Origin of the sequence: Rhizobium sp. WW_1 (assembly GCF_003610155.1) — a bacterium.
GTDB lineage: Bacteria > Pseudomonadota > Alphaproteobacteria > Rhizobiales > Rhizobiaceae > Rhizobium > Rhizobium tropici_A.
The window spans coordinates 456,632-512,871 of record NZ_RAIN01000006.1 but is presented as its reverse complement, the minus strand read 5'-3'; the positions used below and the strand labels follow the sequence as shown (position 1 = coordinate 512,871).

The following is a 56,240-nucleotide window of genomic DNA, read 5'->3' as shown; positions in this document are numbered from 1 at the left end:
AAAAAGAATAGCGAATTCCTCCCCGCCAAGCCGGGAAAGCAGGTTGTCGGTGCCTTCCAGTAGCCCATGCAGCCTGCCAGCGACAGCCTTCAGCACATGATCGCCGATCTCGTGCCCATAGGTGTCGTTCAGGTTCTTGAAGTGATCGATATCGAGAATGGCGACCGAGCTCGGCCGCTGACGGCGCAGGCACTCGTTGACCAGACGCGGACCATGATCGAAAAAGTAGCGCCGGTTATAAAGCCCGGTCAGATAGTCGCTTGCCGCTGCCGCCCGCAATTGTTTCAGCTGCGACAATGTCTCGACATTCAATGCGATGCGGCACTGCAGCTCCTCCGGAACGAAGGGGCGATAAATGAAATCGCTGGCTCCCGCTTTCAGGAATGTCGCAGACAGCAAACGATCGTTCGAAGACGAAATGCCGATAATTCGCATCCGATCGGAGCCGTAGCGATGCCGAATGCGACGAGTCAGCTCATGGCCGTTCATGTCGGGCATATTGTAGTCGGTGACGACGATCTCGATATCGTCGAATGTCTCGAGCATCGCCAGAGCTTCGATACCCGTGCCGGCTTCGGCGACCTTAAACTGCTGGGCATGCAACAGATCCGTCAGCATCTTTCGAGCCGAAGGCACATCATCCACAACCAGAACGCGCGTCGAGCGATTGGCAATGGCGCGCCTGACGGAAGAGACGAGATTGTCGAGCGCGAACTCGCCATCCTTCAGCACATAATCGACGACGCTGCGCTCCATGATGCGATTGCGCGTCGCCATATCGAACGATGCCGTAAAGACGATGGTGGGAATGTCGTGAGCGACAGCAACATCCAAGGCTTCGCCATGCGCGGCATCGGGAAGGTTAAGGTCGATCACCGCCAGGGTGAAGCCGCGCCCGGCATCCGCCAGCGCCTCATTCAGCATTTTCAGCGAGGAGCAATGGGTGACGGCAAGTCCGAGCTCGGTTTCGAACCGATGCGATAGCACGGCCGAAAACATGCGAGAATCCTCGACCAGAAGTATTTTCTGGTTGCCATTGCGATGGCCGACGCCGCCGCTGAGAGATCCCACATGCAGTACCATTTCCCTTCAATTCCTTCCACACCGTCAGGCGCACGAATTTCAGTCAATCGCAGGTCTGCCAACCGTCTTCTTTGTTATCCTGAACAGGATTCGTGAAAAAATTGGAACCGCTGATTGCGGAGATTTACATAAAAATGATTTTCCCTCACATTTTTCCGGGATTGCCATGCACGATCGTACGCCGACGACAGCTTTTAGCCGATTGGTCGAGCTGACTGGATCTGCAACAACGTGTCGAGGTTTTGATTTACGCGGCAGTAGAATTCCTCGTCGATGAACGGCCGCAGGATGAAATCATTGCCTCCGGCTTTCAGGAAGCGCGCCGAAAGCAGCCGGTTATTGGATGAGGAAACGCCGATGATACGCAACTGATGCGACCCGGTCGTCGAACGGATACGCCGCGTCAGCTCGAAGCCATCCATGTCCGGCATGTTGTAGTCCGTGACCATAAGGCCGATATCCGGGCTGGTCTTCAGGATTTCGAGTGCCTTGGCACCATTCTCCGCAACGCTGACGCGGAAATTGTAGCGTTTCAGCCGGCTTGACAGCAAAGCGCGCGCCGTCGCGCTGTCGTCGACGATGAGAACGTGGTGACGGTGGTTTGTGAGAAACCGGCAGATCGATTCCGCCAGCATATCCACGGCAAATACATTGTCCTTGAGAATGTAGTCGACCACATCCTTGGCGATCAGCTCGTCGCGCGTACCCTCGAGAAAGGTGCCGGTGAAGGCGATCGTCGGAATGCTGAGGTCGAGAAGATAGGCCAGGGCTTCACCTTTTTCGGCCCCCGGCAGGTTCATGTTCGAGATTGCGAGCTTAATGGGCTCCGAGGATTTGTCGTAAGCGAGCTGCAACTCATCGAAACTGCGGCAGATCTCGACGTCGATATCCAGAAGCTCTTTCAGCTTCGCCCGAACCATCGAGGTGAAAAGATTGGAATCCTCTACGAGAAGAATACGCGAGCCGGCAAGAGACGCACCGGAGTATTGCATCCCCGAAACACCCAGAAATGGCATAATTGAAACCTGTTTTTGAAAATGATCCCCTCTGTATTTTTTTAGAACAAAGCCTTTGCGTATTTGTTAAGCCGGCTGGTTTCCCGGAGATGAAGAAAATCGCGTGAACTGCGCCTTTCCGGATGCGCCGTGCTTCAGCCGGCTCAGCCGCGGATCGTTACTCCGCAGCGGTCCTGCCGCGACGGCGGCCGAGCGTCTTTGGCTCCGGCGCCTTGTCCTCTGTCGGCAGGGCACGAGCTTCCGTCATGTCATCCTCAACTTCAGGCCCGTCGGCGGAATCCGTCAATGCATCGGCGGCAATATCCGATGCCCTGCCCCTTCTGCCATCGCGAACGATATGCAGTTCCTGATGCGGATAGGGAATGGAGATGCCCTCTTCCTTGAAGCGCTTCAGGATTTCGATGCGAAGACTGTTGCGGATTTCCATACCGTCGGAAAGATCGGACAGATAGAAGCGCATTTCAAAATCGAGCGAGGACGGGCCGAAGCGTAGGAATTCGACATGCGGCTCCGGATTTCTGAGAACTTTCGGGATCGAGCGCACCAACTCCAACAGGATATCCATGACCTTGCGCGGATCGGCATCGTAGCTGACGGAAACCGGGATCTCGGAACGGGCAAGCCTGTTGCGATGCGTCCAGTTACCGACCGAAGCGTTGATGAGCTCCGAATTCGGTACGATGATCGACTGCTTGCGGAAGGTCTCGATCTCGGTCGCGCGCACCGAGATGCGCTTGACGATGCCTTCCGACGTGCCCGACACGATCCAGTCACCAACCTTGAACGGCCGCTCGACCAGAAGGATCAGGCCGGACACGAAGTTCGATACGATATTCTGCAGGCCGAAACCGATACCGACCGACAAGGCGCTGGCGACAAGCGCCAGGCTCGACAAATCGATGCCCGCGGCCGAGATGGCGATGATCGACGCGACCGCAATACCGAGATAGCCGATACCCGTCTTCACCGAGTTGCGGACGCCGAGATCCACCTGGCCGCGCGCCATGACATTGCTGTCGAGCCAGCGCTGGAACCAGCGCGTCACCAGATAGCCGCCGGCAAAGAGCAGAATGCCGACGCAGATGCCGAGCAGCGAGATCGATATGTTGCCGATCTTGATTTCGGTAAACAGCCTGTAGGCGATCAGTTCCAGATCCTGAATATGGAATCCCCAGGACAACAGGATCAGGGGAATGCCCGTCAGGAGGGCGACGGCATAGGTCGCAAGCCCCGCTGCAAGCCCACCCTGGTCAAGGGCGACCTCGCCGAGCTGGAAGCGATTTTCCAGAAACCGCCCGATGATCGTCTCGGCAAAAACCCCTTGCTTGGATACGGCCTTGCCGAGCTGGAAGCCGAGATACATGGTCGCCACGACCGCGCTCGTCACGATCATCTGCGTTGCCATGAAGCGCGCAAGTCCGACGTAGCCGATGAACGAGATGAAGATCACCGATATGCCGAGAATGCGAAGAATGATCGCCATGCCATGCGGCCACCGCCGGCCCGGCGCATCCGGATCGCCATTCTTGGCCAGCATCGGCGAACCGAAGGAAGCTGCAATCAGAATGAAGCCGATCAACAGCGCCGCGAGAAAGCTCTTCGCCACGGTCACGACAATCGGCGAGCCCATGGACTCGCTGATGCGGTCGAAAACATAGTCCAAGCCGTTGACCACGGCCATGGCCTGTAGGCACCAGGTCAGCGAATGCGCCCCCTTGTTCGACAGCTTGACCAGGCGCCAATGCGGCCGGAACGGCGCGAAGACGGCGTTGCTGAGGCGGCCGACGAAATAGACGAGGCCGATGAAACCGAAGAGCGCCGCCAATATCGGCGCGATGTCGGGCCGCAGCACGTTGAAATTGGAGAGGAAGAAGAAGGATGTGACGAGAAAAGCCGCCAATGACAGCGTCCGGATCAAGGTCGACCAGAAGGCGACGGAGAGCCGGCTGATATAGGGCGGATCTTCGACGGCCTCGTCCTGCACATAGTAGCGGCGGAAGAGCCGATACCCACCGGAGAGAAATATCAGCGCCGCTCCGATCGACAGGCAGACGGCAGCCAGGAGCGATGCAAGCTTGGCTTTCAATACGAAGCCGATCCAGCTCGTCACCGCACTGCTGAACTTGACGCCTTCGTCGAGGAGGGCCGCCCCCGCATCGTCGAATGTCGTGGCGGAAATTTCCGTCCGCTTGAACAGCGTCTCGGTAAACAGCTTTCGGCGCGCCTCGATGAACTGCATCGACAATCGATTGGTCTCCGCCGTCAGATTGTCCGCATCGAGGATGACAGCGCTGATCTGCGAGCGCTCGGCATTGAGCCTATCGCGCTCCTGCGTGACGATCGGAGCCTCTGGCGGCTGGCCTTCCTTGGGGGCCGCGCCGAGCTGCGTCAGGCGCGCATCGATCTCGGTGGTACGGGGTTTCAGGCGCGCGGAAATTGCAGCAACCGTCCGGTTGAGATCATCGACCTGGCCGGATAGCGCCACAAGCGTTTCATCATCCAATGTCGCCTGCTTGGCTGCGTCCCGTAGCGACGTATAGGCCTTCTTCGCCTTGCCGAGATCGGCAACGGCCGCGTCCAGCAGCCCGTTTGCCAGCTGCGTGGGCTGCTGATCGGTTTGCTGTGAAGCCTGGGCCGGCTGCTGATCCTGCGCAAAGGCATGCCCGCCCGCCAGCGGATTAACGGCCGCAAAAATACCCAATGCCAGCAGCAAAAGGGGCAGCAGAAGAAGACGAGATTTCAGCGGGCGCAAGCAAAGCTCCTCGTTGCACGTAAAGTCGCAGGCAGTGGATGACCGAAATCGCCGCAAAATGGAGAGCCGAGTCGTCCTATAGTGTGATTGCGAATTCCATAGTCTTTACGCGTAAGCCTTGTAAGACAAAGAAAGGCGACACAAAGGCATTCTAACTGCTTATCCGGTCTCAAACCTTACGCGAAACCGGGCATCGCTCGCCCTCACCCGAAGACGACATGTAGGACCGGTCATTGCCCGCCCGGAAATAGGCCAGGAAGACGCCTTGGCAATGGGTGGATCTATGCGCGCCCGCTTCGCAGGATCAGGATGAACGCTATCCCCCCGACCAACCCGGTGACGACGCCGATCGGCATGTCCTCCGGCGCCATGATCAGCCGCGCGACGATATCGGCCCAAATCAGCGCCAGCGCGCCGAAAGCGGCACTCAGCGGCACGACGCGCACATTGTCGCCGCCGACGATCAGCCGCACGAAATGCGGAACCATCAATCCGACGAAACCGATGGCGCCCGAAAACGCGACCATGACGCCCGTCAGCAATGCCGTGACGACGAACAGCAGCAGACGGAACCGCACGACGGGAATTCCAAGCGTGACAGCCGTTTCATCGCCCATCGCAAGCGCATTGAGTTCCCTCGTCTTCGGCAGAAGCAAGGCGAGGCAAAGCAGCAGAATGCCGGCTGGATAGATCAGGTGCTGCCACTGCGCCAGTCCCAACCCGCCCAGCATCCAGAAGACAACGGTATTGGCCGCTCTCGGATCGCCCAGAAAGATCAGGAGGTTACCGAGTGCGGTGAAGACGAAGGCGACCGCCACGCCCGACAGGACGAGCCGATCGGCCGAATGCGATCGTGTCAGGCGCGTCGTCAACCCCACGGCCGCGGTCGCGAGCAACGCGCCCGTGAAGGCGAACAACGGCACCGTCAGCAGACCGAGGATCAACCCGGTATGCAATAGCGCCAGAATGGCGCCGAACGCCGCCCCGGAGGATACGCCAAGAAGATGCGGGTCCGCCAATGGGTTTCGCGTCAGCGCCTGCAGGACGGCACCAGTGATGGCAAGCCCCGCCCCGACGAGCGCCGCCAGCACGACGCGCGGGAAGCGGACATCCCAGACGATGCTTTCCTGGCCGCTGGACCACGTGACCGGAAAGCTGCCTGCATGCAGCTTGTTGCCGACGATCGACCAGACGGTGGAAAATGGAATGGAGGCCGAGCCGAACGACACCCCGGCGGTAATCGACAGGATGAAGCCCGCGGCAAGCAGGAGGATCAGAATGGAGAGGTTGAGGCGCATATTTGGATCTTGAGGAAGAGATCCGCCCGATGATCGACCGGACGGATCTGCATTGCCGACATTTACAGCGCGCTCGGATGAAACGCCTTGGCCAGCGTGGCGATGGCCTCGATATTACGCGGCCCCGGCGTCGCCTCGACATAAGGCAGCACGACGAAACGGTCGTTCTTCACCGCATCGATGTTCTTGAAGGCCGGATTGCCCTTGAGAAAGGCGATTTTCTGCGCAGCGGTCACCTGGCCATAATCGACGATAACGATCACTTCCGGGTTCTTCTCGATGACCGGCTCCCAGGAGACTTCCGTCCAGCTCTTCTCGACGTCATCCATGACGTTGACGCCGCCTGCCGCCTCTATCATCGCGGTCGGAATGCCGTAGCGGCCCGAAGTGAACGGCTTTTCCTCGCCGGAATCATAAACGAAGACGCGGGTTGGCTTGTCGACATGGCCGATCTTCGCCTGAATCTCGGCAAGCTGCTTGCGATAGCCGGAAACGAGCGCTTCCGCCCTGTCCTCAACGCGGAAAATCTTGCCGAGGTTGAGGAGATCCACGAACATATCGTCCATGGTCGGCTTGTTCTTCTGCATGACGAAGATGCAGGATTCCGTCAGCTCATAGACCTTGATGCCGAGGGGAGCCAGGGTTTCCGGCGTCACCTCGCCACCCACCTTCATGCCGTAATTCCAGCCGGCAAAGAAGAAATCCGCATTGGCACCGAGCAGCACCTCCTTGCTCGGATATTTCGGCGACAGCTCCGGCAGCTCTTTCACGCCTTCGCGCAGCTTCTCGTCCAGCGTCTTCCAGCCGGAAACGCCGGTATAGCCGACCATACGATCCTGAAGCTTCAGCGCCAGCATCATTTCCGTGAGGTTGACATCATTCGAGATGGCGCGCTCGGGCGCCTTGTCGAAAGTCACGTCGCGATTGCAGCTGCGCACCGTGACGGGTTCGGCCAGCGCCGCGCCCGCGAGCAAGCTTCCGAGAAGCAAGACTGCTGCAGAAGAGGATATGCGAGAAAACATGAATGACTCCAATGATCTAACTATCGAAGAGAGAATGAAAATCGTTGCGGGCCGTTATCGGTGCGATGCAGGCGGGCGCCGACACGGAATGCGTTCGATACGTGCTCGACGGTCAGGACTTCGGCCGGTTCGCCCTGCCCCGTGAGCCGGCCGCAATCCATAACGGCGACCTGTGTCGCGAAGTCTGCTGCAAGGTTGATGTCGTGCAGCGTCGTGACGATCGTCGGCCCCAGCCCCTTGAGCAGTTCCAGAATTTCGAGCTGGTGCCGGATATCGAGGTGATTGGTCGGCTCGTCGAGGATGATGAGTTCCGGCTCCTGGGCTAAGGCGCGTGCGATCAATGCCCGCTGCTTTTCGCCGCCTGAGAGTGACGCGAATTGCCTCAGCGCCAGAGATTCCAGCTCCAGCCGCGCCAGGGCCCCGGTCGTCACGTCATGGTCGCGATCGTTCCAGCGCGCCATGCCCTTGCGATGCGGGATGCGCCCCATCAGCACCACATCGCGGACGCTGAACGGAAAGCTGTCAGGTGTTTCCTGCGGTACGACGGCGATGCGCTGCGCGACCTCTCGCGGGCCGATGGACCAAAGATCGACGCCGTCGAGGCGCACCGAACCGCGCTGCGGCTTGAGACCGCGATAAAGGCAGCGGAGCAAGGTTGATTTACCCGCCCCGTTCGGACCGATGATAGCCAGCCGGGCGCCGGCTTCGACGGACAATGTGATGCCGCTGATGATGGGCATGCCCTTCTGGGCTCCCCAGGTGACGCCATCGGCGTCCAATCGCGCGCTTCGTACGGACATCGTCGGCTCCTATTGCAACGGCGACGGCTGGTATTCGGCCGCAACGATGGCGGCGGGGATGCGCGCAAGCGTCTTGCCGCCGAGCGCGCTTGGGCGTTCGCTTTCGCGCGTGAGCCCGTCGGGTCGATCCTGATAAAGCCGAGCGAAGGCAACGAGGGCGCCGATATCGGTCGCGTCCTCGATGTCGCCGAAGAGATAGGTCGCTTTCGCCCTCGCCTGAAAGGCGACCGTGCATGGCCGCTCGCAGCCTGCCATGCAGACACTGCCCGAGAGGCTGAAATCGTCGGAAAGTGCTTCGCCTGCCTCGGACATGGCCGCTTGCAGGTGTTTCAAGAGATCGAGGCCGGGCCGGCACGGCCTGTCGACGTGGCGGCAATTCGTGCATACGGTGATCCGATGCATCGCCTCTTTTGCTTTGTCCATGAGATGCCTCCCGGAGATTTCGCCGGAGGCACAGTCAATAGAGGGCCGGCGCGCACAACGGCGCCTTCGCCCAACCACTGATTTTCCATCGGAACACCCCGTCCGTTGCAGTTGATATCCTCGATGGCAGGTCTCCTGGCTTACGGGTCACAGCCCGTTCGCGCCTTCCCGGCATAAAGCCAGTGGCGTGCTGCGAACGCGCTCTCCGCTTACAGTTGCGGGGGCAGCCACGGTCTTGGCCCCTGATGGGTAATCCGCACCGTGTTCCCTTTTCAGCCGCCATCGGGATCGATCCGCAGGCGGCACCATCGGGGCTATTCATCTCATAGAAAACAGGGGTGGGCAACGGCGATGTCATAAGTGATGTCGTTTGTCCTGAGGTCCGGTTGGGCAATAGGTTTCCGTTACGTTATTACATAACGGAAGACAAGAAAAATTTGCGCCCACGCGCCATCTCCGCTGCAAGGCGAAGCGCGTCGCGGCCTTGATCTTGGAGAGAAGACGTTGCGGAGCGGCTACATCGCCTTGCAATGCGGATGGAAGCGCTCCGCCACATCCTCGGCCGCGGCATAGGCCTGCGTTACGATCTCCGGTACGAGATCGATGTCAGGGAGGCTTCCAAGCCCCAGAGGACCGATGGCAAAGAGGCCCTCCGTCGCGTAGCCATTGACCTCGAGTCCGCCTGTCGCATCGACGGCGAGACCAAGACCCAATTCGTCCGGCACCGCAAGGCCGGCATCGATAAGGCTGCGCAGCAAAGGCGCATTCAGATCGGGCGCCTGGCATCGACAGTCGATCACATCGTCGGCATAGAGCTGCTCGGTCTCCTGCCGCCCTGCGGGCCGCAAAACCAGTCCGGTCGGCGTCCGCCGAATGAGATGACCACGCCGTAATTGCGTGTTGCCCTCGGCCATCTCCTGATTCAGACGAACATGCAGCGCTTCGGGCAACCGGTTGCGATGGCTGTCGTAAAGCGCCCGAAGATGGCGGTTGAACTGCTGCTTCTGGCCGGCCGGCAAGGAGCGCCACAGCGATCGCGCATGCTTGCGCAAACCATTCATGACGGATTGCCAGCTCTGGCCGCTCGCCTCCGCCTCCGCACAAGCCTTTCGGATGAAGCGAACGATTTCGCTGAGCTTTCCGGGCATCTCGTCGGCGGGGAAGACCGGGTCGGCATTGCTGCGCGTGTGGCTCTGCGGCAGGAACCCTCGCCGCGAAACGATGGTGATCTGCCCCGTATAGCCGCTCTCTCGCATCTGCAGCAGCCGGTCGACGACGCGCAGTCCGCTTCCGAGCAGGATCGTATGCGGTCGTGACACGAGACGACGAGCGCGCACGGCCGTCGGAACGGTCACAAGATCGCTTGCCTGCGTTTCCTGATCGGCAACGCCGTAGCCGGTCGCCAGCACCACCATATCGAATGGCGCATTGGCGGCGCCATCGCTTTCCACGACGAAGCGGCCACCGCGAACACGTCGGAGTGCGAAAACCGTCTCGCTGCTGACCTGCACGGCAACATCACGCCGCGAGGAGAAGGCTTCCGAAAAGCGCTGGTAGACATAGTCGCTGAAAATGCTCTTAGGCACGAAGATCTGCAGGAAGCCGGGTATTGCCGCCGGAACGGCACTACGGAAAGGCGCGTTGCTGGAAAGCCATTGATTGAAGTCGTCGGGATCGCCGGCGGAGACGGAAAGATCGCGAACGCGGCTGTTCAAGATTTCGCTGCTATGACCGGAGGCCAGTGCCTGACCACCACTGACGCTGGAATTGGGGTCGAAAAGCTGCAGATGGAAGGGAAAGCGCACCGTCTTCATCAGGGCGATGGCCATCATCATGCCGGAAAAACCACGACCGATCACGGCGATGCGCGGCATCGCATAGGGCTGCGCCGTCGCGTTCGTCCTCGCGGAAAAGAATCCCTGAACCGTCATATCAACTCCTGAGTCAAGAGGTGGTCGATCATGCCTTTCTTGGGGCTTGCTCACTCTACGGGCCCAGAAACACAAACTCCGATTTCTGGGACTCGGCAATCTCGGAACCGCGGCCGGCAGAATGCATGAAAGCGGCTTCAGTTCTCAATCTTCGCCGCGTGTCTTCAATCCGGAATCCTCTTCCGCAATCAAAGATGCGACAGGCAGGTCCAACTCCGATCCAACACCAGATGCCTGCAATCGGCCGCCGATGATTACTCTTCAAAAGCCATCCGGCGGCAGGATTATTGCCATTGTCTACTTATTTAGTCGTATATGAAAGCGCGAAAACGCGCCGCTAGCAAGTGCTTTCTTGGCGGGACGAAACCCGATCGATGACGTCGCGTCGCGACAGATGCCGGACTATCGGCTACCTCCCGGCCCTCCGCGCTCGCTTCTGCCGATGAAAAAGGGAAAACAAATCCTAGCCCTGGGGCCAGCCTGCAGAACCGCTTCCCGCATTGAAGGACGACCAAGGAGAGGTCGTGAGATTCCCTCTCCCGATGCGGGCCATGTCGGATTTGGAGCTTGCGCTTTCAGCCGCCCCCCCGCCAGGACGAAAGGCGGCACGCGAGCTGCCAGGAAAATCGATTGTGCGCCCCATTTATAGAAATTAAGATCGCAGCGATTTGCCGTGCCTGAGAAACGCATCTGGCGCTGGCCGAGGAGTAGTCAATGGGGACTGTTTCGCAGCTGCACGAACGCATCAGGCCGCCCGCGCATCGCGTTCAAAGCGAGGAGGAAGCGCTCGATATCGCGCGGTCGCTCGCCTTGGGTTTCGTACAGCAGGCAAGCGATCGCGATATCAACCGCATCCTGCCCTATGACGAGGTCGAAGCCCTCTCCCAGTCGGGCCTGCTCGGGATTTCCGTGCCTTCGGAACACGGCGGCATCGATATTTCGAACTGTGTTCTGGCCGAAGTCATTGCCATCCTCGCCGAAGCCGATCCTTCCATCGCTCAGATACTGCAGACGCATTTTCATGCGCTGGAAGCGATCAGGATCGGCGGCGGCGAGGATCAGCGGGCGTCCCTCTTCGAACGCGCCATCACTGGCGATCGTTTCGGCAGCGTTCTTTCCCCGCCCGCAGGGAACGGCGCGGATCAGGATTCCTTGCATCTGGCCGCGGACGGGCTCGGCTTTCGCCTCAACGGCCGGAGCTTGCCTTCCGCCAGTATTCTATTTTCCGACTGGATCGCGTTGTTCGTCCCCGACAAACGAAAGGGACTGATGGCGGCCGTCGTGTCCAGGAATACCGAGGGCATCCAGCTCATTGATGACTGGGATGGTTTTGGTCAGAGAACGTCCGGAAACGGCACGGCCATTCTGCATAATCTCTATCTCAACACCGAAACCGTGCTCCTGCACCGCGAGAGGCTGGCCGAACCCACAGTGATCGGCTGTGTGGACCAGCTCACGCGCGCCGGGATCAATCTCGGCATTGCCCGCGCCGCGCTGACGGCGACCATGGAATTCGTGCGAGCTCGCTCCCACTCGACAGACAATGACAGCGAGACGCGAACTCAGAGTGATCCGCTGATCGTCACAAGGATTGGCGAGGTTGCCATTCGCATCGAAGCCGCGACAGCCATGGTCGAGCGTGCCGGCGGCAAGATCGACGCCGCGCAGATCAATCGCACCGAAGATCACGTCATCGATGCCGTGCTCGCCGTTGCGGCGGCGCAGACGATTACGGCTGATATTGCGATGGAAGCAGCCGACACGCTCTTCGAACTTGCCGGCGCGGCTTCGGCGCGCATCGGGCTCAACCTCGACCGCCACTGGCGCAACGCCCGCATCCATACGCTGCACGAGCCCGCCCGTGGTAATTTCCACATCGTCGGCAACTATCACCTTAATGGTGTAAAGCCACCGAAGAGCTCATTGCCCTGATGGGGTCGGAGTCTGGAAAAGATCAGGCAGTGTGCGAAGTGCGCAGGTCTTCCCGTTCTGGACCTTCGAGATCGGCGCCACCGGAAACGAACTGTTCCAGCGACATGTTGTCGAGAATCTCGGCAATCGCGTCGCGCACCTCGGTCATGGAGCGCCGCACCTGACAGCGCTCCGGATCGGAACAGTCGTCACAGGCCTCATAGGCCGTGCGGCTGGCGCAGCGGATCGGCGCCAATGGGCCGTCCAGAGTGCGAATGACATGGCCGATGCGGATCTCCGATGCGGGGCGCGACAGCGAATAACCGCCACCCGGCCCCTTCTTCGAACGCAGAACGCCGGCATTTCGCAATTCGAGCAGGATAGTATCGAGAAACTTCTTCGGAATATTGTTGCGCAACGCGATATCGTTGATGAACGCGGTTTCCCCCGGGCCGAGGCGTGCGAGATCCACCAACGCCTTCAGTCCATACTTTCCTTTTTTCGTAAGCATCGCCGTCCGCTTTACTGCAAAGTCGATTGTTGAAAACCCGGCGTGGCTCGAAAGAGACTCAACCGGCCGGTCCTGTCAGCATGAGTTGCGGAAGTAACCCCGCAGCCCCCTACGAACAAGACAGTAACTCACAAATTGTATAGTTTATATGAGTAAATTTAGGCAATTGTATCGTCTAAGCAACGAATTTGCGGCTTTTCTTGGATTTAGGCGGCGCTACTGTCCAAATACGCCTTCCCTTGACCACGACAATGGTCTGTAATCGCGACCGTCAGCTGATCGGCCACCAGAACCGCATGCTCGATCACTTCAGGCAATCCCATCAATTCGCCAAAGGTGCCACGGGCAAGCGGCCCCGAGATAAACAGCGACGGGACGATCGTTCCGTCGACCGCAAGAGCCCGCGATTGCATGTCGCAGAAAAATCCTAACCGCGCAGGGTCCATCGCAAGATGCCCAGCCTTCGACATTTCCTCAATCCAGCGCTGTGATGTGAGAATGCCGCGATGCCCTGGACCGGTTGTGACGACGACCGCATCATATTGCCTTGCTACCGAACGTTCGGAGCGGCTGAGCCGCAGCGTGCAATCGATGACACCATCGGCAACGCCGATCGTCGCGACCGAAGCCGCCAGCACCTCAAGCCGACCGGCCGCAAGCGCCCGTTCGCTGACGGCCTCGACCTGCGGCGCGATGCGAAACCGGTGCACATCCCAGAACGGTCGCAAATGCCTGACAAGGCGGCGACGTTCCGCGACCGACAACGCACGCCAGATATGGCCACCTTGCGCCCTTACCTGATCGATAACCGCATGCCAGCTGCGGCCCTCTCCTTCAGCCTGACGAATAGCGGCGCGCACGCGATGCAGCAAGCCTAGCGCCGTCGTCGACGGCTGACTGGCGAAATCGCCAAACAACTCCTGCTTTACCGCCGCGTGACCGCGCGAGCGCTGGCCGCGTCGGGATATTGCTGTGACCGGTCCCTTGTGCCCCCTGAGTTCGAGCGAGGCGATAACGTCGGCCGAGGTCAGGCCGTTGCCGACGACAAGAACACGATCCTCGGCGCGGATGACCGCAAGCGCGTCCGGCCCGGTCGGATCGGCAACGAAGCGCTGATGCCCGGCAAGCGCATCCTGCAACGACTGCGGCGGCACAGGCGACGGATGGCTGGTAGCAATGACGAGAATATCCGCATCCACGCGCTGCCCTGCCGCACCGGTGACAACCCAGCGATTGCCCATCCTCTCAATGCGCCCGACATTTTGCCTGATATGCACGAGCCGCCCGTCCTCGATGGAAGGCCGGATCATGCTGTTGATGTAATTTCCAAAAACGGAGCGCCGCGGAAAGAGGCTGCCATTGGCGGCAACCGCCGCCTCATCGTCGGCGAGCGCATCCTTCGCCAGCAGCCAGCGTTGAAAATGTTCGAGGTCTTCTGGCAGCAGGCTCATCTTCGCCGCCGGCACATTGATGCGGTGAGCGGGATCCTGCGTGTCATAGGCAAGCCCTGCCCCCAGACGCTCCCGTGGCTCGAATATGAAGAGTTGGCCGACCCGTAAAGACCGTCTCTGCAGCAGATGGAAGGCAACCGCCGTCCCGGAAACGCCCCCACCGACAATGACGATGACAGGCAGATCATGCGCTTGATGGTCCGAGCCAACGGTCAATAGCCAACTCCCTCCTGATCGATCGCCACGCAAGCTCCGCGAACCTTGAGCAACCGCAATTATCATTAGCGATGATGATATACTCTATAAAATTTATTGACAACACGATCGCAGACCGCGCCGGCTTCCTTCACAATCCGCAAGCGGCCGACACGACGCTGATATGCCTTTGCAAACAAGCGGTTGTTTGTGCCTCGCACAACATTGTTTTTGCACCGCAGGATGTAAAAAACTTGGCATACGCCTTTTGGAGGAACATACTAGCGGTTGTTCTGGTTCGTGTTCTCTGTGGGAGGAGAAACTTCATGGAACTGCTTCGTCTGCTCACCGCCTTCGACTATGCGCTGATGCTGATTCTGGCCGCCATCTTTGTGTTCAGCGTCATGGAAGGCGGACATAAAAAGCACTGACAGCACGCTGTCGAAAGAATGATTATTTGCGTCACGCGAACATGCTGGGCGCCGTTTGAAATGCGCGACAAATCCGCCAATGCGGCCGGAGCGAATGTACGTGGGCGTAGTCGCCTATAGCAATCGTAAAATCTGCCGATGCAGATAGGTTGCCGCGTCGCGCGCCTCGCCCCGATAGGCATTCCGAGCAAGCTCTAACAGCGCTCGCGTCGAATGTTCAGGCAAACGCGATATGACCCAATCGGCAGCCGCGTCCTTGGTGACAAATTCTCCTGTCTCAGCCGTTCTCCACATGCGCGCAAGTGTCAGCAGGACATTCCGCTCATCTCCGTGCAAATTGGCAAGCAAGGCTGGCAATGCCTCCCGCATGGCGCGCCCTATGTCCCGCAGCGGAATTTCAGCCAGAAGATCGTCAAGATCCGGCCCGAACAGCGGCTGGGACTGCTGCCGCGCCTGAGCCAGACCAAGCGTGATTTCAGGATCGCAAAGAGGCTCGGGAACTTCGCCGGCCTCGAAACTGTCGCGCAACCATTCGCCATAGACGAACTCGCTGCACGCCGGAAAGGCCGGCGCAGCGAGATGATCCTGCAGAAACACCATAAGTTCGATGCAGCGGGGAGCGCCGGATTTGATCGGATGACGACCGGAAACCTCCAGCAGACAAGAAAGCAGTCGCCTGCGCATAGAGCCGGTCATGGGATGATCGATGACAGCCAGAACATCCACATCGCTCTGCGACTGCAACCCGCCCGAAACCGCCGATCCGTGCAGATATACACCTCGAAGATGATCTCCGAAGATATTTTTGGCAATGACCAAGGCCGTCCGGGCCTCTACCGGAACTTCCGTCATTGCCAACCGCTTCGAACCGTCCATCGCCATCATGCGACCATAGCTGCAAAACCGCTCGTTTGCAGGCGCTTAAGCAGGGGCTCCGAGCCCGAGCTTGTGAGGAGAAACGACGCCATCATTCCAGCAATCCAGAGCATGGTGCAACGCCACATACTATCCCGAAAGTGAAAGGAGTCAGACGGCCGAAGATGAAAGTGGAACGCAGATATTTCAGCATAGGATTGCAGGAAATTGCATTCACTCTCAACGCCGAGTAACGCAACTGTTCCGCAAGCCTCGCACAAACAATCTCAAAGATACTCCCTTGAATTGAGAATAATCACCAAGAGAGGCGGATATACTTATGGGTTACGATTGGGATGGCATCAAGACGCGCCGGATGCGACGGCTGAAATATGGGCTTTCTTTCCTGCTTTTCACAATGTCCGTCACTGCGCCAACCATGTTCCTATTGCACCTCCGCTGAGCAGGCGTGGCTTTCCCGTTGATGGAACGGGCCCAAATCGCTTTGCGGAGAGCTCCATCGCGAGGCGGAATCCCGCGATCCCCATTTGAGCATCCCGGACCATTCTGCTGCGATGGGGAACCAAAGCTGGCCGCCGGTCGTTCCTAAGGGCGCTTTCCATTACAAAGGAGAACACGATGGCCGACGCCTCGCTGGACAAGGATATTAACGCTCAGATCGACGAACTCCGCAGTCAGATCGACAAGCTCTCTACCGAGCTGGCAAAGCGAATCGACAGCGCTTCGGAACGAGCCGACGAGGCCCTTTCTTCAGCAAGAACAAAGGTTGCAAGCATTGCGGACCATGCCCGCTCGGAAGGCCGCAACGTCGTCCAGGCAGCAAGGGAAAACCCGACGGCCACCGGTTCCGTCCTGGTCGTGACGGCTCTCCTCGGGGTGTTTGCCGGCCTTCTCCTGGGCAAGCTTTCGGACTGATCCAACCTCTCGTAAGCGAGATGGCAGCCACCTGTAACCCAATGGGCGGCACATCACAGCTGAGCCCGTCGTTCAGGTGACGGTGTTGGCCTGTTGGAGGCGTCAATCGTTTCGTAACCAGATCTCGAATTCGCCTTCCGTTCCCGCATCGAAATACGACAGGTGTCGTATGTCTCCGCAATGCCTATGCGCTTACGCCGAGGTTCGCGCGCCTGTTGCGCGTGGTTCGAACCCAGGAGAATAGCCATGAAACTTGTCATTGCCGCTCTAGCGTCGATCGCCTTTGCAGCACCGGCATTCGCTGCCTTGCCATCTGCGCCGCTTAGAGAAGCTGCCGTCAAGACCAAGCAATCCATTGAGCTGGTAAAAGGCCAGAACAGGAACAACGGCTTCGGAACCCAAAGCAAATCCAACCCGTATGGAAGATCGTCATAAGACGATTCCTGCAGCAATTGAGGGGCGGCTCAGGCCGCCCTTATCCGACATTGCTGCGTGCAACGGGGCCACTTCCATTCGAAGCTGGTCGGCGCCTGATATTCGCATCGGCGACGAACGCAATGGAACTGGTAGAAGAACGGAAAATGAATGGGAAACGGTTTGCAATTTGCAGAAAACCGCGCAGCCGAAAACCCTTGAGACGTTTCGAATTATCTAGCGTTATCAAGAGGTTTTTGGTGGGTGATGTAGGGCTCGAACCTACGACCCGCTGATTAAGAGTCAGCTGCTCTACCAACTGAGCTAATCACCCGCACCGCTTGCTGGCGGCGTGATCGGGCATATAAATAGGATCGGTTTGATTGTCCAGCGGCCAGATGAATTTTCTTTGTTTTTTTGTCAAAAAAATTTCAGAGGCCGCCGAAAACTCAATAAAATCAAAGCTCAAGAATTCCCGACGCAATACGCACAGCTTGGCCGCCGATACGGGCATTGGCGATCTGACCGCCATCGACGTCAAGGTGAAGATGAATCAGCGACGGCCGTCCCATCTCTATGCCCTGCTCGATGATAACAGGATGATGCCCATCCGGCAGCGCGTCAAACTGGTTGATCGCGCCCGACAGCGCCGCTACCGCGGAACCCGTCGCCGGGTCCTCGACAATACCCATTCCCACCGGAAACATGCGCGCATGAAACTTGGCGATATGATTGACGCCGCCGCGGCAATAGATGAAGGCCGAGGCAAGCGCGCCATCGACGAACGGCACCGTCTTTTCCCAGAGCTGCAGATCGAATTCCAGTCGCTCAGCCGCACCGACATCATGCACGGGCACCAGAAGGAACGGCACGCCGGCGCTCCAGATGGAGGGAACGTGATTCTCGAAGCCGATCTCGGTAATCTTCAGGCTGAGTGCATTGGCGATATCGGCCTTGTCGAGCGGCAACAGGATCTGCTGCGATTTCCTTGGCAGATCGAACTCGGCAAAGCTCGCCTTGTTCTGCCGCAGCTTGATGGCGCAGCGCACCGGCCCGACGCGCTCGTCGAGGACGGAAACGAGATCAAGATCGCCGCCATGGCTCGCATGGGCTTTCTCGGCCAAGGCGATCGCCGTGCCGACAGTCGGATGACCGGCAAAGGGCAGCTCACGGCCGGGCGTGAAAATACGCAGATTCGCGGTATGCGCCGGATTTTGCGGCGGCAGCACGAATACCGTCTCGGAAAGGTTCATCTCCCTGGCGATCGCCTGCATCGCCGCGTCGCTCAACCCCTCGGCGTCGAAGATGATCGCGAGGGGATTGCCCGCCAGTTTGCTGTCAGTGAACACATCATAGACACTATAGCTGCGCGCCAATCCGGCCTCCATCCATGCTTCCAGACTCAATTATTCATAACGGCAAGCGACTCCAGCGCAAGCCCAAGCTATTTCTCCCCGCCGAAGAACCAGGCAAGGATCGGCAGCATCGCGACATTATAGCGATGCGCTGTGGGATCGGCCGAGCGAATGGCGACCACGCCATCGACCTCATCCTCTTCGGAAACCAATATGTGAGCCTCGATCCGTCGCAGCATATCCTCCGCCGTCCATGGAAAACGAAAGACGCGGAGAAGCGTGACTGAACGGTTGAGATGCGTGGCGTAATATCCGGGATCAGCAGCCGCTTCGTTCAGATCCAGGCCGATTTCCTCCAACACCTCGCGGCGCATGTTGCCTTCAACATCGGCATGGCCGTCGACGATATCATTCTCATCCACCGACCCGGCTGCGCAATAGACCTGGCCGGCATTGGCAGTATGCGACGCCATCCGGATGGCAATCATCGCGCCATCGGACGATATAGCCACCGGAAATGCGAAAAGATGGGAGCCGCCCTGCCGCTCCCTTTGCTTCCGCCACCAGAGGAAGGTGGAAAAAGGCGTTACATAAGCTTCCCCTTTCACCACGCCGTCTGCAAGCGAAAGCCGGCGTTGAAAGATCATGCGGCCGTCGTAAAGCGCCGGATTGGCGGCAATTTCCCTCTCCCAGTTCTCCCGCGCGGCTTCCAGCTCCTGAATATGGAACGGATGCTCGCCAGGAAGCACGGCAAGATCGATGCTGGAGACAGGGAATACGGTATTTTCCGGCGGCCAGCCGGCCATGTCATTCTCTTGTGAAACGGTCATATCAGATCCAATGTCATAACGACGGGGCAATGGTCCGAGGCTTTCGGCCTGTCCCAGCCGACCCGCGGATAGCGCTCCACCTCCTGCCCCGGCGGAAATATGGTGCGGAAAGGCTGGCCGGACCGCACGATGTCCGGAATGCGCGAGGCATTGGCACGCGCAAGAGCCGGCGACAGCCAGATATAGTCGAGCTGGCAAAGCCGCTGCTCCTGCGGCCCGCGCGCATGATAGAGCGTCCAACGATCGAGTTCGTCGCGCCGGTGCATGATGTTTTCAACGAAACCATCATGGCTGAAGACATCGAGCGCGCTGCCCTTCTCCTCATTTCGCGGCTCGAAACGATAGCCGGTGCGGCGCGTGCCGATGACATCGACCCATTCCTGATAGTCGTTCATGTCGCCGCAGATGGCGAAATTCTTTGTTGCCGTATGACCTGCGCCAAACCGATCTTCGATGATGCGACGCACCGCCATCGTCTCGGCGCGACGGATCGGCATGGTCGCATGCCGTCCATCCATGCCCTCACGTGCCGGCCCCATCGATTTCAGGTGGGTGACATAGAGCGAGAACGGCACGCCGCCGATATGAAGATGCAGCTCCAGGCAATCGCGCTTGAAGATCTTGTCTTCGGCATGGTGGCCAAGTTCCGCCAGTTCGTCGTTGAAGAGCCCGAAATCGCCATAGGTCACCATGGCGTGACTCTTGATGTCATTGAGCACGATCGGCTGGCCGTCACGCGTCTCCTCGCGCATCATCACGGCAACATCGATACCGCGGCTGTCATTGCCTTCGATCAGGTACTTCTGGCGATAGCCGTTGCCAACCATGCGGTAGAGATAGCCGTATTCGAAGGCCTGCAGTGCCGCCATGTTGTCCACTTCCTGCAGGCAGATGATGTCGGCATCGGCATCCGCGATCGCAAGCGCGGTCATCTGCCTGGTGTCGTCAGTCGCGGCAACCACGCGCGCCGCCTCCAGCTGCTGATAGACTTCCTCGTTGCGGACATCGAAGAGCTGCAGCACACGATCCTGGCGCAGCTGGTTGCGAAAACCGGTGTAATCGAAGCGGGTCAGAAGGTTTTCGACATTGAAGGTAGCGAGGCGCAGGGACATGAAGCATTCCAGTTTATGAAGAATATGAGCCGGCTCACTAAGCCGGTATCATCCCGCCTTGGCGGTGACTGTCGATTTGAACTTGCCCATCAGATACGGGCCGGAAAGAACAGGCGCATATTTCGGCGCCTCACCTTCCTTCAGGCATGAGGGCAGGCAGGCGATCTCGGCAAACCAGTTCGGCTGATGGAAGAAGGCAAGGGACTGCCGGCGCTGCATGCCGCCCTCTTCCGGCGGCGGATTGACGACGCGGTGGACGGTCGAAACCCAGCGATCATTGGTCCAGAGCGCCATGAGGTCGCCGATATTGATGACGAAGGCTCCCTCCACCGGCGGCACCGGTGTCCAATTGCCATCAGGAGCGATGATCTCGAGTCCTTTGGAGCCGGGCTGCGCCAGGAGGATCGTCAGGCTGCCGTAATCGGTATGCGCGCCGGCGCGAAGCTGGCCCGGCTGCGGCGGCACGTGCTGCTCCGGATAATTCAACGCCCGCAGCGCGCTGATCGGCGCATCCACATAAGAATCGAAGAAATGCTCGTCGAGGCCGAGCGCGGTTGCGAAGACACGCATGATGCGCGCCGCCAGATCCTCCATCGCCCCATAATAGGCCTTCCATGCTTCGACAAAGCCTTCTGGTCCTTCCGGCCAGATGGTCGCGGCGTAGCAGAAGCCGAGCGCTTCCGGGTCGGTCATCCCTGCGGGAACGGAAAGCGGTCCGCCATTGAAACTCTCTTTCAGATCCGGCGGCGTGTCGACATTGCGCGATTTCGCCAACGCCTCGGTCCCAGGCCCGAGATAGCCATAGGGATAGCCCGGATAGAGCGTCTTGGCATGTTGCTTCACCTCGGGGGGCAGGTCGAAGAACGCGTGTGTCTTCTTCCATACGCCGGCGATCACGGCATCGGCGACGCCGTGGTTGGCAATCGCCAGGAAGCCGGTCGAGCGGCATATCCGATCCACCTCCGCGCCGAGCCGCTTCTTCTCCTCATGACCGGCTGCTTCGAAAGCGCCGAGATCGAAAATCGGAAAGCTATGATCGGACATGAGCGACTCCCATTCGTGACGTCGAGCAAATCAAGCATAGGAGGCGACGGGGAACAACCACCTTGTCCCCAGTCCGATCAAAGCCGCCAGGCCGAACGGATGGCCACCCGATAGTCATCACCCGTAGCGACCGCCTCGCGGCTATAGGCACGCAGCGTCTGCCCATCCGGCATCGACAGCCTCATCGCGTAGCGCTCGCCCTCATAGAGAACCGAATCGACCCGGCAGCAAATGCCCTCCGCATCGGCAAGCACATCCTCAGGCCGCACGAGGATATCCGCAACCGCCGAACCGCCTGCCCGGCTCTCCCAAAGACCCTGGAAAGACGACCAGTCGATGCGTCGTGGCCCGCCATCGGGAAAAGCGAGCGCCAGGATGGCGCCCTGCCCGACAAGGCCGCCGACCATTCTGCCTTCAGGACGCGCATAGATCTCCGCCGGTGGCGCCATCTGCAGCAGCCGCCCTTCGGACATGACGGCGACGTCGGTCGCAAGCGCCATCGCCTCGCTCTGGTCATGCGTGACATAGACCATGGTAGCTCCGGAGCGCTGGTGGAACTCGCGGAAAGTCTCCTCCATCTCCTTCTTCAGATGACGGTCGAGGTTGGCGAGCGGCTCGTCAAGCAGGACGACATCGGGCGATGTCACCAGGCAGCGAGCAAGCGCCACGCGCTGCCGCTGACCGCCGGAGAGATCGGCGGGCCTGCGTTCGGCGTAATCGCCAAGTCGCACGGTCGCCAATGCCTCTCGCACCTTTTCACGATAGCGCTCGCCCGTAATGCCGCGCACCTTCAAGGGATAGCCGACATTGTCTGATACGTTCATATGCGGCCAGAGCGCGTAGGACTGGAACACCATCGCCATGTTGCGCCGCTCCGGCGGCAGCATGTTCGCGGCATCGGCCAGCAGCCGCTCGCCGAGATGGATGGAGCCATCCGTTGGCTGCTCGAAACCGGCGATCATTCTGAGCACGGTCGTCTTGCCGCAGCCGGAGGGACCGAGCAGGGCCAGGAAACCGCCCTCGCGAACATCAAGCGACAAGGCGTTGACCGCGGCGCGGCCGCCCGTGCCGAAATCCTTGCTGATGTGATTGAGGATCAGCTTCGCCAAGGCACAACTCCCTTCGGCAGGCGCTTGGCCATGATTTCAAGAAGCACCATCATGATAACGACCATGGCGATGACGATGACCGACATGGCCGAGGCAAGATCGGCGCTGCCGCCATCGTCAAGATTGTAGATGACGACGCCGAGCGTCTGCGTGCCGGCCGACCAGAGTAGCGCCGAGACGGTCAGTTCGTTGCAGGCGATCAGGAAGACGAGGATCACCGATGCCCCCGCAGCCGGCGCGATCAGCGGCACGATGATATCGGTCAGGCGGCGGAAGAATCCCGCACCGGAGAGACGCGCCGCCTCCTCCAATGCCGGATCGAGCTGCAGGAAGGCGCTCATGACCGGCTTCAGACTGACGGCGAAATAGGCGGAGAAGTAGGCAAGCAGGATGATCCAGATCGTCCCGTAGAGCGTGACATTCAAGATCGGAAGCGGCGCCGCGAACACCAGAATGAAGCAGACGGCGATGATGATGCCCGGAAGCGAATAGGGAATCTCGATCATGCCGCCGACGATGCGGCTCAGCATGTCCTTCCGCCGCGTCAGCGCATAGGCCGCAAGCACCGTCACCAGAAGGAGACCCAGCGCCGTCATCCCCGCCAGAAACAGCGAGTTGGAAAAGGCGACGCGCGTTATGCTCTGCCGAAACAGGATTTCCGTGAAGGCGTTCAGCGATGCCGTCTTTAAGGTGAGCGGAACGCCATAGGTCGGCACCAGCGCGCCGGCAACCAGCGCCAGGAAGGGCGCGACAAGCATGACGAACAGGATGGCGTAGAGCATCGGCAGCGCCAGGTAGCGCCAGCGGCCGAGCGAAAAGGCCGCCGTCGCGCCGGAAATACCGATGACGCGATAGTCACGCCCCTTCAAGGCCCTGCCCTGTACGGCAAGACCGGCGACGGCAATGACGGCGATCATCGTCGACAGCACGGCGATATCGCCGAATGTGCGTGGCCCGAAACTGGAGAACTTGGTGAAGATCAGCGTCGAGAGCGTGTAGATCGAGGCGGGAATGCCGAGGATCGCGGGAATGCCGAAATTGCCGATTGAGGAGACGAAAGCGATGGCCGCACCCGCGATGACGCCGGGCAGAGACAAGGGCAGGATGATATCGCGGAAAACGCGCAAACCGGACGCGCCGGAAAGCCTTGCCGCCTCGACGCCATCGCGCGGCAGCGCCATCAGACCGGCGCGCAGGGCGAGATAGACGAGCGGCGCATGCTGTACGCCGTAAAGTAATGCAATGCCGCCGATGGAATAAAGCGGCTGCGGCGAGCCGAGCGGCGGTGCGATGTGCAGCGCTTTCAGCAAGGGGCTCGATGGCCCGGACATCTGCACCCAGGCAAGCGCCGTCACCTGCGGCGGGATCATCATCGGCAGCACGAAGAGGAAGCCGAGCAAGCCCCTGCCCGAAAGATCGGTCAATGTCAGCAGAAATGCAAAGAGGCAGCCGAGCAAGACGGAAACGATGGTGCCGAGCACGGCCGTTTCGATCGTGTACCAGGCCGAACGCCAGAGTGCCGGATCGGTGATGAGATCATAGGTGCCGCCTCTCAGCAGCGCCTCGATGCCGACGAACGCCAGCCGCGCCAGCGGCAGGACGCTGAGCAAGAGCACGACGGCAACAACAAAAGGAAACAGCCAGGCCGGCTGGCTGTTTCCCCTACGCACATATCCGTACATCTAAAATCCGGGTCGGATTACTTCGACTTGAAGTAGGTGGAGAAGGTCTTCAGGTCCTGATCCGTGTTCTTGAGAGCAACCGCGGCATTCAACGGCAAAACCTTGATGCTGTCACGTGCCGGGAAGCCTTCCGGCAGCGGCGTGCCGTTGCGAGCCGGGATATAGCCGAGCTTCAGGAAGCCTTCCTGGCCCTTTTCGGAGAGAACGTAATCGACGAACTTCTTGGCGGCATCGGCATGCTGCGTGCCGGCGAGAATGCCGACCGGCTCGGTGACGGCCGAAACGCCTTCCTTCGGGAAGACGAATTCCAGCGGGGCGCCCTTGGCCTTTTCCCGGATCGGCATGTAGTCGACGATCATGCCATAGGCCTTCTCGCCGGAAGCGACGGACTTCAGCACCGCGCCGTTACCGCCCGAGGCGATTGCGCCATTCTCGGCGAGGTTCTTGTAGTAGTCCCAGCCAAGGCTGCCGACGCCGGCAAGCGTCTGCGCGTGGATGAGAGCGGCGCCCGAAGCAAGCGGGCTCGGCATGGCGACGAGGCCCTTGGCTTCCGGCTTGACCAGATCCTGCCAGCTTGCCGGCTTCATCGCAGCAGCGGTGTTGTAGACGATGCCGGTCGTGATCAGCTTGGTGGAGTAGTAATAGCCGTCGGCATCATAAAGCGATGCGTCGTAGTTTGCGGCTTCCGGCGACTTGTAGGCGAGCAGCTTGCCGGCTTCCTTCAGGCGCTCCAGCGTTACGGTGTCGGCGATCAGCAGGACGTCGGCAACCGGGGCACCGGCCTGCATTTCAGCCTGCAGCTTGGCAATGATCTGCGGCGTGCCGTCACGAACCCAATCGACCTTGACGCCGGGATTGGCGGCCATGAAGCCATCGACGGTCGCCTGCGCATCGGCATTCGGCTGGCTGGTGTAGAGGACGAGATCGGCGGAATAAGCTGCACTTGAGAAAAGAGCGACGGCCAAAAGGCCAGCAAAGGCGGAAATAAAGGTCTTCATGAAAAACGTCCTCGGCTAGGTTGCAGGAAGGTTCTGTAGACGCGCGGCTTAACATGATTGTGACAGTTGAATTTGTATAGATTGCCGTTGGTATGATGATTGAATCTTGACCAGCGCCATCAACCGCTATTTCCTGACGCACGTATTTCAGACGGGATCGAGGAGGAAAGATCTATGGAATATCGCCTGCTTGGCCGCTCCGGCCTCAAAGTTTCCACCATCACCATGGGCACCATGACCTTCGGCGGAGTCGGCTGGGCCAAGGCCGCCGGCGACCTTGGCGTCAAGGAAGCAAAGAAGCTCGTGGACATGTGCGTGGATGCCGGCGTCAACCTGCTCGACACGGCTGACGTCTATTCGCAAGGTGTATCGGAAGAGATCCTCGGCGAGATTATCGGCGGCCAGCGCAAGGATGGCGTGCTGATCGCCACCAAGGCCCGTTTCCCGATGGGTCCAGGTGTCAACGATGTCGGCTCCTCCCGCCAGCATCTCATCCAGGCCTGCGAAGCCAGCCTGAAGCGCATGAAGACCGATGTCATCGATCTCTATCAGCTGCATGAGTGGGACGGACAGACCCCTCTCGAAGAAACGATGGAAGCGCTCGACACCTTGGTCCGACAGGGCAAGGTCCGCTACATCGGCTGCTCGAATTTTTCCGGCTGGCACATCATGAAGGCGCTCGGCGTCAGCGAGCGCGACAAACGCGAGCGTTTCGTCAGCCAGCAGATCCACTACACGCTTGAGGCCCGTGACGCGGAAAACGAGTTGGTGCCTGTTAGCATCGACCAGGGCCTCGGCATCCTCGTCTGGAGCCCGCTCGCTGCCGGCCTGCTGTCCGGCAAGCATCGCCGCAACCAGGCGACGCCCGAGGGTACGCGCCAGTTCGCAGGCTGGACGGAGCCGCCGATCCGCGACGAAAACCGCCTGTGGAATATCGTTGATGCGTTGGCGGAGGTTGCCGATGGTCGCGGCGTTTCGGCGGCTCAAGTTGCGCTTGCGTGGCTCATCGGCCGCAAGGGCGTGACTTCGGTCATCGTCGGCGGCCGCAACAAGGCGCAGTTCAAGGATAATCTTGCCAGTGCGGATTTGAAGCTGACGGACGAGGAGCGCAAGCGACTTGACGATGTCAGCCTGCCGCCGCTGATGTATCCTTATTGGCATCAGCGCAATACAGCGAGCGACCGGCTGAGCGAGGCCGATCTCTCACTGATCGGCCCGCACTTGGATAAGTAAGGAAAGCCGCGTGGCGGCTTAGGCCGCCATTGCCCCGACCTCGCCGGCAATCAGGGACGGTCAATATCGTAGATGAGGCGTTTGTCATAAAGCGCCTTCAATTCATCGGTCGAATAAGTCGCTGTGTCATCCGCGTCGAAATAGCCGGCAACCTTATAGGCGGCCTCACTATAATCCTTTGAAGCGCTTCTCTTCTTGTCATAACCATTGTGGGCAATCTCGAAGGTAGCCTTGCCATCGGCAATTCCGACAATTCGCAAAAGGCCATAAACATGCGGATTGGTGAAACCCGAGGATATTTGCGAGATCTCGGCCTCATAGATATCGCCGATCTTGGGTTCGGCCAACATCTTTGCGACCTCGCCATCATGCTGGATGCCAACCACCACCACCAGACCGACAAGCGCGGCGATGGCGCCTAAACCGACCATCCACCCGCGCCGGTCCATAAAGGGTACGGGATCGGATGTGAGCTTGTCGGCAATAGCAGCACGTTCAATGACGTGACCATTGTTACAACGATTGCAATAGGCAGCGTATTTGCGGGAGGTCACAAAGCGGATCAAATACCAGAAGTGGCGATAGCGGTAGGTCAGCATCGCACGGTAGGTCTGGTCGTTATGACATATCTCACAGCGTTGAACCCCGATGTCCTGCGCCGCGACCACGGTTTTCGTGCCTGATCCCCAAACGTAAAGCATCAATCCCCCAAGATGACTTAATCCTCGACCCCCAAATATTAGGGCGCTACCAATAGATTACAATTTATCACCTTGCTGGTGAAACTGGCGATTCAGCAACCTGAGACAACACCTCGCTGAAGAGGGTAACCGCAAATGGAAAGCAGAACAAGATTACAAGGCCAGCGGGAACAGGATCCTCCGGAAAACTTGAGTGGCCGGGATAAGCAAAATTTCTGGCTGACTTTGCCTCAAAAGCTGGAAAGTCGCTAAGTGCCATGAGCGAGGCCGACCTTTCGCCGATCGGCCCGCATCAGGCAAAGTGACAAAACCGGGCGGCGGCTTAGGCCGCCATCGCCCCGATCTCGCTCGCGATCAACTTGCCAAGCCGCGAGATGCCTTCTTCGATCATCTCGTCGTTGGCGCAGGAGAAGCTGACGCGGAAGGTGTTCGCACCAGTGCCATCTGCAAAGAAGGCCTGACCGGGCACGAAGGCGACCTTCGCCGTTTCCAGCGATCGCGCGAGCAGCTTGGCGCCGTCCATCCCCTTCGGCAACGTGACCCAGACGAACATGCCGCCTTGCGGCTTCGTCCAGCTCGTACCCTCTGGCATGTACTTCGCAAGCGCTGCCAGCATGCAGTCGCGGCGATGGCTGTAGGTCTTGCGGACTTTGGCGACCTGCGCCTCGAAACCGCGCTCGGCGACCTGATGGATGGCGATCTGGTTGATCGTCGAGGAGTGCAGGTCGGCGGCCTGCTTCATCAACACAAGCTTGCGGATGACAGGCGCATTGGCGACGACGAAGCCGACGCGAAGGCCGGGCGCCAGCGTCTTGGAGAAGCTGCCGCAATAGATCGTGCGCGTGTCATTGATGTTGCCCTTGCGCGCGATTTCCAGCGCGAGAATCGGCGCAACCGGCTCGCCGTCGTAACGCAGCGACTGATAGGCGGCATCTTCGATGACGGCAATATCGAGTTCTTCAGCCAGATCGAGCAGCTTCTCGCGACCTGCCAGATCAACTGTCTCGCCCGTTGGGTTGGCGAAATCGGCCGAGAGATAGGCGAACTTCACCCTGCCGCCCGCCTGTGAAGCGGCAGCGCGATAGGACTCCGGCGTGCGGTTGCCGTTGGGCGTCAACTGGTCATAGGTCGGCTCATAGGCATTGAAGGCCTGCAGCGCGCCGAGATAGGTCGGAGCAGTCACCAGCGCGGTATCCTTCGGCGACAGGAAGAGCTTGCCGAGATAATCGAGCCCCTGCTGAGAACCGGAAACGATGAAGACGTTTTCGAGTTCGCAGGGAATGCCGAGCGCCGCCATCTGGCCGACGAGCCATTCACGCAAGGGCTTGTAGCCCTCGCTGACCGAATATTGCAGCGCTGCATTGACCGTCGGGCCGGAAAAGATGTCGGCATAGGCCTGCTTGAATTCGGCATCCGGAAACAATGCGGGATCGGGAATGCCGCCGGCAAAAGAGATGATATCAGGCCGTTCCAGCAGCTTCAGCAATTCGCGGATTTCGGAGGCGCGCATACGGCTCGAGCGCGTCGCAAAGATATTTTCCCAATTCAACATGGGGTTTCCTCGTAATTTTTGATCTTTCTGGCACAAGATCACGCAACAAAAGATAAGTCAACAATGCTGACCTATTTTGTTTTCGACATGCCGGATATTCGCTATCTTTCGTGATAGCACTAGGCATCTCGATCGAAAAAAGTGAGCTGAAGCAAGCATGAGTACCGACCCGACATCGTCCTTCTACAGCGACAACGCAGCCCTCTACGCCGCGCGTGACCGCAACCTGCCAAGGAGGCGGCTGGATGCCTTCTTGGAGGCCCTGCCCGCCGGTGCTTCCATTCTCGAACTGGGTTGCGGCGCCGGCCAGGATGCGGCCTACATGCTCTCGTGCGGTTTCGACGTCACACCCACCGACGGTTCCGCCGAACTCGCAAGCGAGGCCGAGAAACACATCGGCAAGCCCGTTCGCGTCATGCGCTTTGAAACATTGAATGCCCGCGACGCTTTCAACGGCATCTGGGCGGAAGCGAGCCTTCTGCATGTGCCGCGCTCGAGTTTGCCAGATGTCTTCAGTCGCATTCTGCAGGCTCTGAAGACCGGCGGCATCTTCCATGCCAGCTTTAAGGCGGGGGAATCAGAGGGACACGACAAATTCGGGCGCTACTACAACTATCCCTCCGCCACATGGCTTGAGGACAAGCTGAGCGCCGCAGGATGGAGGATCGTCACCATGACCGAAGCCGATGGCGGCGGCTTCGACGGCGAGCCGACACGATGGCTCTATGTGACGGCCCGAAAATAGAAAGGCCGGAGCTTTCGCCCCGGCCCTCCATTCCGGCTCTCGCCGAAAGCTTAGTTGACCGACTTATCGACCAGCTTGTTCTTGCCGATCCAGGGCATCATGCCGCGCAGCTTGGCGCCGACTTCTTCGATCTGGTGGCTGTCGTTGTTGCGGCGGATACCCTTGAAGCGGGCGGCGCCCGAACGGTATTCCTGCATCCACTCGGAGGTGAACTTGCCGGTCTGGATGTCCTTGAGGACGCGCTTCATCTCAGCCTTGGTTTCTTCGGTGATGATGCGCGGACCGGTGACGTATTCGCCCCACTCGGCCGTGTTCGAGATCGAGTAGTTCATGTTGGCGATGCCGCCTTCATAGATCAGGTCGACGATGAGCTTCACTTCGTGCAGGCACTCGAAATAGGCCATTTCCGGAGCGTAGCCGGCTTCAACCAGCGTTTCGAAGCCGGCGCGGATGAGCTCGACGAGACCGCCGCAGAGAACGACCTGTTCGCCGAAGAGGTCGGTTTCGCACTCTTCGCGGAAGTTGGTTTCGATGATGCCCGAACGGCCGCCGCCAACGCCGCAAGCGTAGGAGAGAGCGAGTTCAAGAGCGTTGCCCGAAGCGTTCTGATGAACGGCAACGAGGCAGGGAACGCCGCCGCCCTTCTGGTATTCGCCGCGAACCGTGTGGCCCGGGCCCTTCGGAGCGATCATGACGACGTCGACCGAAGCCTTCGGCTCGATGAGGCCGAAGTGAACGTTGAGGCCGTGCGCGAAGGCGATTGCAGCGCCGTCACGGATATTCGGAGCAATATCGGCCTTGTAGATGTCGGCCTGCAGTTCGTCCGGGGTCGCCATCATCATCAGGTCGGCCCAGGCAGCAGCTTCGGCAACGGTCATGACCTTGAAGCCATCGGCTTCGGCCTTCTTGACAGTTGGAGAGCCGGCCTTCAGCGCGATCACGACGTTCTGTGCGCCGCTGTCCTTCAGGTTCAGCGCGTGCGCGCGGCCCTGAGAACCGTAGCCGATGACGGCGACCTTCTTCGACTTGATGAGGTTGAGATCGGCATCACGATCGTAATAGACGCGCATTGTTTGTCCTTCCCTTTGCTTGTCTGGGTGCAGATATCGAATTGTCAGACGGTCGCTGCCGCTTCCGCCAGTACTTTTTCCGTGCCGTAAAGCCGGAGGAAGGCGGTAACCGCCTTCTCCGCCTGACGGCTCGTATCCTTCAAACCGGGCTCGCCGAGCAACATGCGCACATGCAGATCGGAGACGATGAGCCCGTAAAGCGTGTGATATGCCTCGTCGGCATCGGCAAACCGCAATAGCCCTGCCCGCTTGCCGGCATCGATGAGACCGATGGCGCGGCGGTCAATCTGCCGGCGCCCGCGCTCCAGCAAGAGCTTGCCGAGCTTGGAGCCGTCGCGGTTCGACTGGCCGATCGCCAGGCGGTTCAATGCGAGAGAGACGTCGCCTGCCAGAACCTCGAGCAGATCGCGGGCGAAAATCACCAGATGGTCGTGCAGGCTTGCCGTGTTCAGCCGCTCGCCATTGCGCTCGAAGGTGCGGACCTTGCTGGCCTGATAGGTGATCATCGCCGAGAGCAGGCCGTCGCGATCGCCGAACCACTTGTAAAGGCTTTCCTTGGAACAATTGGCGGCGCGGGCAACGCCAGAGGTCGTCAGCGCCTTCTCGCCGCCGTCGACGAGGAGACGCAGCGCCTGTTCCAGAACCGCGTTCTGGCGCGGCGAAAACTCGCTCGACTGTCCTACTTCGCTCAGCACGATGGCTACTCCCAAATGCGTACCGTACGGTACGGTTCGTGGCGCTTTATGCAGTAAGCCAATGCAGGCGTCAAGCGGAATTCGTTGCTGCACTGCGCCAAAAAGAGAGAGCTTGTCAGGGCGGCCTTGAGATAGCTAGATCTTACTAGCCCACCTGCTTCCTGATCAGCATCGCCTTGATGAGAATCGCCCCATGCATCTTTCCAAAACGTTGCTCTTCTTGACTGCAATCGGATATCGCTCCGTCACAGGCAAAGGGCGGATGCTTGCCGGCGCTATTGGGGTCTGTCTAACAGCCAGCCTGCTTTCCGTGCTGGCATCAAGCCTTTCGGAAGCGAGGCCGCTCGCCGGACCGGCCGGACATTATTGCGGCAAACTTTACTCAAACGGATTGTTGGTGGACGTCGAGACGTCGCTGCATGTCGACATGGAAGGGCATGTCTCCGGAACGTACCGCTTCGACGACGATGGAACGAAGACGATCGGTACCCTGTCGGAAATCGGAGTGGCGCCCGGTACGAAGCGGGTGCTGCTATGGTTCGACAAATATGGAACCGGAGCGCTGTCGGTCCAGTTCGATCCCGGCTACACGCACTTCGACGGTCTGTGGGGACCACATGGCTCCCTTCCCAGCTACACCTGGAACGGCGGTAACTGCAACGCCCCGATCAGTTGATCGGGAAAGCTGGACGCGAAAGACCGGTCGGGAATATCGCCTATTCTGCCGCCACCGCATTGTTGCGCATCGCCTCGACATCCCTCAACGGCGGAAGCCCGTAGAGACGGCTATATTCGCGGCTAAACTGCGAAGGGCTCTGATAGCCGACGCGATGGCCGGCCGATCCGACGTCAAGCTGCTCGACAATCATCAGCCGCCGCGCCTCATGCAACCGAAGCTGCTTCTGATATTGCATCGGCGACATCGCGGTCACCGCCTTGAAATGATGATGCAGCGACGAAACGCTCATGCCGACGCGCTCGGCCAGATCCTCGATGCGCAGCGGGTGGGTGAAGTTGCCGCGTATCCAGGCGACGGCGCGCGCCACCCTGTTGCTCTGGCTCTCGGCCATGGCCACCTGCAGCAGCCGCGGGCCGTTCGGACCGGTCAGCAGGCGATAAAGAATCTCCTGCTCGATCAATGGCGCCATCGCCGGAATGTCTTCCGGCCGGTCGAGCAGCCTGAGCAGCCGCAGGGAAGCATCGAGCAGTTCGGGAGATGCGGCATTGACGGCAAGCCCGCGCATCGGTTCCGCCGTCATCGCCTGGCGCGGAATATTGACGCGCGACAGCAGCTCATTCAATCGCTCGCTTTCGAGCACCATCGAGAAACAGAGATAGGGAGTCTCGCTGCGAACATTGGTGACCTGTGTCGATACCGGCAGATCGAGCGCGGTCAGAATATACTCGCCGACACCGTAATGGTACGTATCGGCGCCGACAGTCAGGCTTTTGCGCCCCTGGACGACGACCGCATAGGAGGGCCGATAGGCGCCATGCTGCCATACGGTCACGGCCGACTGTCGGTAGAGGTTGAGACCTTCTATGGCGGTACGATGCTCTCCATCCCCCGTGGCGAAACGGGCAACGATGGACGCAAGCTCCTGATTGGGGTTGAAAGGCAGTGTCATGCGCAACCGACTGTTTTTGAGGGATTGTCGACCCTTATCTAGGTAACCGCATCCGCCGGGAAAAGAGAGACCGGAGATTTAGATTCGCAGGATCGTACACAAAGCTTGCAGGATCGCTCTAACGCTATCGCTTCATCCCGGTGCATAGTGCAGCGTCTCAATTCCACTCCCAACCCTCCCAAGATCAAGGAAACTCCCATGCCTATCGCAAAGGGTTATGCCGCCACCGACGCGTCCAAACCGCTCATCCCATTTACCTTCGAGCGCCGCGACCCGAATGAGGACGATGTCGTCATATCGGTTCAGTACTGCGGCGTCTGCCATTCCGACATCCACCAGGCCCGCAACGAATGGGGCTTCTCGAAATACCCGATGGTGCCTGGTCATGAAGTTGCCGGCGTTGTAACCGCCGTCGGTTCGAAGGTCTCGAAGTTCAAGGTCGGCGACCGCGTCGGCGTCGGCTGCTTCGTCGATTCCTGCACGACCTGCGCCACGCGCGACCCGGACTATGAACACTACATGCCGGGTCTGGTCCAGACCTATAACGACGTCGAAGCCGACGGCAAGACGCCGACCTTCGGCGGCTATTCCGACTCGATCGTCGTCAAGGAAGGCTATGTCCTCTCGTTCCCCGACAATATCCCGCTCGACGCAGGCGCACCGCTGCTTTGCGCCGGCATCACGCTCTATTCGCCGCTGCGCCACTGGAAGGCCGGCCCCGGCAAGAAAGTCGCGATCGTCGGCATGGGCGGCCTCGGCCACATGGGCGTCAAGCTGGCGCATGCCATGGGCGCTGAAGTGACTGTTCTCAGCCAGACGCTGTCGAAGAAGGAAGACGGTCTCAAGCTCGGCGCCGACCACTATTACGCGACGAGCGATGCCGAAACATTCACCAAGCTCGCCGGCAGCTTCGACCTTATCCTCAATACGGTCGGCACCGCCATCGACTGGAATGCCTACCTGAACCTGCTGAAGTATGACGGCAGCATGGTGTTGCTCGGTGTTCCCGAACATGCCGTCCCGGTTCATGCCTTTTCGCTGATCCCCGGCCGCCGCAGCCTTTCCGGCTCCATGATCGGCTCGATCAAGGAAACCCAGGAAATGCTCGACTTCTGTGGCGAGCACAACATCGTCTCCGAGATCGAAAAGATCAACATTCAGCAGATCAACGAAGCCTATGAGCGCGTTCTCAAGAGCGACGTTCGCTACCGCTTCGTCATCGACATCGCCTCGCTGGCATAAGCCGAAAGGAGCGGCGTCCACTTCGGACGCCGCTCCTCGTTAATCCTCGCGAATGCTTTCCCTTTGCGTGATCAGCCGGGCGCTGTGCTGCCGGCTGATGTAGATCCATAGCCAGCTCCAGGCGACCGCGATGCGCCATCGTACGCCGATCAGGAAGTAGATATGGGCCAGGCCCCATACCCACCAGGCGAGCCATCCCTTGAGCTTCAGCCAGCCGAAATCGATGATCGCGGCACTCTTGCCGATCGTCGCCAGACTGCCTTGATGGCGATAGCGGAACGGTCCCGGCGCGGGCCGGCCGGCCAGTTTTGCCTTGATGACCTTGGCGACATAGGCGCCCTGTTGTTTTGCTGCCGGCGCGATCCCCGGCACGGGACTGCCGTCGTCACGCATCACGGCGGCGGTATCTCCTATGATGAAGATATCCTCCTGGCCCGGCGCTCTCAGATCTTTGTCAACGATAGCGCGGCCGGCGCGATCGGCGGGGATGCCAAGCCATTTCGCCGCCGGCGATGCCTCGACGCCCGCCGCCCAGACGATGGTGCGGCACGGAACGAAGCTGTCGCCGATCATGACCCCTTCCGCCGTGCAGGAGGTGACGGGCTTGCCGAAGTGGAGTTCGACGCCAAGCAGCTCCAGCTCCTTCTGCGCATAGTCGGACAGGTCCTTGGCAAAAGCCGAGAGCACGCGCGGGCCGGCCTCCACGAGGATGATCTTCGCCTTGCGGGTGTCGATATTGCGGAATTCTTTCGGCAATGTCGTCCGTGCCAGTTCCGAGATGATGCCGGCAAGCTCGACGCCCGTCGGACCGGCACCGACGATCACGAATGTCAGCAGTGCCTCGCGGACGGCTGGGTCGGTTTCCAGCTCCGCCTGTTCGAAGGCGAGGAGCACGCGACGGCGAATGGTCGTGGCGTCTTCCAGCGTCTTCAATCCTGGCGCGACCGGCTCCCATTCGTCATGGCCGAAATAGGCATGGGTGGCCCCGGTTGCCAGTACCAGCGTGTCGTAATGGATCTTCTGGCCATTCTTCAGCAGCACCTCATGGGCGGCGCTGTCGACTCCGACGACTTCGGCAAGCAGCGTCGTCACTTCGGGCCTGTCCCTGAAGAAGTTACGGATCGGCCAGGCGATTTCGGACGTCGCAAGCAAGGTGGTCGCGACCTGATAGAGAAGCGGCTGAAACAGGTGGTGATTGCGCCGGTCGAGCATCGTGATGCGGACGGGAGCGCCTTTCAGATCGTTGGCGCACTGCACCCCACCGAAACCGCCTCCGACGACAACAACGTGATGATCCTGCATGGCAACACCTCATGATTATGTTCGCAGAAAACGTATGGTTGAGAAGAATAAGCAGCAACCGTCTTTTATGCATGGCACCTGTGCAGCAGCCACCCGCCGTTCTACTTACTTTGCATAGTCGACAGGCACGAAAGCGCCGCTTTTCAGCTCTTCCATCGAAATCGACGCCGAGACATCGAATAGCTCGATCTTGCGCACGAGCATCTTGTAGATGACGTCATAATGCTCGACGCGCGGCAGGACGATCTTCAGGATATAATCGTAATTGCCTGTCAGCCGGTGCGCCTCGACAATCTCCGGGATATCGCCGATCGCCTTGCGAAAAGCTTCGATCCATTCGTCGGCGTGATGTGCCGTCTTGATCATCGCATAGACCGTCGTCGGCACCCCCATCTTTTCGCGGTCGAGCACGACGATGCGCCGGGCGATATGGCCGCTTTCCTCCAGTCGCTGAATGCGACGCGAGCAGGCCGAAACCGACAGGGCGACGCGATCGGCAAGTTCGGTGACGGATATGCCCGCATCCGCCTGCAAAAATTCGAGAATCTTTCGGTCGCGCTCGTCCAGCATGTGCGGTAATCCCTGTCTATGCGCCCTTATTTTGCACATAAATCGAAAAATGCGCAAACTCTTGCAGATAAATCCTGATAAGCTTCGAAAAACGCAAACACATGGCGGATGAATCGCAGCACTATTGCTCCATTCACATCTAGGGAGCGGAGAACAGCATTATGCGCACCATTGGCCTGATCGGCGGCATGAGTTTCGAGAGTTCGGTCGTCTACTACCGCCTGATCAACGAAATGGTCCGCGAACGGCTGGGCGGCCTCTCCTCGGCAGAAATGGTGATGTACTCCGTCAATTTCGAAGAGATCGTCGCCCTGCAGAAGGCAGGCCGCTGGAACGATGCCGCCGATCGGCTCGCCGATGCCGCACAGCGCCTACAGTCGGCCGGCGCCGAATGCGTGCTCATTTGCACCAATACCATGCACCTGATCGCGCCCCAGGTTGCCGAACGCGTTTCAGCTCCGCTCATCCACATCATCGATGAAACCGCCGCGGCACTGAAGGCAGCCGGCCGCGTCAAGCCGCTCCTTCTGGCAACCCGCTATACGATGGAACACGGCTTCTATGCCGAGCGCATGGCTGAAAATGGCGTCTCCATCATGGTTCCTGGCCCCGAGGATCGCACCGTCACGCATGACATCATCTTCAACGAGCTCTGCGCCGGCATCATCAAGGACGAGTCGCGGCGCAAGCTGAACGGCATCATCGAGCGCGCCAAGGCAGAAGGCGCCGATAGCGTCATTCTCGGCTGCACCGAAATCTGCCTCATCCTCGATCCGAAGGCGCTCATCTTGCCCGGCTTCGATACGACGACGATCCACGCGGAAGCCGCCGTCGACTTTGCCCTCGCCGACGAAAAGGCTCGCAGCAGCTGTGCCGCCTGACCTCAATCAATTTACTTGACTGAGTCCAATAAATGATGGACATCGTCTCTTATATCTGAGGAGACGATGTCATGACCCCTGCTGCCGAATTCGCGACTATCGATGCTGTCCGCGACTTCAACCGCTTCTATACGAATTTTCTCGGCGTCCTGAACAAGGCCTATCTCGACAGCCCCTACACTCTCACGGATGTGCGCGTGCTGTTCGAAGTCGGCTTCCGTGGCGGTGTCGCCGCCTCGTCCCTGACGCGCGACCTCCATCTCGACCCCGCCTATCTCAGCCGTATCGTCAAGCGTTTCCGCGAGGATGGGCTGATCGAGACGACGCCCGACCCAAGCGATGCGCGCAGCCAGGTCATAAAAGTCACCACAAAGGGACAAGAGCAGTTCGAGGAATTCGTCCGCCGCTCGCGCGCACAAATCGCCGGATACTTCGAAAAGCTGGCGATCGGCGAACCGGAACGCGTCGTGGCGGCGATGCGGACGATCCAGGATACGCTCGGCGCCGACGAAACCGCCGCACTGCCCGCCATCATCCGCAACTACCGCATCGGCGACATCGGCTGGATCGTAGAGAGCCAGGGCCGCTTCTACAGCGAGGAGTTCGGCTGGGACCACCGCTTCGAAGGACTCGTCGCGGAAGTCGCCGGCAAGTTTCTGTCCAATTTCAATCCTGAGAAGGACCGATGCTGGATTGCCGAGCGAGGTGGCGTGAATGTCGGCTCCGCCATGATCGCCGATGGCGGCGACGGCATCGCGAAGCTTCGACTGCTCTATGTCGACAAAGCCGCGCGCGGCCTTGGCCTCGGCAAGCTTCTGGTCGACGAATGCATCCGCTTCTCGCGTGAGAAGGGCTACAACAAGCTTTCACTTTGGACCAACGATATCCTCGACGCAGCGCGTGGCATTTATATCAAAGCCGGGTTCAGGCTCGTGGCGGAGGAAAAGCATCGCATGTTCGGCCCGGAACTGAACGGCCAGACCTGGGAGCTTGATCTCTGAACAGGCCAGCCATCAGCTGCATGGACACGCTGCGGCTTCACTCCTATTCTCCATGCACCCCTGATTTGCATCGAGATATCGACCATGACCGCAAGCATCGAAATCCAGATAGAGCCCATCGCCGACGAGCATATCGAGGGCTTCCGCGCAGCGCTCGATACCGTCGCGCGGGAGTGGAAATATTTATCACTGCTCGAAGCCCCGCCGCTGGAAGACACGCGCGCTTTCGTCCTCGGCATGATCGAAAAGGGCAATCCGCAATTCGTCGCGCTGGCCGATGGCAAGGTAGTCGGCTGGTGCGATATCAGCCGCCATACGTTTCCGTCTCATGCCCACACCGGCAGGCTTGGTATGGGCATCATCCCCGCCTATCGCGGCCAGGGACTGGGACGTCGCTTGATAGGTGCAACGCTACAAGCAGCGCGCAATGTGGGAATAGAACGCGTCGAGCTTAGCGTGCATGCCGACAATGACAGAGCCATAGCGCTTTATGAGAAGGTCGGTTTCGTCCGCGAGGGCTTTGCCCGCAAATCCGTTCGCATCGACGGACGCTACCTTGATGCTATCTACATGGCACTATTCCAGGAATAGCCAATCGGCGATCAGCGGGTTTGCCGGCAACCTTATTGCATTGCAAAAATTCACTTGATTTGGAAACGATCATTTCCTAAAAGAGTCGCATGACGACAGGCACTCTCGACATCGCCCCCAGGCTTCGTGGACGCCCGCGAGAATTCGACATGGATTCCGCGCTCGACGAGGCGTTACGCGTCTTTTCCGAGCGCGGCTACTATGCCGCCTCGATCAGCGAATTGACCGAGGCAATGGGCCTGACTGCGGGTAGCGTCTACAAGGCCTTCGGCGACAAGCGTGGCGTGTTCGTTGCTGCTTTCGGCCGCTATCGCCAGGTACGCCAACAGCTGATCGACGCGACCCTTGCCAAGGCGCCGAACGGATATGAAAAGCTGCGCGCGCTCGTCACATTCTTCGCCGAGGCTTCATGCGGCGAACTCGGCCGCAGAGGGTGCCTCGTTGTCGGCAGCGCGACCGAGCTTGCGTTGTTCGACGAGGAGATCGCAAATCGCGTCGGCGTGGCCTTCGATTTCGACGAGAAACGCATTCTGGATCTCATTCGCCTGGGTCATTCCGATGGTTCCGTAGCGAAGCATGTCGATCCTGAAGACACGGCCTGCGCCCTGCTTGCCTTGACCAAAGGCATGCGCGTGATCGGCAAGACCGGCCGCAAGACCGAACATATGCTCGCCGTCGCCGAGACGGCCATGAAATTGCTCAACTGATTTTTGACCGAATTGCGGGGGCACGCCCCTGCCCGCATCGAGGACGAAACATGCCCGCAACTGCCGCCGCCCGACGGGAGAGCACACCGCTCCCTGAAAAGACCATTTCGCCACTCTTGACCTTCATGTTCGCCGCCGCATGCGGGCTGGTGGCAGCCAATCTCTACTATGGCCAGCCGCTGGCCGGCCCCATCAGCCAGTCGCTCGGCTTCACGCCGGCCGCAACCGGCCTCATCGTCACGCTGACGCAGATCGGCTATGGTCTTGGTCTCTTGCTGATCGTGCCGCTCGGCGACCTTTTGGAAAACCGCAGGCTGGTTCTGACGCTGGTGGCGCTTTCCGCCGTCGCACTGGTCGGTGCGGCCTTCGCGTGGTCGCCGTCGCTGTTCCTCTTGGCTTCGCTCTGCATCGGCCTTGCTTCCGTCGCCGTACAAGTCCTCGTCCCCTTTGCCGCCCATATGGCGCCGGATGCTAGCCGCGGCGCCGTCGTCGGCAATGTCATGAGCGGCCTGCTCTGCGGCATCATGCTGGCCCGCCCGGCCGCAAGCTTCCTCTCCCAGCTACTGTCGTGGCACGCCGTCTACATCATCTCCGCCGGCATCATGATCGGGCTGATCGTCATCCTGCGCCTCGTTCTGCCGACGCGCGTGCCGCATACCAAGCTGCGCTATGGACAGCTCTTGTCCTCCATGGGCCATCTTGCCTTGCATACGCCGGTACTGCAGCGGCGCGCGCTCTATCAGGCTTGCATGTTCGGCGCGTTCAGCCTGTTCTGGACGACGACGCCGCTTCTTCTGGCAAGCCCTGCCTTCGGCCTGACGCAGAACGGCATCGCCCTCTTCGCGCTTGCCGGAGCCGCAGGCGCGATCGCCTCGCCGATCGCCGGACGCGTTGCCGACCGCGGGTGGACGAAGCTTGCAACTGCCTTTGCCCTGATCCTCGCCATCGTCGCCTTCCTCATCGGCCATTTTTCCGGCAGCGGTTCCTTGCTGGCGCTGATCACGTTGACACTGTCCGGCATCATGCTCGACTTCGGCGTGCAGACGAATCTCGTGCTTGGTCAACGCTCGATCTTCGCGCTCAGCGCCGAACATCGCAGCCGTCTGAACGGCCTCTATATGGCGACCTTCTTTGGCGGCGGCGCTCTCGGCTCCGCCCTCGGCGGCTGGGCCTATGCCACCGGCGGCTGGAATTTGGCTTCCTGGATCGGCGTCGCCTTCCCGGTCATCGCCTTGCTCGCATTCCTCACCGAACGCGAGAAGTGATCACGACGGCTGCGGCACGGTCAGCCGCAGCCAGTCGCATTCCCGCAGGCCCGCGCCGTTGAACGGATCGACCAGCGTGCCGGAAACGATGCCCGCCAGGATCTGCGGCGCCGGAGGCACTTTGGCGATGGTGGCGACCAGCCGGTCCCTGATCCAGGCCAGCGCCGCCGAATCCGATTGGTAGAAGGGCGTGAATGCCAGCGACAGCAGCTGGAACAACCGAACATGCATCCGCCTCGCCCTAGCATAGGCGGAGAACGCGGCCTCGATGGTTTCATGACCGGCAAGCGCATGCGCCAGCGCCGCCACGTCGAGGAGCGCCATGTTCGCGCCCTGTCCGAGCTGCGGGCTGGTCGAATGAGCCGCATCGCCGACGAAAACGGTCCGCCTGCTATAGGGCGTCATCATCGTACGATGAGCGTAGCGCGCCAGCGTCAGCTGATCCCAATCGACGATCTGCTCGAGCAGCGGCTCGCATTCCGGCCAATAACCTCGGATCGTCTGCTTCCAGCGCTCAAGGCCGCGCCTGCGCACCTCATCAGCATCCGCGACCTTCAGACTCCAGAACAGGGCCGCCTGCTTTGGCAGATGGGGCCTTCTGCTGCCAACCGGCAAAACGCCGATCATCACGCTTGCTTTGTCATAGCGCTGCGTCAACGCTGCCTGATCCACCAATCCATCCGGACAATCGAGCGTCGCCCAAAAGGCGCCGTAAGCGAGGTCGCGCGTTCGCGGCGCGACGGGTGACGCGGCAACCAGTTCCGAGCGCGCACCACTGGCATCGATGACGAGATCATAGGGCCCGAGACGCTCGCCGCCTTCGATGGAAAGATAGCTACCATCGCCCTCCTCCACCACGCCAAGGACGCGCTGACCGGTATAAATAGGATGTCTCCGCCCCGAGACTTCATCATAAAGCGTGTCGAACAGGGCGGCACGATGGACGCCGAGCCCGTAGCGCCCGCCCGGCAGCGCATTGTAGCGCACATCAAGGACGATGCGGCCCCGGGCGGTTTCCGTGCCAAACAGGCGATCGATGCGGTTGCCGGCGGCATGAATGGCGGGACCGAGCCCGAGCGCCTCCAGCACGGTCAATCCGGTCGGCTGCAGCATCAGAGCGGAGCCGACGGGGGCCGGGCTATCGAAACGTTCGATAATATCGGTCGCATGACCAGCGCGGGTGAGAAGAAGAGAGGCGGCAAGACCGGCGGGGCCGGCACCGACAATGGCGATTTTCAGAGGCTTCACTGCAAGGCTCAGTCCGGCGATTGATCGAAACGGGCGCGCGCGGTCCGAACGGCCTCGTGATTGGCTTCTGCCCAGTTCAAGAGCTGCGCCAGCGGCTCATAGAGCGAATAGCCAAGATCGGTCATACGGTATTCGACGCTCGGCGGCTTGGTCGGGAAGACCTCGCGGCCGATATAGCCATCGCGCTGGAGTTCGCGCAGCGTCTGAGTCAACATGCGCTGGGAAATATCGGGCACCATGCGGCGCAGCTCGCCGAAACGATAGGGCTTTTGCGCCAGAGCCTCCAGCAACAGCACCGACCATTTGCCGCCGATCTGCGAGACCAGATCCCGCACCGGACAATCCGTAAACGTGACCTTACTGATATCGACGGCGCGCAATTGCGGCTTCGTGTTGCGAAGATTGACGACGGTGCTGCTGCTCAAGGCGGTTCCCTTTTGGTAACGTAGAGCGAAAAAACTGCCTCCTTTACAGGTCGGAGTCAAACACCAATGTAGTGCTAGTCTCTTTTTGAGAGCAACCAACCCCTGCAAATCCGCGGCGGTCAAACAAGGATAAAGACATGAGCAGCACTCTTCTCGTCACCGGCGCCGCCGGTCAGCTTGGCCAGCGCGTCATCCATCACCTGCTGGAGACATACAAGGTCGCTCCCGGCCGCATCATCGCCGCCACGCGCAGCCCGGAAAAGCTCGCCGACCTCGCCGCCAAGGGCGTCGTCACCCGCAAGGCCGATTTTGACGATGCCGCCGGCCTGTCCGCCGCTTTCGCCGGCGTCGATCGCCTGCTCATCATCAGCACGGACGCCCTTGCCGTTCCCGGCCAGCGCCTGAAGCAGCAGACCGCTGCCGTCGAGGCCGCCAAGAAGGCCGGCGTGAAGCATATTCTCTACACGTCGATGCCAGCGCCCGAAGGTTCGCTGGTGAGCTTCGCGCCTGACCATCTCGGCACGGAAAACGCCATCAAGGCGAGCGGCATCGGCTATACGATCCTGCGCGACGCCTGGTATTTCGACAACTTCCTGCATGGCCTGCCGCACAGCCTCGAAATCGGCAAGTGGTACACGGCAACCGGCGGCGGCCGCGTCAGCAACATCAGCCGCGAAGATTGCGCGATCGCGATCGCCGCCGCCCTGGCATCCGACACGACGGAAAACGCGACCTACACGCTGACGGGCTCGACTGCCGTCACCATCGCGGATGTTGCAAGCGTCGTCAGCAGGATCACTGGCCGTCCGCTTGAGGTCGTCGATGTCAATGACGAACAGTTCGCTGCAGGCCTTACCGGCGCCGGCCTGCCGCCCTTCGTGGTCGACATGCTCGTCTCCGCCGACGCCAACACCCGCGCCGGCAAATTCGACATCCTTACGAACGACTTCAACAAGCTGACCGGCAAGGAGCCGCAGACGCTGCGCAGCTTCTTCGAGGAACATAAGGCTGCATTAGCCGGCTGAGTTTCGAGCGGCCAAGCAGGTCTGTCATTGCGACACTTCTGCACCTGGTCCCTCACCCCAACCCTCTCCCCGCAATGCGGGGAGAGGGAGTTTTCACGCCTTATAAGTAAATTCTCACCGCGCCGCGTCAGAGAACCGGTGCGGTATTATACAACAAATACAACCAACCGTTTCGCGGCGGTCGTGATGACCGTCTGGCCCATTTGCGGTCATTCGCTGTTCGCGGCCCTTCCAGCCAAACGCTCCGCTATCACGGTACACATGGCCGGGGAATGCTCGGCTCGGTCGAACTCCCGCCCTGTCAGCTCAATCCTTCCTCTTTGAGCGCTTGGATCACGGAAGGCATCGCCTTCATGCGATCCAGGCAGTTCTGCAGATTACCCGGCAGTTCGACGCCGCTTTTCGGAGCGACCATCAGGACCCAGAAAAGATAACAATCGGCGATCGTCATCTCATCACTCACCAGGAATGCCTTGTCGCCCATCTGATCGGCAAGAATGGCGAAAGCCTTCATGAGCTTCTCGCGGGCGCGCTCCTTCTCTGGCTCGGGGAAACCCCTGAAGAACGGGGTATAGCTTCCGTGGATTTCGGAGGACATGAAGGCGAGCGCCTCAAACGTCCGCCATCTGAGAATCCCACCATCAGGCAGGAGTTTGCCACTCTGTTCTGCAATGAAGGCGAGGATAGTCTGATTCTCGGTGAGGATGGTTCCGTCGTCCATCTCGAGGGTCGGGATATAGCCCTTCGGATTGATCAACAGAAAGTCACGGCCGTCTTCGGTCTTCTTTTCGCGATCGATACTGAGGAGCTTGTAGGGAAGCCCGACCTCGATGAGCGCTATGTGATCGGCCAAGCTGCAGGCGGCGGGATAATAGAAGAGGTTCATAGTGGTCTCCGTGGCTGGACCCATCTCGACATTTTTGGGTCGAAGACAAGGTCTACAATGTTGACCACAGCCATTTATGGGACCAAGAAATAGCCGTCAAAAGCATATTTTTAGGAGCTGGTCAGATGGATGTGACCACCAAGCCCGCAGGAGCAGACTGCAAGGGTGTTAGCGAAATCCTCAGCCGCGTCGGCGACAAGTGGACAATCCAGGTGGTCGTCACGCTTCGCGCCGGTTCGCAGCGTTTCAACGGAATCAAGCGGCGTGTGGGCGGCATTTCGCAGCAGATGCTGACGAGGACGCTTAAAACGCTGGAACGCGACGGCATGGTCGAACGCACCGTTCGCCACAACACCCCGCCGCAGGTCGAATACACGTTAACGCCGCTCGGACATTCCCTATCGGAAACCGCGCGACATCTCGCCGATTGGGCGGCCGCGCATCGTGGAGAAATCGAAGACAATCGCCTCCATTACGACGCTCGTCAGCTTTGATGGATATGCAATCCTGGTGTTTAGCCGCTGATTAGACCACCTGACCGCAAGCCCGGCGGAAGCGGCGCACCGTTTCGGCCATGCCGTATTCCAGCGCATCGGCGGTCAACCCGTGGCCGATCGAAGTCTCGGCAAGCTTGGGAATGCGCTTGATGAGATCAGGCAGGTTGGCGACCGTCAGGTCGTGGCCGGCATTGACGTCAAGGCCGTTGGCGAAGGCTGCATCGGCTGTTTTGCCGAGCGCTTCGAGAATGACGGCAGCCTTCTGCGGATCGTCATAGCAGCCGCCATAGGGGCCGGTATAAAGCTCGATGCGGTCGGCACCGACGTCCCTGGCGATCTTCGCCGCGTCGGCATCGCCGTCACCATCGGCAAACAGCGACACGCGGCAGCCGATCTTCTTGTATTTGGCGACGACTTCGACCAGCAGTTCGCGATTCCTACGAAAATCCCAGCCGTGATCCGAGGTTGCCTGCGTGGGGTCGTCGGGCACCAGCGTCACCTGCTCCGGCTCAGCGGAAGCGCAGAGATCGAAGAACTCGTCGCTCGGATAGCCCTCGATATTGAATTCCGCCTCCGGAAACTCATCATCGATCAAGGCGCGGATATCAGGCAGATCGGAAAAGCGGACATGCCGCTGATCGGGGCGCGGATGAACCGTCAGACCGCTGGCACCGGCGGCGAGCGCGATGCGTCCCAAGCCCGTGACGCTCGGCCAGGGAAGATCACGCCGATTGCGCAGCATCGCGATGGCGTTGAGGTTCACGGAAAGCTTGGCGGGCATGATCGAAATCCCTGATTTTCAAAGCGAACGATAGCAGCCGTTCTATGCCATTATGCCCAGCAAAACCAACGAGATTCCGACATCAACCCATGCAAAACTTTGATGGGCGCCATAGAGCCATGTCACCAAGCCGCGACATCTCTAGGGCTAGCTCAAAACGAGGCGTCAGCGAACGATCGTCAATGTCTCGGCGGCGCGGGTGATCGCCGTATAGAGCCAACGCTCGCGCGTATCGCGAAACGCCCAGCTCTCGTCGAACAGCACGACATTGTTCCACTGCGAACCCTGCGCCTTGTGGACAGTCAGCGCATAGCCGTAGTCGAACTCGTCGTAGCGCTTGCGGGTCGACCACGGGATTTCGCCTTCGACATCCTCGAATGCCTGCTTCAGCAGCTTGATCTTCGCCGCGCCGCGATCCATGTCGTCGTCTTCCGGGCGGATGAGAAGATTGATCCCCGGCTTCGTCGTTTCCCTGGAAGAGGTCATGACCTGCCAGAGCGAACCGTTCAGCAGTCCCTTGGCGGGATCGTTGCGCAGGCAGACCAGCTTGTCGCCGGATTGCGGATACTCGGCCGTAAAACCTTTGAGCTCGCGCAGGCGCTGATTGTAGCGCCGCCGCGTCCTGTTAGTGCCGACCAGAACCTGATCGGCCTCCATCACCAGCGGCTGCGTGACCTCGTTTTTCGAGATCACCTGCGCGGTGCCATAGTCGCCATGCATGATCTCCTTGCCCTCGCGCACCTGCATGGCAAGCTGGATGATCGGGTTGTCGCGGGCCTGACGGTGAATGTCCGTCAGCAGATAGTCCGGCTCCTCATTCGTGAAGAAGCCGCCGCCGGAAACCGGCGGCAGCTGGCCGGGATCGCCGAGCACCAGAATGGGCGTGCCGAAACTCATCAGATCCTTGCCGAGCGCCTCGTCCACCATCGAACATTCGTCGACGATGATGAGCGCGGCCTTGGCGACCGGGCTCTGGCGATTGATGGTGAACATCGGCGCGATCGACGTCTTGCCCGTCTCCTCGTCCTCGACTGCCTCTTCGCCGCGCGGCCGATAGATCAACGAATGGATGGTCTTGGCGTTGGAAGCACCGCGCGAGCGCAGCACCTGCGCCGCCTTGCCGGTAAAGGCTGCGAACAGCACCTCGCCATCCACGTGCTCGGCAAAATGCCGCGCAAGCGTCGTCTTGCCCGTGCCGGCATAGCCGAACAGGCGGAACAACGGTGAGCGCCCCTCCTTCAGCCAGTTGGCGACGGCCTTGAGCGCTTCATCTTGTTGCGGCGCGAATTGCATGCGCCGAAATGGCAGGATTCGGCCAATGGACGCAAGCAGTAAAAAATACCCGGCGAGCTGGGAATAAAATCGGAGGCAACCGTGTCTCACGTCCGGCAACGCAGAATGCGAGGCCTGGACGACCATCGTTCACCCACCCGAGGAGAGACATCATGAAGACCCTGAGTTTCCTGGCCGCGCTCGCTGCGGCATCGGCCTTTGCCACCGCCGCCTTCGCCGCAGCCCCCGTCAAGACGGTCGACAGCGCCAAGGGCAAGGTGCTCGCTGGTGAAAACGGCAAGACGCTCTACACCTTCAAGAACGACAAATCAGGCGAATCCAATTGCAACGGCGATTGTGCGAAAGCCTGGCCGCCGCTCATGGCCGATGACAAAGCCAAGGCCGAGGGTGCATATTCGATCATTACCCGCAAGGACGGGATGAAACAGTGGGCAAAGGACGGCATGCCGCTCTACTTCTTCGTCAAGGACGCAAAGTCCGGTGATGTCGCCGGCGACGGCTTCAAGGGCGTCTGGGATGTCGCGAAGCCCTGATGAGAACGAAAGGGGCGCGGCGGGAACCTCCCCCGCGCCAGATAGCTTCGAGGCGGAGGTGCTGGCGCTCCTCCCCTCGCTGCGGCGTTATTCGCGCAGCCTCACCCGCTCGGATGCCGATGGCGAGGACCTGCTTCAGGATTGTGTCGAGAAGGTTTTAATCCGGCGCAGCCAATGGCGTGGGCTGAACCTGCGCGGTTGGGTCCTGACCATCATGACCAATCTTTACCGCAACGGGCGGCGCCAGCAAGGCGGCCGCAGTTTCGTCGATATCGATGATAACAGCCATCTGCCAGCAGCCGAGGAGAACAATGACCCGCTGCAGCGGTCTCGTCTGGGGGCGGCCCTGAACCGCCTCGGCGAAGAGCAGCGCGCGGTGCTGATGCTCATTGTCGTCGAAGGCTACAGCTATCAGGATGTCGCGGACATGCTCGATATCCCGATCGGCACCGTGATGTCGCGCCTGTCGCGCGCCCGCCAGAAGATGACCAGCCTGCTGAGTGCAGACAATGTTGTCACGCTTCGGAGACCAAGATGAACGAAAACAAACCGATCGTGACCGACGCGGACCTCCATGCCTTTGCCGATGGCCTCCTGCCGCCGGAAAGGCAGGCGGAATTGCAGGCATGGCTCGCCGAAAATCCCGAGGATGCCGCCGCCATTGTAACATGGCAGTCTCAGAACGACGAAATCCGCGCGATGTTCTCTGCCTACACGGTGTCGAAAGACCACGACGCCGATCTAGTTTCGAAAAACGGACGCACATCTTCTGCCAAGGCGATACAGCCGCGACGGAGTCACACGCTGACGCTGCTCGCCGCCTCGCTGGCGCTCTTCATCGCCGGTGCTGCAGCCGGCCACTTCGGCCCCGATCTTTTTGCCAAGCCCGAATTGCAGGTGACGTCGATCGAAGCCCTGCCGCAGCAGGCGCATTCGGCCTTCATCGTCTATGCCAGCGATGTCCGCCATCCCGTCGAAGTCGGCGCGGATCAGGAAGCGCATCTCGCCACCTGGCTCGGCAAACGCATGAATGTCGCCGGCCTCAAGGTGCCGACCCTGCAGAGACTGGGCTTCCAGCTCGTCGGCGGCCGGCTGCTGCCGATCAACGGCACGCCCGGCGCCCTGTTCATGTATGAAAACGCGAGCGGCCAGCGCCTGACAGTGCTGGTGGGGCGTAACAGTGGCAACACCACGACCAGTTTTCGTTTCGCCAGCGACAACGCCGTCGAAACCTTTTACTGGATCGACGGCGATCTAGGCTATGCCGTCACCGGCGAAATCTCGCGCGACATGCTGCGCCAAGTGGCAGACGAGTGCTACAAGCAGTTCTCTTCCTGACGCCGACGGGACCCGCGCATAGGACATGTAGATTGGGGACAGGCCACCCGCCCTCGTAGTTCGAGACGGCCCATTTGGGCCTCCTCACCATGAGGGCTAATCTCTTTCCGTGTGAATAGAATCGGCTTTGCCGAATGCGGCACCGGCTCCATCCTCATCCTGAGGCGCGGAGGTCGCAGACCGTAGCCTCGAAGGACGAGGATGGCCCCAATGAGCCTGTTCTTTAACGCTGCGGATCATTCTCCAGCGCGATCGGCCTACCGTGCGGTGTTGCCTCAGCCGCACGTTGCCAGCTTTGTTGTAACGCGAGGATCACATCGGCGTCGGCGATGCCCTTGGCGACGAGCAGCCCTGACAGAGCAGATACCCAGCAATCGAAATAGTCGCTGCCGTCAACCGCGCGGCCAGGCTTGTGCAGTTCTGCCGACAGCCGTTCCGCCCATTCGCTCCAGGCAAACAGGCCCCTCTCGTGCAGATGCACCGTCATCGCGAAAGCATCCGCTGCCCAGGGTTCGGGAAAGACCGGCTCGCCATCGGCTGACTTCGGCATTCCAGGCGATTGCGCCAGAGGTGAACCGACCTCACACGCGCTCAAGATAGCTCTCCCAGGCATCGATCGAGACCGTCAGAGAGGGGTCTGCACCCTCGCCCCAGATCTCGCCGCCATCGAAGACCACCGTATAGACCCATTGCGGATTTTCGCCGCGGCCATGGGCGTTGTCGTCCGGGAAGACGAAAGAGCCCTGCACAGCCTCGACGACACCCGCCTTGGCCCGGGCATAGCGCGGCAATCTCGTATGGCCCGTCGGATTGAAATTCTTCGTCCGCACGTGATCGCCCACGACGAAAAGCGGCGCGGTATCGACCGGCCGATCGCAAGGTCCGCCCTTGGCCAGGACGCCATCGACCATGTCAGCCTTCAACACGCGCTTCGGCGCTCTGCCCTGTTCGATCGCGTGACCCGTGCGCAGCTCCTTGGCCGTGGCAAAGCCATGCCGCTCCAGCAACGTATCGACGGCGCGAGTCCAGATCTCGTAGTAGCTAGCGCCGAGATAGCTCGCCGGCGGAATGTTTTCGCGGGCGTGCCGGCTCTCATCGATATTCCAGGCACCGAAGGCACCGCAGGAAAGCGTTATGCCGAGCGCGCGCTTTTCCCATTCGGCATGGAAATAGGGTTCGTTCGGTTCCGGCGCGACCGGGCCGAAGCCCATCTGGCCGCCGAGATCGTGCGGGCCGTTCATAGTGCGGCCTCCGGCGTTCTGGCGATTGCCGTTCCGATCATGGCGTCGCGACTGACAAGATCCGCCAGTGCCACCTCGTCCATGCCTTCGGAGCCGGCCGGCCGCTCCGGGATCACCAGATAGCGAAGTTCGGCGGTCGAATCCCAGACGCGGATCTTCGTCTCCCGCGGCAGCGTCAGGCCGAATTCGGCGAGCACGCCGCGCGGATCGATCACCGCGCGCGAGCGATAGGCCGGCGCCTTGTACCAGACCGGCGGCAGCCCGAGCACGGCCCAAGGATAGCAGGAGCAAAGCGTGCAGACGATCAGGTTATGCGTTTCCGGCGTGTTGAACACAGCGCGCATATGCTCACCCTGACGGCCGGTAAAGCCGAGGCTTGCGATCGCCGCCGTCGCGTCACGCCGCAGCCAATCGGCAAAATCGGGATCGCTCCACGCCTTCGCCACCACCTGCGCGCCGTTGCGCGGCCCAACCTTCGTCTCATAGGTCTCGACGATACGGTCGATCGCCGCCGGGTCGATCAAACCCTTTTCCGTCAGCAGCGTCTCAAGCGCCTTCACCCGCGCCTGCATGTCGGAATAGTGATTGTCGTGGTGGTGATGATCGTCGTCATCGTGCGTATGCTCGTGGGACATAGCCGTCTCCCGTCTTGTCCCGACTACTTTAACATCGGCCAGAGACTGAGCACCAGCAGCACGGCCATGGTTATGTTGAACCATTTGAGCCGAACCGGATCGGAGAGCCAATCGCGCAGCGCCGAGCCAAATCCCGCCCAGGTTGACACGCTCGGCAGATTAACAGCGGCAAATGCCAACCCGACGAGAAGCACGGTCACGAGGTAGAGCTGCTCATTGGTATAGGTCGCCATGGCGGTTACAGCCATGACCCAGGCTTTCGGATTGACCCACTGGAATGCGGCAGCGCTCATGAAGCTCATCGGCTGCGCGGAGCCCTCGCTTTCGCTGAGGCTGCGCGACGTGCCGATCTTCCAGGCGATCCAGACGAGATAGGCACCGCCGGCAAATTTCAGCACGGTATAGAGCATCGGCACCGTATGCAGCACGGCACCCAGACCGAGGCCGACGCCGAGCAGCAGTGACAGGAAGCCGACGCCGATGCCGAGCATGTGCGGAATGGTGCGCCGGAAGCCGAAGTTCACGCCCGAAGCAAACAGCATCATGTTGTTCGGCCCCGGTGTGATCGAGGTCGTGAATGCGAAAAGTAAGAGAGCCAGAAATGTATCCAGCGCCATAATGCCTCCTAGGACACCGGCCACGACAAAGGGCGGCATCCAAATTCTCGTTCATGCGTGCGGAATGTGACAATACGCGTCGCTGCGACATTAGTTCGCCGGCCATACGAAAGCCATAGGGTGATTGTCACCGTGACATGACGGACGCCGATTGAAATCCGGTTCAATGTCCCTATCCTTCGATTTCCTGCAGCGAGGACTGACCATGCGCGACCCCATCCCCACAGTCACCCTTCCTTCGGGTATCGCCGTTCCCGCACTCGGTCAGGGCACATGGAACATGGGCGAGAATGCCGCGACCGCCAGAGACGAGATTGCCAGCATCAAGACCGGGCTCGATCTCGGCATGACGCTGATCGATACAGCAGAAATGTATGCCGATGGCGGCTCCGAGGAGCTTGTCGGCAAGGCGATCGAGGGCCGGCGTGACGAGGTTTTTCTCGTCAGCAAGGTCTATCCCGCCAATGCAAGCCGCAAAGGCGCGGTCGAAGCCTGTGAACGCAGCCTGCGGCGCCTGCACACCGATCGCATCGATCTCTATCTGCTGCATTGGCGCGGCAACTACCCGCTGGAAGAGACCGTCGAAGCCTTCGAAGGCCTGAAGGCGGCAGGCAAGATCGAGGCCTGGGGCGTCTCGAATTTCGATATCGATGACATGGATGAGCTGCTTTCCGTGCCGAATGGCGGCAATGTCGCGGTCAATCAGGTGCTCTACAATCTCTCCCGGCGCGGCATCGAATACGATCTGCTGCCCTGGTGCCAGGAGCGCAGCATTCCGATCATGGCCTATTCGCCGATCGAGCAAGGCCGTCTCCTGCATCACCCAGAGCTGATCCGCGTCGCCAAGACCTATCAGGCGACACCCGCGCAGATCGCTCTCGCCTTCCTGCTGGAGCGCGACGGCGTGATGGCAATTCCGAAATCCGCGAACTCGCAGCGCGTCGAGGAAAACCGCGACTCGATAGATATCGACATGACCGACGAGGATTGGGCCGTCCTAGATGCTGCCTTTCCGCCGCCGTCGCGAAAGAAGCCGTTGGATATGTTGTAGGTCTACGCAGCAGCCTTCTGCTGCGCGACGATCAGCTCGATCGCCCGAAAGACGTCGATCTCCCGCCAATCGGTGGGATCGCGATAGGTCGGGTAGAATGAAAAGGCGGCGGCGGCGATCTGATCGACTGTCCGCAGCTTCGTTCGACGGCCGGCGAGTGCGGCCTTGGTGTAGACGCCGAAACGATCCTCGGTAACACCCCAGCCGGCATAAAAGGGTGCGGCATAGCAGCGAACCGGAATGCCGCGCAGCAGCGCATCGAAACCAAATTGGCTGGAGACGGTCCAGACCTCGTCGACAACGTCGAGGATGGAGGCCACAGACACGGCATCGTCGAGCAGCACCGCATCGCCCCTGGCAACGCCATCCGTAAGATAGCCCTTACGAAGTCCGGCCATGACGTCGGGATGGGTGCGGATGACACACTGCGCGCCGCTCGCCAGCCCATCGGCAAGCATCGTCTCAAACGAGGCTTTGGAGCCGAGCGCCCTGCCAACCGAGACGTCACCAACGACCTGATCGACCATCAGGATACGGCGCTTTGTCGTGTGCCCGATGTTCGGCGGGCGATGAGGAAGGTGATTGTATTTGGAAAGCTTGTTGAGAACGATCTGCTCGCGGATAGCGCGGCCGTGCTCGCTCGCCTCGCCCGCACTTTCAATCAACCGCTCAAGACGCGATGGCCTGATTGCATCGACCGGCAAGCCGAGATCGTCGATGACAATCGAGAGAGGAACGGCACCGGATTTGCCGAGCCCCATCGATCGCAGGAAACCGTCTTCCAGATGCCAATGACGCAATTGGCGAAACCGCGCAATCCGCGCCGCTATCTTGGCCGGCGCACGACCACCCCAGGAAACGATACCACCGATGCCGGGCGACAACACCGACGCCAGCTTCCGTGAACCGAAATAATGGCTGAGCCAGGGAAAGTCGCCACGGACGAAGAAGGCTGCGCCGAGGCGCATGTCCGCGGGCGGGTGCCACGGCTTCTCACCGATCTCTGGCAAAGTCTCGCCGGCAAGGACGGCCACCTTCTTCCCCCGCTACAAATGAAACATCGGCCAAGGCCAAGCGCCGTAAAGATAGAGCGGTTCAGCGTTTCGCGAAAGCACTGAACCGCTCTGATTTTTCATACAATTCCAAACGGCGAACCGGTCAACGCCGCAGGCTCTTACATTCCCTGCGAGCCGCGGTTCATCGCGGCGATGCCGGTGCGGCAGACTTCGATGAGGCCGAGCGGCTTGATGATGGCGATGAACTGGTCGATCTTCGACGACTTGCCGGTGATCTCGAGAATGAAGTGCTCGACGGTTGCATCCACCACCTTGGCGTGGAAGGCGTCAGCCAGACGCAGCGTTTCGGCGCGTGTCTCGCCGCTTCCAGTCACCTTCAGCAGCGCCACTTCGCGCTCGATCGGTCGTTCCTGACCGAGTTCGCGGGCGCGCACCGTCAGATCGACGACGCGGTGAACGGGCACGATGCGCTCAAGCTGCGCCTTGATCTGCTCCAGCACCTGCGGCGTGCCGCGCGTGACGACGGTGATGCGCGACAGATGCGCCTGATGCTCCGTCTCCGAAACCGTGAGGCTTTCGATGTTGTAGCCCCGGCCGGAGAAGAGGCCGATGACGCGGGCGAGAACGCCGGGCTCGTTGTCGACGAGCACCGAAAGCGTATGGCTTTCCGCCGCCGCGGTTTCGGGCGAAATGAAATAAGCTGAGCCCGTGGGTTGAAGGTGTGCGTTCATTATCCTTGTTCCGTTTCCTCGGTTCTTGTTCGATATGCCAGCGAGACCGGCCGGGGCGCAGCTTCCGCCTCGCCCCGGCTATCGATCAAACCAGCTGGCGACCCTTGGCGTCGATCGCGTTGGCGACGGCCTCGTCAGTCGCTTCATCAGGCAGCAGCATTTCGTTGTGCGCCTTGCCCGAGGGGATCATCGGGAAGCAGTTGGCGAGATTGGCGACGCGGCAATCGAAGATGACCGGCTTGTCGACATCGATCATCTCCTGGATCATTGCATCGAGATCGCCGGGCTTTTCGCAGCGCAGGCCGACGGCGCCATAGGCTTCCGCCAGCTTGACGAAATCAGGCATCGCTTCCGTGTAGGAATTGGACAGGCGGTTGCCATGCAGCAGCTGCTGCCACTGGCGAACCATGCCCATGTATTGGTTGTTGAGGATAAAGATCTTGATCGGCGCATTGTGCTGGATCGCAGCCGACATTTCCTGAATGCACATCTGGATCGAAGCGTCGCCGGCGATGTCGATGACCAGGCTTTCCGGATGCGCGATCTGCACGCCGAGCGCCGCCGGCAGACCGTAGCCCATGGTGCCGAGGCCACCAGAGGTCATCCAGCGGTTCGGCTGTTCGAAGCCGTAGAACTGCGCCGCCCACATCTGATGCTGACCGACTTCGGTCGTGATGTAGGTATCGCGATGCTTCGTCAGCTCATAAAGACGCTGGATCGCGTATTGCGGCATGATGACGTCGTCGCTCGGCTTGTAGGCGAAGGAATTGCGTGCACGCCAACGCGTGACATCCGCCCACCAGTCGCCCAGACGCTCCGCAGCAGGCTTCTGCGGCAGCGCGCGCCACAGGCGAACCATGTCTTCCAGAACATTGCCGACATCGCCGAGAATGCCGACATCGACGCGGACGTTCTTGTTGATCGAGGACGGATCGATATCGATATGGATCTTCTTCGAATTCGGCGAGAAGGCGTTCAGGCGGCCCGTAATACGGTCGTCGAAACGCGCGCCGATGCAGACCATGACGTCGCAATCATGCATCGCCATGTTGGCTTCGTAGGAACCATGCATGCCGAGCATGCCGAGCCAGTTCTTGCCGGATGCCGGATAGGCGCCGAGACCCATCAGTGTCGAGGTGATCGGGAAGTCGGTCAGCTCGACCAGCTCGCGCAGCAGCTTGCAGGCTTCCGGACCGGAATTGACGACGCCGCCGCCGGAATAGATGACCGGGCGTCGGGCATTCTTCATCAGCTCGATCGCCTGGGTGATCTTGTTGAGATCGCCCTGGATCTTCGGCTGGTAGCTCTTCTGGACATGATGCGCTTCCGGCGGCGTATAGGTGCCGGTCGCAAACTGGATGTCCTTCGGGATATCGACGACGACGGGACCGGGACGGCCCGTCTGCGCGATGCGGAAGGCCTCATGAATGACGGCCGCCAACTCGTTGACATCCTTGACCAGCCAGTTGTGTTTGGTGCAGGGCCGCGTAATGCCGACGGTGTCGCATTCCTGGAAGGCGTCGGAACCGATCAGCGTGGTCGGAACCTGGCCGCTGAGACAAACAAGCGGGATCGAATCCATCAACGCATCCTGCAGCGGCGTGACCGCATTGGTCGCGCCCGGACCGGAGGTAACCAGCATGACGCCGACCTTGCCGGTGGAGCGGGCATAGCCTTCGGCCGCGTGGCCGGCGCCCTGCTCGTGGCGGACGAGAATGTGCTGGATATCCTCCTGCTGGAAGATCTCGTCATAGATCGGAAGCACAGCGCCGCCCGGATAACCGAAGATGTGTTCGACGCCATTGTCCCTGAGCGCCTGCAACACGATCTCCGCGCCTGTCATTCGATTGCCGCTCGCCTGATTATCTGTGCCGGTCATACGTTTGTTCCGCTTGTCTGCTGGAGGTTTGGAAAGATGAAATCTCGATTTCGGGCATAAAAAAAGGCCCCTTAGGGAGCCTGTCATCTAGCGCATGGGTGGCTATCGCCGGATGGTTACACCATCCTGCCCATGCGCCTTCCCACCACGATAAGAACGATCGAGTTTTTCATGGGGCGAAGTGATAGACAGAAAATTTCGAAGCGTCAACGCGTGAAGCAATAAAAAATCGCGACCCTACTATAACCCTATAAAAAGCATGGGTGCCAGACAGGGTTTTGTTAAGCCAGCATCTCTATGCTCCGACCTCTAATGGTTGGGGTAGCTGTTTGCTGAATAATGATCTGCAGACGTCCGGCAAAGCTGGAGATTTTGATCGTCGCGACAGACTGAAGCCGGGAAATCGCTTCCTCGGCCGCGTCGTCGCGTGCAACGGCTCGCGAGCGACGATCGCCGCCGTCGCGGAAGCCGGCGGCACGGATCTGACCGAGCTCTGGTCGGTCGGCAGGCTGATTTCCATCAGCGTCGGATCGAACCGCGTGGCCGCCCTCGTCTATGCGATGAACACCCAAAGCGTCGGCTGGGGCGAAGGCCAGGACAATCTCTTTCGCATCGAAGTCGAATTGCTGGGCGAAGTTCGCGTCGAGCCGGATGGCCGCGAGGAGTTTTCGAGCGGCATATCGGCCTATCCCTATCTCGGCG

General features: G+C 60.1%; 56 protein-coding genes, 1 tRNA gene and 1 riboswitch (2 of these 58 running past the window's edge). Of the genes, 19 read left to right on the top strand and 38 right to left on the bottom strand.

What is annotated here, in order from left to right; translation table 11 throughout:
- From BJ928_RS20550 to BJ928_RS20515, 8 genes are all read right to left on the bottom strand, one after another.
- On the bottom strand, positions 1 to 1,083 hold the 5' portion of the coding sequence (locus tag BJ928_RS20550; RefSeq protein WP_047633887.1) for a diguanylate cyclase. Its footprint begins 249 nt before the window's first position; 1,083 of the gene's 1,332 nt are visible here — the first part of the coding sequence; the start codon lies at positions 1,081 to 1,083; the stop codon falls past the left edge of the window.
- A gap of 194 nt (positions 1,084 to 1,277) precedes the next feature.
- Positions 1,278 to 2,099, bottom strand: a complete 822-nt coding sequence (locus BJ928_RS20545) for a response regulator (RefSeq protein ID WP_047633886.1) — start codon at positions 2,097 to 2,099, stop codon at positions 1,278 to 1,280.
- 157 nt (positions 2,100 to 2,256) lie between these two features.
- Entirely contained in the window at positions 2,257 to 4,851 is a 2,595-nt protein-coding gene (locus BJ928_RS20540) for a mechanosensitive ion channel family protein (protein ID WP_047633885.1), read from the bottom strand.
- Positions 4,852 to 5,132: 281 nt separating this feature from the next.
- Positions 5,133 to 6,149 (bottom strand): iron ABC transporter permease, encoded by a 1,017-nt coding sequence (locus BJ928_RS20535; protein WP_047633884.1) that lies wholly within the window; start codon positions 6,147 to 6,149, stop codon positions 5,133 to 5,135.
- A gap of 62 nt (positions 6,150 to 6,211) precedes the next feature.
- The gene (locus tag BJ928_RS20530; RefSeq protein ID WP_047633882.1) at positions 6,212 to 7,171 is read right to left on the bottom strand and encodes an ABC transporter substrate-binding protein; all 960 of its coding nucleotides are present in this window, start codon (positions 7,169 to 7,171) and stop codon (positions 6,212 to 6,214) included.
- 20 nt (positions 7,172 to 7,191) lie between these two features.
- On the bottom strand, positions 7,192 to 7,971 hold the full coding sequence (locus BJ928_RS20525; RefSeq protein ID WP_047633881.1) for an ABC transporter ATP-binding protein: 780 nt from the start codon (positions 7,969 to 7,971) through the stop codon (positions 7,192 to 7,194).
- Positions 7,972 to 7,980: 9 nt separating this feature from the next.
- Positions 7,981 to 8,394 (bottom strand): DUF1636 domain-containing protein, encoded by a 414-nt coding sequence (locus tag BJ928_RS20520; protein WP_047633880.1) that lies wholly within the window; start codon positions 8,392 to 8,394, stop codon positions 7,981 to 7,983.
- 107 nt (positions 8,395 to 8,501) lie between these two features.
- Positions 8,502 to 8,719, bottom strand: a riboswitch (cobalamin riboswitch).
- A gap of 190 nt (positions 8,720 to 8,909) precedes the next feature.
- Positions 8,910 to 10,325 (bottom strand): FAD/NAD(P)-binding protein, encoded by a 1,416-nt coding sequence (locus tag BJ928_RS20515; protein ID WP_047633879.1) that lies wholly within the window; start codon positions 10,323 to 10,325, stop codon positions 8,910 to 8,912.
- Positions 10,326 to 11,039: 714 nt separating this feature from the next.
- Between BJ928_RS20515 and BJ928_RS20510 the strand changes: the two genes are divergently transcribed.
- Entirely contained in the window at positions 11,040 to 12,257 is a 1,218-nt protein-coding gene (locus BJ928_RS20510; RefSeq protein WP_047633877.1) for an SfnB family sulfur acquisition oxidoreductase, read from the top strand.
- A 22-nt stretch (positions 12,258 to 12,279) separates the two neighbouring features.
- Here BJ928_RS20510 and BJ928_RS20505 read toward each other — a convergent pair whose 3' ends face one another.
- The 3 genes from BJ928_RS20505 to BJ928_RS20495 all read right to left on the bottom strand — a co-directional run bounded on the left by BJ928_RS20505 (position 12,280) and on the right by BJ928_RS20495 (position 15,676).
- Positions 12,280 to 12,747, bottom strand: coding sequence for an Rrf2 family transcriptional regulator (locus tag BJ928_RS20505; protein WP_047633876.1), 468 nt, complete (start codon positions 12,745 to 12,747; stop codon positions 12,280 to 12,282).
- A gap of 206 nt (positions 12,748 to 12,953) precedes the next feature.
- On the bottom strand, positions 12,954 to 14,414 hold the full coding sequence (locus tag BJ928_RS20500; protein ID WP_047633875.1) for an FAD/NAD(P)-binding protein: 1,461 nt from the start codon (positions 14,412 to 14,414) through the stop codon (positions 12,954 to 12,956).
- A 524-nt stretch (positions 14,415 to 14,938) separates the two neighbouring features.
- Positions 14,939 to 15,676 (bottom strand): aminoglycoside adenylyltransferase domain-containing protein, encoded by a 738-nt coding sequence (locus tag BJ928_RS20495; RefSeq protein WP_052227823.1) that lies wholly within the window; start codon positions 15,674 to 15,676, stop codon positions 14,939 to 14,941.
- Between the two features lie 642 nt (positions 15,677 to 16,318).
- Here BJ928_RS20495 and BJ928_RS20490 point away from each other — a divergent pair.
- Positions 16,319 to 16,615: a hypothetical protein gene (locus BJ928_RS20490; protein ID WP_052227820.1), complete on the top strand. Its 297-nt coding sequence runs from the start codon at positions 16,319 to 16,321 to the stop codon at positions 16,613 to 16,615.
- 246 nt (positions 16,616 to 16,861) lie between these two features.
- The gene (locus tag BJ928_RS20485; RefSeq protein ID WP_047633874.1) at positions 16,862 to 17,050 is read left to right on the top strand and encodes a hypothetical protein; all 189 of its coding nucleotides are present in this window, start codon (positions 16,862 to 16,864) and stop codon (positions 17,048 to 17,050) included.
- Between the two features lie 237 nt (positions 17,051 to 17,287).
- Here the strand turns inward: BJ928_RS20485 and BJ928_RS20480 are convergent.
- The 8 genes from BJ928_RS20480 to BJ928_RS20445 form a co-directional block, all read right to left on the bottom strand.
- Positions 17,288 to 17,363 (bottom strand) — tRNA-Lys (locus BJ928_RS20480).
- A gap of 124 nt (positions 17,364 to 17,487) precedes the next feature.
- The gene (locus BJ928_RS20475) at positions 17,488 to 18,405 is read right to left on the bottom strand and encodes a PhzF family phenazine biosynthesis protein (RefSeq protein WP_047633910.1); all 918 of its coding nucleotides are present in this window, start codon (positions 18,403 to 18,405) and stop codon (positions 17,488 to 17,490) included.
- A 68-nt stretch (positions 18,406 to 18,473) separates the two neighbouring features.
- Positions 18,474 to 19,214, bottom strand: a complete 741-nt coding sequence (locus BJ928_RS20470) for a hypothetical protein (protein WP_047633873.1) — start codon at positions 19,212 to 19,214, stop codon at positions 18,474 to 18,476.
- Positions 19,211 to 20,326, bottom strand: coding sequence for an endonuclease/exonuclease/phosphatase family protein (locus tag BJ928_RS20465; protein ID WP_047633872.1), 1,116 nt, complete (start codon positions 20,324 to 20,326; stop codon positions 19,211 to 19,213). The genes BJ928_RS20470 and BJ928_RS20465 overlap by 4 nt, the downstream gene beginning before the upstream one ends.
- Before the next feature lie 48 nt (positions 20,327 to 20,374).
- Entirely contained in the window at positions 20,375 to 21,370 is a 996-nt protein-coding gene (locus BJ928_RS20460; RefSeq protein ID WP_047633871.1) for a 2OG-Fe(II) oxygenase family protein, read from the bottom strand.
- Between the two features lie 77 nt (positions 21,371 to 21,447).
- Complete coding sequence (locus BJ928_RS20455; protein ID WP_047633870.1) at positions 21,448 to 22,479, bottom strand: ABC transporter ATP-binding protein; 1,032 nt, start codon at positions 22,477 to 22,479, stop codon at positions 21,448 to 21,450.
- Positions 22,467 to 24,161: an iron ABC transporter permease gene (locus BJ928_RS20450; RefSeq protein ID WP_047633868.1), complete on the bottom strand. Its 1,695-nt coding sequence runs from the start codon at positions 24,159 to 24,161 to the stop codon at positions 22,467 to 22,469. The genes BJ928_RS20455 and BJ928_RS20450 overlap by 13 nt, the downstream gene beginning before the upstream one ends.
- A gap of 17 nt (positions 24,162 to 24,178) precedes the next feature.
- Positions 24,179 to 25,159 carry an ABC transporter substrate-binding protein gene (locus BJ928_RS20445; RefSeq protein WP_047633867.1) on the bottom strand — a complete coding sequence of 327 codons (981 nt, stop codon included), beginning with the start codon at positions 25,157 to 25,159 and terminating at the stop codon, positions 24,179 to 24,181.
- Positions 25,160 to 25,333: 174 nt separating this feature from the next.
- On the opposite strand from BJ928_RS20445, the gene BJ928_RS20440 reads away from it, so the two are divergent.
- On the top strand, positions 25,334 to 26,392 hold the full coding sequence (locus BJ928_RS20440; protein WP_047633866.1) for an aldo/keto reductase: 1,059 nt from the start codon (positions 25,334 to 25,336) through the stop codon (positions 26,390 to 26,392).
- A 50-nt stretch (positions 26,393 to 26,442) separates the two neighbouring features.
- On the opposite strand, the gene BJ928_RS20435 is transcribed toward BJ928_RS20440, so the two are convergent.
- Both BJ928_RS20435 and BJ928_RS20430 read right to left on the bottom strand, forming a co-directional pair.
- Positions 26,443 to 27,093, bottom strand: coding sequence for a hypothetical protein (locus BJ928_RS20435; RefSeq protein WP_147413923.1), 651 nt, complete (start codon positions 27,091 to 27,093; stop codon positions 26,443 to 26,445).
- A gap of 322 nt (positions 27,094 to 27,415) precedes the next feature.
- Positions 27,416 to 28,645 (bottom strand): PLP-dependent aminotransferase family protein, encoded by a 1,230-nt coding sequence (locus tag BJ928_RS20430; RefSeq protein WP_047633864.1) that lies wholly within the window; start codon positions 28,643 to 28,645, stop codon positions 27,416 to 27,418.
- A 157-nt stretch (positions 28,646 to 28,802) separates the two neighbouring features.
- Here BJ928_RS20430 and BJ928_RS20425 point away from each other — a divergent pair, with 157 nt between their 5' ends.
- Positions 28,803 to 29,390 carry a class I SAM-dependent methyltransferase gene (locus BJ928_RS20425; RefSeq protein ID WP_047633863.1) on the top strand — a complete coding sequence of 196 codons (588 nt, stop codon included), beginning with the start codon at positions 28,803 to 28,805 and terminating at the stop codon, positions 29,388 to 29,390.
- Between the two features lie 50 nt (positions 29,391 to 29,440).
- Here BJ928_RS20425 and ilvC read toward each other — a convergent pair whose 3' ends face one another.
- Positions 29,441 to 30,460, bottom strand: a complete 1,020-nt coding sequence (gene ilvC / locus BJ928_RS20420) for a ketol-acid reductoisomerase (RefSeq protein ID WP_047633862.1) — start codon at positions 30,458 to 30,460, stop codon at positions 29,441 to 29,443.
- 44 nt (positions 30,461 to 30,504) lie between these two features.
- The gene (locus tag BJ928_RS20415; protein ID WP_047633861.1) at positions 30,505 to 31,155 is read right to left on the bottom strand and encodes a TetR/AcrR family transcriptional regulator C-terminal domain-containing protein; all 651 of its coding nucleotides are present in this window, start codon (positions 31,153 to 31,155) and stop codon (positions 30,505 to 30,507) included.
- 193 nt (positions 31,156 to 31,348) lie between these two features.
- On the opposite strand from BJ928_RS20415, the gene BJ928_RS20410 reads away from it, so the two are divergent.
- Positions 31,349 to 31,831, top strand: coding sequence for a hypothetical protein (locus BJ928_RS20410; RefSeq protein ID WP_052227819.1), 483 nt, complete (start codon positions 31,349 to 31,351; stop codon positions 31,829 to 31,831).
- Positions 31,832 to 31,871: 40 nt separating this feature from the next.
- On the opposite strand, the gene BJ928_RS20405 is transcribed toward BJ928_RS20410, so the two are convergent.
- Positions 31,872 to 32,783, bottom strand: coding sequence for an AraC family transcriptional regulator (locus BJ928_RS20405; RefSeq protein WP_047633859.1), 912 nt, complete (start codon positions 32,781 to 32,783; stop codon positions 31,872 to 31,874).
- A gap of 198 nt (positions 32,784 to 32,981) precedes the next feature.
- Between BJ928_RS20405 and BJ928_RS20400 the strand changes: the two genes are divergently transcribed.
- The gene (locus tag BJ928_RS20400) at positions 32,982 to 34,025 is read left to right on the top strand and encodes an NAD(P)-dependent alcohol dehydrogenase (protein ID WP_047633858.1); all 1,044 of its coding nucleotides are present in this window, start codon (positions 32,982 to 32,984) and stop codon (positions 34,023 to 34,025) included.
- Between the two features lie 39 nt (positions 34,026 to 34,064).
- On the opposite strand, the gene BJ928_RS20395 is transcribed toward BJ928_RS20400, so the two are convergent.
- The gene (locus BJ928_RS20395) at positions 34,065 to 35,327 is read right to left on the bottom strand and encodes an NAD(P)/FAD-dependent oxidoreductase (RefSeq protein ID WP_047633857.1); all 1,263 of its coding nucleotides are present in this window, start codon (positions 35,325 to 35,327) and stop codon (positions 34,065 to 34,067) included.
- A gap of 105 nt (positions 35,328 to 35,432) precedes the next feature.
- Positions 35,433 to 35,897, bottom strand: a complete 465-nt coding sequence (locus tag BJ928_RS20390) for an Lrp/AsnC family transcriptional regulator (RefSeq protein WP_047633856.1) — start codon at positions 35,895 to 35,897, stop codon at positions 35,433 to 35,435.
- 161 nt (positions 35,898 to 36,058) lie between these two features.
- Here BJ928_RS20390 and BJ928_RS20385 point away from each other — a divergent pair, with 161 nt between their 5' ends.
- The 5 genes from BJ928_RS20385 (at position 36,059) to BJ928_RS20365 (ending at position 40,342) form a co-directional block, all read left to right on the top strand.
- Positions 36,059 to 36,778 carry an aspartate/glutamate racemase family protein gene (locus BJ928_RS20385; RefSeq protein ID WP_047633855.1) on the top strand — a complete coding sequence of 240 codons (720 nt, stop codon included), beginning with the start codon at positions 36,059 to 36,061 and terminating at the stop codon, positions 36,776 to 36,778.
- Between the two features lie 71 nt (positions 36,779 to 36,849).
- Positions 36,850 to 37,779 (top strand): helix-turn-helix domain-containing GNAT family N-acetyltransferase, encoded by a 930-nt coding sequence (locus BJ928_RS20380; RefSeq protein ID WP_047633854.1) that lies wholly within the window; start codon positions 36,850 to 36,852, stop codon positions 37,777 to 37,779.
- Positions 37,780 to 37,863: 84 nt separating this feature from the next.
- On the top strand, positions 37,864 to 38,370 hold the full coding sequence (locus tag BJ928_RS20375; protein ID WP_082011929.1) for a GNAT family N-acetyltransferase: 507 nt from the start codon (positions 37,864 to 37,866) through the stop codon (positions 38,368 to 38,370).
- Positions 38,371 to 38,459: 89 nt separating this feature from the next.
- Complete coding sequence (locus tag BJ928_RS20370; RefSeq protein ID WP_047633852.1) at positions 38,460 to 39,077, top strand: TetR/AcrR family transcriptional regulator; 618 nt, start codon at positions 38,460 to 38,462, stop codon at positions 39,075 to 39,077.
- Positions 39,078 to 39,127: 50 nt separating this feature from the next.
- Positions 39,128 to 40,342, top strand: a complete 1,215-nt coding sequence (locus tag BJ928_RS20365) for an MFS transporter (protein WP_047633851.1) — start codon at positions 39,128 to 39,130, stop codon at positions 40,340 to 40,342.
- On the opposite strand, the gene BJ928_RS20360 is transcribed toward BJ928_RS20365, so the two are convergent.
- Positions 40,343 to 41,590, bottom strand: coding sequence for an NAD(P)/FAD-dependent oxidoreductase (locus BJ928_RS20360; RefSeq protein WP_047633850.1), 1,248 nt, complete (start codon positions 41,588 to 41,590; stop codon positions 40,343 to 40,345). It lies immediately after the preceding gene.
- Between the two features lie 8 nt (positions 41,591 to 41,598).
- A complete protein-coding gene (locus tag BJ928_RS20355) occupies positions 41,599 to 42,015 on the bottom strand; it encodes a helix-turn-helix domain-containing protein (protein ID WP_047633849.1) in 417 nt (138 codons plus the stop codon).
- A gap of 137 nt (positions 42,016 to 42,152) precedes the next feature.
- Between BJ928_RS20355 and BJ928_RS20350 the strand changes: the two genes are divergently transcribed.
- Entirely contained in the window at positions 42,153 to 43,040 is an 888-nt protein-coding gene (locus BJ928_RS20350; protein ID WP_047633848.1) for an SDR family oxidoreductase, read from the top strand.
- Positions 43,041 to 43,341: 301 nt separating this feature from the next.
- Here the strand turns inward: BJ928_RS20350 and BJ928_RS20345 are convergent, their stop codons facing one another.
- Complete coding sequence (locus tag BJ928_RS20345; RefSeq protein ID WP_047633847.1) at positions 43,342 to 43,926, bottom strand: glutathione binding-like protein; 585 nt, start codon at positions 43,924 to 43,926, stop codon at positions 43,342 to 43,344.
- A 125-nt stretch (positions 43,927 to 44,051) separates the two neighbouring features.
- Between BJ928_RS20345 and BJ928_RS20340 the strand changes: the two genes are divergently transcribed.
- Positions 44,052 to 44,420: a helix-turn-helix domain-containing protein gene (locus BJ928_RS20340; protein WP_047633845.1), complete on the top strand. Its 369-nt coding sequence runs from the start codon at positions 44,052 to 44,054 to the stop codon at positions 44,418 to 44,420.
- Positions 44,421 to 44,451: 31 nt separating this feature from the next.
- Here the strand turns inward: BJ928_RS20340 and BJ928_RS20335 are convergent, their stop codons facing one another.
- Both BJ928_RS20335 and BJ928_RS20330 read right to left on the bottom strand, forming a co-directional pair.
- A complete protein-coding gene (locus BJ928_RS20335; protein ID WP_047633844.1) occupies positions 44,452 to 45,204 on the bottom strand; it encodes a pyridoxine 5'-phosphate synthase in 753 nt (250 codons plus the stop codon).
- Between the two features lie 165 nt (positions 45,205 to 45,369).
- Entirely contained in the window at positions 45,370 to 46,497 is a 1,128-nt protein-coding gene (locus BJ928_RS20330; RefSeq protein ID WP_047633843.1) for an ATP-dependent RecD-like DNA helicase, read from the bottom strand.
- A 152-nt stretch (positions 46,498 to 46,649) separates the two neighbouring features.
- On the opposite strand from BJ928_RS20330, the gene BJ928_RS20325 reads away from it, so the two are divergent.
- The 3 genes from BJ928_RS20325 to BJ928_RS20315 are packed head-to-tail and all read left to right on the top strand — an operon-like array spanning position 46,650 to position 48,368.
- The gene (locus BJ928_RS20325; RefSeq protein ID WP_047633842.1) at positions 46,650 to 47,030 is read left to right on the top strand and encodes a lipoprotein; all 381 of its coding nucleotides are present in this window, start codon (positions 46,650 to 46,652) and stop codon (positions 47,028 to 47,030) included.
- Positions 47,014 to 47,568, top strand: a complete 555-nt coding sequence (locus tag BJ928_RS20320; protein ID WP_047633840.1) for an RNA polymerase sigma factor — start codon at positions 47,014 to 47,016, stop codon at positions 47,566 to 47,568. The genes BJ928_RS20325 and BJ928_RS20320 overlap by 17 nt, the downstream gene beginning before the upstream one ends.
- Positions 47,565 to 48,368 carry an anti-sigma factor gene (locus tag BJ928_RS20315; protein ID WP_047633839.1) on the top strand — a complete coding sequence of 268 codons (804 nt, stop codon included), beginning with the start codon at positions 47,565 to 47,567 and terminating at the stop codon, positions 48,366 to 48,368. The genes BJ928_RS20320 and BJ928_RS20315 overlap by 4 nt, the downstream gene beginning before the upstream one ends.
- Positions 48,369 to 48,591: 223 nt before the next feature.
- Here BJ928_RS20315 and BJ928_RS20310 read toward each other — a convergent pair whose 3' ends face one another.
- The 4 genes from BJ928_RS20310 to BJ928_RS20295 are packed head-to-tail and all read right to left on the bottom strand — an operon-like array spanning position 48,592 to position 50,861.
- Positions 48,592 to 48,963: a nitrile hydratase accessory protein gene (locus BJ928_RS20310; RefSeq protein ID WP_047633838.1), complete on the bottom strand. Its 372-nt coding sequence runs from the start codon at positions 48,961 to 48,963 to the stop codon at positions 48,592 to 48,594.
- Positions 48,950 to 49,609, bottom strand: a complete 660-nt coding sequence (nthB, locus tag BJ928_RS20305) for a nitrile hydratase subunit beta (protein WP_047633837.1) — start codon at positions 49,607 to 49,609, stop codon at positions 48,950 to 48,952. The genes BJ928_RS20310 and nthB overlap by 14 nt, the downstream gene beginning before the upstream one ends.
- Positions 49,606 to 50,244, bottom strand: coding sequence for a nitrile hydratase subunit alpha (gene nthA, locus BJ928_RS20300; protein ID WP_047633836.1), 639 nt, complete (start codon positions 50,242 to 50,244; stop codon positions 49,606 to 49,608). Before nthA ends, nthB begins: the two co-directional genes overlap by 4 nt.
- Positions 50,245 to 50,267: 23 nt before the next feature.
- A complete protein-coding gene (locus tag BJ928_RS20295; RefSeq protein WP_047633908.1) occupies positions 50,268 to 50,861 on the bottom strand; it encodes a LysE family translocator in 594 nt (197 codons plus the stop codon).
- A 205-nt stretch (positions 50,862 to 51,066) separates the two neighbouring features.
- On the opposite strand from BJ928_RS20295, the gene BJ928_RS20290 reads away from it, so the two are divergent.
- Positions 51,067 to 51,912, top strand: coding sequence for an aldo/keto reductase (locus tag BJ928_RS20290; protein ID WP_047633907.1), 846 nt, complete (start codon positions 51,067 to 51,069; stop codon positions 51,910 to 51,912).
- Positions 51,913 to 51,914: 2 nt separating this feature from the next.
- On the opposite strand, the gene BJ928_RS20285 is transcribed toward BJ928_RS20290, so the two are convergent.
- The 3 genes from BJ928_RS20285 to BJ928_RS20275 form a co-directional block, all read right to left on the bottom strand.
- Entirely contained in the window at positions 51,915 to 52,946 is a 1,032-nt protein-coding gene (locus tag BJ928_RS20285) for a capsular biosynthesis protein (RefSeq protein ID WP_047633835.1), read from the bottom strand.
- 140 nt (positions 52,947 to 53,086) lie between these two features.
- Positions 53,087 to 53,659, bottom strand: coding sequence for an acetolactate synthase small subunit (ilvN, locus tag BJ928_RS20280; protein WP_047633834.1), 573 nt, complete (start codon positions 53,657 to 53,659; stop codon positions 53,087 to 53,089).
- 85 nt (positions 53,660 to 53,744) lie between these two features.
- Entirely contained in the window at positions 53,745 to 55,538 is a 1,794-nt protein-coding gene (locus tag BJ928_RS20275; RefSeq protein WP_047633833.1) for an acetolactate synthase 3 large subunit, read from the bottom strand.
- Positions 55,539 to 55,867: 329 nt separating this feature from the next.
- Here BJ928_RS20275 and BJ928_RS20270 point away from each other — a divergent pair, with 329 nt between their 5' ends.
- Positions 55,868 to 56,240, top strand: partial view of an ATP-binding protein gene (locus BJ928_RS20270; protein ID WP_047633832.1) — the beginning only. The gene runs 1,640 nt beyond the window's last position; only the first 373 of its 2,013 coding nucleotides appear in the window; the start codon lies at positions 55,868 to 55,870; the stop codon falls past the right edge of the window.

Coding starts and splice junctions, on each gene's coding strand:
- BJ928_RS20545 (WP_047633886.1), bottom strand. CDS start 2,099: ATGCCATTTCTGGGTGTTTCGGGGATGCAATACTCCGGTGCGTCTCTT.
- BJ928_RS20535 (WP_047633884.1), bottom strand. CDS start 6,149: ATGCGCCTCAACCTCTCCATTCTGATCCTCCTGCTTGCCGCGGGCTTC.
- BJ928_RS20530 (WP_047633882.1), bottom strand. CDS start 7,171: ATGTTTTCTCGCATATCCTCTTCTGCAGCAGTCTTGCTTCTCGGAAGC.
- BJ928_RS20525 (WP_047633881.1), bottom strand. CDS start 7,971: ATGTCCGTACGAAGCGCGCGATTGGACGCCGATGGCGTCACCTGGGGA.
- BJ928_RS20520 (WP_047633880.1), bottom strand. CDS start 8,394: ATGGACAAAGCAAAAGAGGCGATGCATCGGATCACCGTATGCACGAAT.
- BJ928_RS20515 (WP_047633879.1), bottom strand. CDS start 10,325: ATGACGGTTCAGGGATTCTTTTCCGCGAGGACGAACGCGACGGCGCAG.
- BJ928_RS20510 (WP_047633877.1), top strand. CDS start 11,040: ATGGGGACTGTTTCGCAGCTGCACGAACGCATCAGGCCGCCCGCGCAT.
- BJ928_RS20505 (WP_047633876.1), bottom strand. CDS start 12,747: ATGCTTACGAAAAAAGGAAAGTATGGACTGAAGGCGTTGGTGGATCTC.
- BJ928_RS20495 (WP_052227823.1), bottom strand. CDS start 15,676: ATGACGGAAGTTCCGGTAGAGGCCCGGACGGCCTTGGTCATTGCCAAA.
- BJ928_RS20490 (WP_052227820.1), top strand. CDS start 16,319: ATGGCCGACGCCTCGCTGGACAAGGATATTAACGCTCAGATCGACGAA.
- BJ928_RS20485 (WP_047633874.1), top strand. CDS start 16,862: ATGAAACTTGTCATTGCCGCTCTAGCGTCGATCGCCTTTGCAGCACCG.
- BJ928_RS20470 (WP_047633873.1), bottom strand. CDS start 19,214: ATGACCGTTTCACAAGAGAATGACATGGCCGGCTGGCCGCCGGAAAAT.
- BJ928_RS20465 (WP_047633872.1), bottom strand. CDS start 20,326: ATGTCCCTGCGCCTCGCTACCTTCAATGTCGAAAACCTTCTGACCCGC.
- BJ928_RS20460 (WP_047633871.1), bottom strand. CDS start 21,370: ATGTCCGATCATAGCTTTCCGATTTTCGATCTCGGCGCTTTCGAAGCA.
- BJ928_RS20450 (WP_047633868.1), bottom strand. CDS start 24,161: ATGTACGGATATGTGCGTAGGGGAAACAGCCAGCCGGCCTGGCTGTTT.
- BJ928_RS20445 (WP_047633867.1), bottom strand. CDS start 25,159: ATGAAGACCTTTATTTCCGCCTTTGCTGGCCTTTTGGCCGTCGCTCTT.
- BJ928_RS20440 (WP_047633866.1), top strand. CDS start 25,334: ATGGAATATCGCCTGCTTGGCCGCTCCGGCCTCAAAGTTTCCACCATC.
- BJ928_RS20435 (WP_147413923.1), bottom strand. CDS start 27,093: ATGCTTTACGTTTGGGGATCAGGCACGAAAACCGTGGTCGCGGCGCAG.
- BJ928_RS20430 (WP_047633864.1), bottom strand. CDS start 28,645: ATGTTGAATTGGGAAAATATCTTTGCGACGCGCTCGAGCCGTATGCGC.
- BJ928_RS20425 (WP_047633863.1), top strand. CDS start 28,803: ATGAGTACCGACCCGACATCGTCCTTCTACAGCGACAACGCAGCCCTC.
- ilvC (WP_047633862.1), bottom strand. CDS start 30,460: ATGCGCGTCTATTACGATCGTGATGCCGATCTCAACCTCATCAAGTCG.
- BJ928_RS20410 (WP_052227819.1), top strand. CDS start 31,349: ATGCATCTTTCCAAAACGTTGCTCTTCTTGACTGCAATCGGATATCGC.
- BJ928_RS20405 (WP_047633859.1), bottom strand. CDS start 32,783: ATGACACTGCCTTTCAACCCCAATCAGGAGCTTGCGTCCATCGTTGCC.
- BJ928_RS20400 (WP_047633858.1), top strand. CDS start 32,982: ATGCCTATCGCAAAGGGTTATGCCGCCACCGACGCGTCCAAACCGCTC.
- BJ928_RS20395 (WP_047633857.1), bottom strand. CDS start 35,327: ATGCAGGATCATCACGTTGTTGTCGTCGGAGGCGGTTTCGGTGGGGTG.
- BJ928_RS20390 (WP_047633856.1), bottom strand. CDS start 35,897: ATGCTGGACGAGCGCGACCGAAAGATTCTCGAATTTTTGCAGGCGGAT.
- BJ928_RS20385 (WP_047633855.1), top strand. CDS start 36,059: ATGCGCACCATTGGCCTGATCGGCGGCATGAGTTTCGAGAGTTCGGTC.
- BJ928_RS20380 (WP_047633854.1), top strand. CDS start 36,850: ATGACCCCTGCTGCCGAATTCGCGACTATCGATGCTGTCCGCGACTTC.
- BJ928_RS20375 (WP_082011929.1), top strand. CDS start 37,864: ATGACCGCAAGCATCGAAATCCAGATAGAGCCCATCGCCGACGAGCAT.
- BJ928_RS20370 (WP_047633852.1), top strand. CDS start 38,460: ATGACGACAGGCACTCTCGACATCGCCCCCAGGCTTCGTGGACGCCCG.
- BJ928_RS20365 (WP_047633851.1), top strand. CDS start 39,128: ATGCCCGCAACTGCCGCCGCCCGACGGGAGAGCACACCGCTCCCTGAA.
- BJ928_RS20350 (WP_047633848.1), top strand. CDS start 42,153: ATGAGCAGCACTCTTCTCGTCACCGGCGCCGCCGGTCAGCTTGGCCAG.
- BJ928_RS20345 (WP_047633847.1), bottom strand. CDS start 43,926: ATGAACCTCTTCTATTATCCCGCCGCCTGCAGCTTGGCCGATCACATA.
- BJ928_RS20340 (WP_047633845.1), top strand. CDS start 44,052: ATGGATGTGACCACCAAGCCCGCAGGAGCAGACTGCAAGGGTGTTAGC.
- BJ928_RS20335 (WP_047633844.1), bottom strand. CDS start 45,204: ATGCCCGCCAAGCTTTCCGTGAACCTCAACGCCATCGCGATGCTGCGC.
- BJ928_RS20330 (WP_047633843.1), bottom strand. CDS start 46,497: ATGCAATTCGCGCCGCAACAAGATGAAGCGCTCAAGGCCGTCGCCAAC.
- BJ928_RS20325 (WP_047633842.1), top strand. CDS start 46,650: ATGAAGACCCTGAGTTTCCTGGCCGCGCTCGCTGCGGCATCGGCCTTT.
- BJ928_RS20320 (WP_047633840.1), top strand. CDS start 47,014: ATGTCGCGAAGCCCTGATGAGAACGAAAGGGGCGCGGCGGGAACCTCC.
- BJ928_RS20315 (WP_047633839.1), top strand. CDS start 47,565: ATGAACGAAAACAAACCGATCGTGACCGACGCGGACCTCCATGCCTTT.
- nthB (WP_047633837.1), bottom strand. CDS start 49,609: ATGAACGGCCCGCACGATCTCGGCGGCCAGATGGGCTTCGGCCCGGTC.
- nthA (WP_047633836.1), bottom strand. CDS start 50,244: ATGTCCCACGAGCATACGCACGATGACGACGATCATCACCACCACGAC.
- BJ928_RS20295 (WP_047633908.1), bottom strand. CDS start 50,861: ATGGCGCTGGATACATTTCTGGCTCTCTTACTTTTCGCATTCACGACC.
- BJ928_RS20290 (WP_047633907.1), top strand. CDS start 51,067: ATGCGCGACCCCATCCCCACAGTCACCCTTCCTTCGGGTATCGCCGTT.
- ilvN (WP_047633834.1), bottom strand. CDS start 53,659: ATGAACGCACACCTTCAACCCACGGGCTCAGCTTATTTCATTTCGCCC.
- BJ928_RS20275 (WP_047633833.1), bottom strand. CDS start 55,538: ATGACCGGCACAGATAATCAGGCGAGCGGCAATCGAATGACAGGCGCG.